This is a genomic window from Streptomyces sp. NPDC101227 (genome assembly GCF_044767545.1).
Classification (GTDB): Bacteria; Actinomycetota; Actinomycetes; order Streptomycetales; family Streptomycetaceae; genus Streptomyces.
On the sequence record NZ_JBIWOD010000010.1, the window covers coordinates 56294 to 112276 of the forward strand.

Below are 55983 nucleotides of genomic sequence, written 5' to 3' on the forward strand. Positions count from 1 at the left end.
TCTGTTCACGCCCCAGTGTGCGGGGGGCTGCGAAGCCCGTCCAGGTGGCCGCACGTGCCTGGAGGGCTGTCGTCGGTGGCTCGGACGGTTTGCGCGCCCCGCGCCCAGGCTTGCGGCCGGGGCGCGCTGACCGTCTTTCAGGGGTGGGCCGCTTACCGATCGGGCCCCTTGGTCTTGATGGGGCAGCCGCATCCGGCCGTGCGCCCTCGGCGTCGCTGATGCCGGTTGCCTGCCTGCCGTGCGGGGGTGCGCTGCGCCTCCTGTGGCTATCGCGGCGAATCCGGCCTCGGACGGCCGCGAACGGCATCGTTACGCGCCGCCGTCCTGTCTTCGAACAGCCGCGAGGGCATCGGCGCCTACGGGCAAGAACGTGTCCGCGTTCGGCCCATGCCATGCCCACATCCAGAGGGTCCATATGCCATATTGCGGACATCCTCTCTACGAAAGGCATGTCATGAAGCTCGCGGTCATCGGCGGTACCGGGCTGATCGGGTCACAGGTCGTCAAGAATCTGAACGCGTCCGGGCACGAGGCGGTACCGCACTCGCCGTCCACCGGAGTCGACGTCCTCAGCGGCAAGGGACTGGACGAGGCGGTGACGGGAGCCGACGTCGTCGTCAATCTGACGAACTCCCCGACCTTCGACGAAGCCTCCCTGGCCTTCTTCCAGACCTCGATGGACAACCTTCTGGCCGCGGCCCACAAGGGCGGCGTCGGCCACTTCGTCATCCTGTCGATCGTCGGCGTGGACCAGGTGCCGGAGCTGGACTACTACCGGGCCAAGACGCTCCAGGAGAACATCCTCACGGCCGGGCCGATCCCCTACTCGATCGTCCGGGCGACGCAGTTCATGGACTTCATGGACGCCGTTCTGTCCTGGACCGCCGAGGGTGACACCGTCCGGCTGCCCGCCACACCGATCCAGCCGATCGCCTCCAAGGACGTGGCCCGCGCGGTCGCGGAGGTCGCCGTGGGCACCCCGCTGCGTGGCATCCACAAAGTCGCCGGCCCCGAGGTCTTCCCCCTGGATGAGCTGGGCCGGATCACCCTGTCCTGCAAGGGCGACAACCGTAAGGTCGTTACCGACCCCACTGCCGGCATGTTCGCCGTCGTCAAGGGCGACGTCCTCACCGATATGAACGCTCACCTCGCCCCCACGCGCTACACCGATTGGCTCGCCTGACTCGCTCGCGCCTTCGCAGACGCGCGAGCCCCGGAAGCCGATCCCTGGCCCCGGGGCGGGCGTTGACGAAACCAGTCCTCGCAACGTCGCCATCAGCGCCGCCTGTCCCGGGGCGAACAGGGCACGGCCGGGAACCGCACCGGGCGCGATGTCGGGCCACCTCGCCTGGCGCCCCGGCTAAAAAGCCGAGCGCGCCGCCCTCGACGCCCTGCGCGCCGCGGCGAAGTGCTGGGTGAGCGGCCCTGCTCGCACGGCGACCATCCGTACGAGGCCGAGATGGACTCGATGGGGGGCGAGATCTGGACCGGTGACAACGGGCCGCTGACCGGCGAACGGACGGTGCGGGACGGTGGTACCGACGCCGGGCGGGTGCTGTGCCCGCGCAGCGTCGCGGGGTGGGCGCGCCTTGCCGCGGACGTGATCGCCCCGTTCAGCGTCCGCCGCATCCCGATGGGGGCGCCGCAGGACCACGACAGTCGCATGAGCAACCTCTCGGGGATCGTGAACGACCACCCCTACGGGCATCCGCACGAGGACCTGATCGTCGAGGCGGCCCGCCTTCCTGCACGACCTGGCGGACGAGACCCTCGCGACGCTGGCATGAGATCTCACAGCGCCCGAACGGCACAGGGCGGCAAACCGGTCAGAGAACGCGCAATCAACCTGCTCCAGGCGGCCAACCTGCCGACCACCAGCCCGTGATGACTCACTGACGGCCCGACAGACACGGTGCCGGCCCTGCGGCGGAAGCCGGCTGTCAGACCCCTTGCGTAGGCTTCTGTGCATGGTGCCCAAGAGCTTCTACGACTTGAGATTCGGTGTGTCCCCCGGCGGTGCCCGGAAGGACGCGCACCACATCTGCGGCAGTCCCGACGAGGCCATGGCCGCCCTGGACTCCGAAGTCAAAGACTCGATCAACGTATGGCTGCTTTTCGACTACGGCGCCGATGTGGCCCTGGACGTGTACCAGCGGGGCGAACGAATACGCTCGATCGACCTCCACCCGTTCATCACGATCCGAGTGGACGGCTACCCGGACATCACGTTCCGCGGATCGGGCAAGCCGACCGGCTACGCCGTCGGCGCGGATGATCCCTACAAGGTGCAGAACGAGCTTGCCGATGGGATGTTCGCCAGGGACTTCGACGACGCGATCGAGGTCACTGTGGACTGGGACAGCGTCCTCGTTCCGCCGCTCGTCGGTGAGATCGCGAAGGACGGCGACTACGTCATGCTGGGCGACGGCCCTCTCGACGACCTCGCCGACCTTGATGATCTGGACGAGGACGAGTTGGAGGACGAGCTGATCGACCGGGGCTACGTCGAGTACGGGTTTCACGACTTCGACGAGTGAGCAGCGATGGGCAGCCATCCCGACATCCACGATGGATGCCGATGCCGATGCCGATGCCGATGCCGATGCCGAGGCCGATGCCGATGCCGATGCCGAGCTTCGTGGTGGGCTTCGTTCACTCCTTGAGTTGGCGGCCCGATGGCTGCCCCCGTACCCGCCCGTTCGTTGCCGTTGCTGTTGACGCGCTGGTGCGGGACTGATCTTGAGCGGGGAGTGCATGGAGACGGACCTGCTGCAGGCTCTGCTCGCGGACCCCGCCATGGACACCTGCCGCACACCGCACGCCGCTGTCATTCTGAACGCATGCGTATCGGGGAGCACCGGAACGGCATAGCGGCAGCGGCCGCCATCATCGGTGCGGCGGCCCTGGCCTGGGTCGGCTGGCCGTTACGCCTCTCTGGTACCGACGGGCTCGGGAGTCATTGCGCGGCCCTCGGGCATCCGGCGCATTCTCTTGTGTCCTGGGATCCCGTGTGGTGGTGGTGCGGGTCCTGGTCAGCGGAGCGGCGAGGCATGCGGCGGCGAGGAGGATGCCGAAGGCGACTGTCAGGGCGGTGGTGTAGCCGTGGACGGATGCCGCGGCCGGTGTGGCGTGGCGTGCTGAAGCCAGGTACGAGGCCGTGGCGCCGGCTGCGATGGTGTTGAGCAGTGCGGTGCCGAGTGCGGCTCCGAGTTGCTGGGAGGCGTGGTAGGCGGCCGACGCGGCTCCGATGTCGTCCCTGTGGATGTGCACGGTGGCCAGGCCGGCCGTCGGGGGAATGACGCAACCGAGGCCGAGCCCGGTGAGTACCAGGGACGGTGCCAGGTAGAGCGGCAGGATGTTCGTACTCTGCGGCGTCAAGCGGGTCAGGATGAGCATTCCGGCGGCCGCGGCGGTAAGGCCAGGCACGATCAGCATTACGGGAGCGACGCGCCCGTGCAGCCTCCCGGCGATGAAGGTGGAGCCGAGCAGAGCGGCCAGGGCGTTGATGATCAGTGTGAGACCCGCCTGGACCGGCGAGTAGCCGAGGGCGGTCTGGGTGTAGTAGCTCATGAACAGGTAAAAGCCGAACATCGCGACGAACATCAGGGTGATCGCGATGAAGGCACCTGCACGGCCGCGGTGGAGGAGCACGCGCATCGGCAACAACGGGCGGGAGGCGCGAACCTCGACGGCGACGAACGCGGCCAGCAGCAGAACGCCGCCGGCCAGCAGCGCCAGCACCTTCGCTGAACCCCAGCCGAGCGGTTCGGCTTCGTTGAAGGCGTACACCACAGCCGCGAAGCCTGCGGCGCTGAGCAGTGCCCCCGCGATGTCGAGCCGTCCGGCGCCTCGGATCGGGCGGTCTGGAGGCACGAATGTCGTGCCGAGCACGGCGCACAGAGCGACCGGGACGTTGATGTACAAGCACCACCGCCAGCTGGCGCACTCGGTCAGCAGTCCCCCTGCGACCAGGCCGAGGGACGACCCGGCAGCACCGACCGCGGCGAACACGCCAAATGCCAGGCCGCGTTCGCGCGGCTCGGTGAACGCCGTCGTTAACAACGACAACCCTGCGGGCGCGAGCCCGGCGGCGAACACACCCTGTAGCGCCCGGGCGCCGAAGAGCATCTCGGGGCCCACGGCGGCCCCGCCCAGCGCGGACGAGGCGGCGAAGCCGACCAGGCCGATGAGGAACGTGCGCCGGTGGCCGAGAGCGCCGCTGACCCTGCCGCCGATCAGCAGTAATCCGCCGAAGGTCAGGGCGTACGCGGTGATCGCCCATTGCCGGCTCACGTCGGACATGCCGAGCGCGTCCTGCGCGGAGGGCAGTGCGATGTTCACGATCGTCCCGTCCAGGACCACGAGGAGCTGGGCCGCGCTCACCGCCAGCAGCGTCCACCACCGTTGCCGAACGGAGGCGGCTCCTCCCGTGGGGTTCTCGATTGCAGGTTCCGCCCCGGGCGGTTCGATGTCTCGGGCATTCATGACTTCAAGTGTTTCGTTGAACTGATCCCGGAGACTTTCCCTCGTGCTGGCCGGTAGTTCAGGGATGGATATGCCGATGGCCCTCAACCCCCGGTTGAACCCAGGGTGCCTCTTGAACTCACCGGAATATTGGCGTGCGCGTGTACGGCGCCCGGCGCGAGTTTTCGGCCGGTGGCCCGGCGCCGGTCGGCGTCTGCGCGGTGTCGCTTCGCTCGTCCGCCCGCGTACGAGCGGCTGAGCCTGCGTCCTCGCGGCACACAACAACCACATCCACAAAACCGAGATGGAGCTCGAAGGTGGACTGACCGCGCTGCCAATGGGACGGGGACGCCACTGCTCTTGGCGGGACCTCGGCCAAGATCGGCGACGGTGGCCTGGCAAGCTGTCCCGCGTGGATGACGCTCTCATCGGTACCCAGGTGCCGCAACGACGACTGACGGAACCGGCGTCAGCAATTCAGGCCCTGGAGCAAGCGGTACCCGGGCCGGCCGCTCTGCGGCGTACGTCTCCCGCCGGTATTGACTGGGAGCAAGCGGAGACGAGCCTTGGTGTGGGGCTGCCCGCGGACTACAAGCTGCTGGGTGACACGTACCCCTCTCTGGTCTTCGGAGACTTCCTGCCGACGGTACGGCCATCCGTCGAAGGAAGGACCAGTTGACTCCGCATTCCCTCGCCTTCTACGTAGACGTGATCACGTACGGAACGGTGCTCGGCGCCAAGCCGACGGACAGCCCCGACCAGGTCACCGAAATACTGGGTCCCGAATTCGTCGAGAACTCCTTTGATGACCACAGCATGTGGCGCGATTACGGAATGGCCGAGTTCTCCTGGATACGGGAATCGCCGGACCATCCTTGGGAGGGGCACCACTTCGCCTTGCAGGTGCATCGGCTCCCGCACTGGGGCGGCAGCATCGTCAGCAAGTCAATCCGCGACCGGTACGGCCGCTTCGACCGCCATCTCCGGTTCGACAAACTGGAGCGGCTGCTGGCACGTCGCGGCGTGCCCCTGGAAGCCGCACCGGACGTGAACGCACCAGTCTTCACTCGGCACTGGCAGCCTTCTTCGCAGGTGTCCGTCATGGCGTTCCGGGCTTACGAAGAATGGCAAATGCGTCGGCGGGGCGGCGGCCGCATCGGTGATGTATATGCCATCCATTCATCGGTGAGCGCCGAGGAAGTGGCACGGGGCAGGATGCGCTACGGCCGCCGGTACGCCTAGGCACGGCAATGCCTCAGGCGGCGGCCAGAGTTCCCTACCTCTGAAGCTCCGCCAGCACGGCGTGGATCGCCGGGCTGCCATGGGCGCTGTGCCGCCATGCCGCGTGTACCTCGCGCTTCGGCGGCTGCCGCAGCGGCCGGACGACGAGGCCTTCATTCAACGGCGGGCGGGCGAGGCGAGGGATCAGCGCGATGACCTCGCTGGAGGCGACCAAGGACAACTGGGTGGAGAAGTCATCGATCAGGTGGCGCACGTCGGGGTCTTCGGGCAGATCCGCCACGAGCCGGCGGAACCACTGGTGGCACACCGTGTCGGGCGGACTCGTCGCCCATGCGTGGCCGGCCAGGTCGTTGCTTGTGAGCGGCGGGTCGAGTCGTGCCAGGGGATGCGATTGATGCATGACGACGTCGCCGACGTCGGTGTGGATGTGGCGCTGGGTCAGCGACGACGACAGGTGGACGGGCAGCCCGTCGGCGTCGTGGAGCAGGGCGAGGTCGGCCGTGCCGGTGTCGACGCTGTGGAGGGCTTGGTCGGGCTCCTGCTCGGCGATGTGCATACGCAGGTCCGGGCAGCGCGTCGACATTCGCTCCATGATGGGCGCGAGCAGCCCGCGGATCCCCGTCGAGAAGGACACCACGCGCAGTGTCCCGCGCGGCGCGCCCTCCGCGACGGATCGGGCCGACTCGGCGCAGCGCTCCAGCGCTTGGAACACGTCGGGCGCCGAGTCGACGATGGCCTGCCCGGCAAGCGTGAGCACGACCCCGCGTCCCGCGGGCGCGAGGAGGGGCACGCCGACCTGTCGTTCCAGCCTCTTGATCTGCTGTGACACGGCCGATGCGGTGAACCCGAGGTCGTCGGCCGCCCGCGCCAGCGTCCCCAGCGCGGCCACCGACCGCAATGCCCGCAGGGCCCCGACATCAATCATGAAGCCAGACTACGCAGTACAGGCAAAAAAGCATCGGTAGACCGGAGGTATTGCCCGGGGCAGGATCGGACCATGACCGACCAACAGCGCACCGCTGACCGGCTTTTCGGCTCCAACCTCGTCGCCATGGCGACCCCGATGCAGCCCGACGGCACGATCAGCGAACCAGGACTCGCCAACCTCGTCGACCACCTGCTGACCAGCTGGTGCGAGGGCATCGTCGTCGGGGGGACCACCGGCGAGTCGCCCACGCTGACCGAGGCCGAGTCGGCCCGGCTCGTCCGCACCGTGGTGGCCCTGACGCAGAACCGGGCGCGGGTGATCGCCGGTGTCGGCACCTACAACACGGCCGAAAGCGTGCAGCGCGCCCGCGAAGCCGAGGCCGCCGGGGCAGACGCCCTGCTGCTCGTCTGCCCCTATTACTCCAGGCCGACGCAGGCCGGCGTGGTGGCCCATTGTGTGGCGGTGGCCGACGCCACCGAACTCCCCGTGATGCTCTACGACGTTCCGGCGCGCACCGGCATCGCCATGGAAGCGGCCACGCTGATCGAACTCTCCGGCCACCCCCGGATCCGGGCCGTGAAGGACGCCAAGGGCGATCTGTTCGAGGCGATGTCCGTCATGGAGCGCACGTCGCTGGCCTACTACTGCGGCATCGACGAACTCAACCTGCCCTACCTCACGTGCGGCGCCACCGGCGTGGTCAGCGTCGTGGGCAACGTCGTTGCCGACCGCAACGCCCAGCTCATCCGAGCGGTCCGCGGCGGCGACCTCGGTTCGGCGAAGGCGATCCAGACGTCGCTGCTCCCCTTGACGGCCGCCATCATGCGCACCTCGCAAGGGGCCATCATGGCCAAGGCTGCGCTGGCCGAGCTCGGGATCATCCCGCACCCGACGGTGCGCGGTCCGCTCCTCGAGCCGCTGCCGCCGCAACTCGAGCAGCTCACGGATGCCCTGGCCACCATCGCCGCGCCTGCGTGATCCGGCCTGTGGCGGCTGCACGGGCAGGGGTCGATGGCAACACGCCGCGGATCCAGGCCGGCCGCACAGTGGCCGGGCCGATGTCGGCCGGGCGGCGAGAAGGGCATCACCGTGCCCGGGTGAGCGGAGCCCGAAAACGCGGTGCGGTCGTAGCTCGTGAACGTTTTCAGGCGGTGAGGACGTTCGTCCCCAGTACGAGCAGGGCGAAGACCTTGACCAGCTCGGTGGCCACGTAGAAGTGGTGGGCGCGGGAGCGCGGGAGGGCCTCGCCGGCGAGCACCCGGTCGGAACGGCGGTTGAGGCCGGGCCGGATCGCCAGGAGCTGTACGGCCAGCAGCAGCGCGGCGACGGCGGTGGGGACGCCGACGGATGCGGGAGGGCCGCCGGTGGCCACGGCCGCGATCGCAGCGATGGCCAGCACGGCCTCGACCCGGTTGAGCGCCCGGAAGACGATGCGGCCGATGCCGAGCCCGATGGGTACGGTCACGCCGGGAGCCCGGAACTTCAAGGGCGCCTCCAGGAAAGAGATCGCCAGGACCATCCCGAGCCAGACGAAGGTGACCGCGGTGGCTACGGCGGCCGAGGTGGCGTTCATGGTGTGCGCTCCCCTTGTGCTCGCGGCCGGCCTACTCGTGGCCGAGCCAGAGGTCCGGGCCGAAGACTTCGTAGTGGAGTGCCCGCATGAACGGCAGCGGGCCGCACAGGTACGCGGTCAGCCCGTCGGGGAGTTCCAGCGCGGACACGTCGACCCGGCCGGCCGACGCATCCGGTGCCCGGTCGCCCGGATCCTCGTATGGGGTGCTCCTGCGGCATGCCGGCGAAGGCCGCGATGGAGCCCGCAAGTGCCTTCTGCTGCTCTCCGTTGGCTTGGTTGCCGCGGTTGAACAGGTCCCGCAGCAGCTCGGAACGGTCGTCGAAGAGCTTGGCGTAGAACAGCTCGGTGATCTCACCGAGGGCGGCGCCGACGACGGGGAGGGTGGCGCCGATGACGGGGGCGGACTGCTCGGAGAGCACAACGACTCCTGAAACTGGCTAATGATCTTCGCATTTAGGGGGGCGAGTCCACACCCTCGGCAGCAGGGCGTGGGTCACGGGGATCGGCGGCCCACCAGCCCGACCAGGACCGGGCCGGTGGGGGACGCCACCAGGTCGCCCACGGTCAATGGATCAAGCGTGGCGTAGAAGGCCTCCTGCGCCTCGCGCAGCGCCCGGCGGAGCCGGCATGCCGCGCGCAGCGGGCAGGGCGGATCGCCGTCGCAGGCGACGACCTCATCCTCGCCCTCCAATTCCCTCACCAGCCAGCCGACCGAAGCCTGCCGGCCGAGCCCGGTCAGCTCGAGCCCGCCGCCGCGACCCCTGCGGGCCTCCAGTACGCCCAGGTGCTGGAGCCGGGTGATCGCCTTCGCCATGTGGGCATGGGGCACGCCCATGGCCTCCGCCACCTCGCGAGTGGTCGAGGGCCCGGCCTGCTCGGCGACCGCCAGGCGCATTACGGCACGCAGTGCCAGGTCGGTGAACTTCGTCAACCGCATGCCGCGAGGCTAACAAATACGCATGTTAGATTCGTGTTTTAGTGGGTCCCGAACCGGTGTGGAGTGCGTCACCGACTTGAGCGTCTTCCAGCGCGATGCGAACGTTGGCCGAGGCCGGCGCGGAACCGGTCCGGAGACAGCAGCAGGCACGCATCAGACGGTGGCAATCCATGACCGACGCACACACCGACCCCCTCGATCCGGGCGGCGCACAGGTTCCGCGGATCCTGTGCGACACCACCTCGCTCGCCGCCGCCGCATCCGCACCGGCCGGCGCGCTGTGGCGGCTGACCGAGCCCGGACGGCAGCTCGATGCCAACCTCGTCCGTATCCCTCCCGAGGGCCGCATCGACACCCACACCGAGCGCGACCTCGACGTTCTCCTGCTCGTCGTCACCGGGAACGGCACCCTCGGCACGGCGCGGAACCCGCAGCCACTCGCCCCCGGCAGCCTGGTCTGGCTCCCGCACGGCGCCGCCCGCAGCCTCACCGCGGGCAAGGACGGCATGTCCTATCTGACCGTCCACCGCCGCCGCCCGGGCATGCAGATCCACCCCCGGCCCCACACCTGAGCAACGGCGGCGGCAGCGCCGCGAAGAGTGGAACGTCCTCGAGGTCCTACCGGCCGGTCAGGCGCGGCAGCGGAGCATTTCCAGCGGCGGGTTCGCGAGGAGGTCCGCCCAGAAGTCCTCGCCGAAGTCACGGATGCCGGCTTCGGACACCTGCAGCGGAACCCACTCCACCGCACTGAACCCGGCGGCCTGCAGGCACTTCTCGTAGACCTCGCGGCGCGGGGCCGTGCTGATGATCGTGATCGGCTGCGGGTCGAGGAGCGCCGTGACCCGCCCCCGCGGGCCCGTCTCGATCTCCTCGCCGGTCGCCTCGCAGAGGAAGCCGTACTTGTGCAGGGACGGATTGTCGAACCCGTAGTCGGGCTTCTGGGCGAGCACGAAGAACTCACCGCCCGGCACCAGGCTCCGGTGGATGTTGCGGCACATCCGCTCCATCCCCGCGATGTCCTCGGCGTAGTTGAGGCACTGCACTCCCAGCGCGATGTCGAAGCGCCGGTCGAGAGGCCGCAGCTCGGCCACGTCACCGACCTCGTAGCGCACACCCAGCGGGTCACGCTGGTCGATCTCCCGCGCGGCGGCGATCATCTCGACGGAGATGTCGACACCGAGGACATCCGTGGCGCCGCGCCGCTTGAACTCCCTGCTGTAGAAACCGGTGCCGCACGCCAGGTCGAGAACCGACTTGCCGCTCACGTCCCCGACCATGCCCAGGAAGCTCGGCACCTCTCCGTAACGCGTCAGCGGCAGAGCCTTGAACCCCTCGAATGCCTCGCCGATCCCGTCGTACTGCTGCACGCTCACGTGCTGCCCCCATCTGTGCTTGATCCTGTACATGACCACGCCGAACGTGCGAATCCAGAGGCCGGCCCGGTGATCGTGGTCGTCGCACAGAGTTTCCTCCGTACCCGTCCGGCCGCCGTACTGGCAGATGGCACAAAGAAGTTGGCCGGGAACCCTCGTATCACCCAACACCACCTCGGGCGCCATTCGTCCCGGGCGTCATTCGTCACCGGCCGTTCCTAGACTCGGCCCATGGAGACCACTGACACCGCCGCGCTCGCCCGCGACCTCGCCCCCACCGGAGTGCTGCGCGCAAGCATCAATCTCGGCAACCCCGTCCTCGCCCAGGGCACCCCGGACGCGCCCCAGGGGGTCACCGCCGACCTCGCCCGTGAGATTGCCCGGCGCCTCGGCCTGCCCGTGGAGTTTGTCTGCTTCGACGCGGCCCGCAAGTCCTACGAGGCAATGGCCGCCGGCCGCGCCGACCTGTGTTTCCTCGCCGTCGAACCGGCCCGGGAGGCGGAGATCGCGTTCACCGCCCCCTACGTGCACATCGAAGGGATGTACGCCGTCCCGGCCGGGTCCCTGCTGCGGACGCCGGCGGACGTGGACAGCGCCGACATCCGTATCGGGGTGAAGCAGGGCTCCGCCTACGACCTGTACCTGACGCGCACCCTGCGCCACGCCACCGTGGTCCGGGGTCCGGAGGGGGTGGACGTCTTCCACGCCGAGAAGCTGGAGGCCGCGGCGGGAATCCGGCAGCCACTCACCGCACACCTCGCCGAACGGCCCGAACTGCGCCTGATCGAGCCCGCGTTCATGACCATCCGACAGGCCGTCGGGACAACGAAGACGCGGCGTCCGGAGACGGTGCGCTTCTTGAGCGAGACGGTGGCTCATCTGACGGCGTCCGGGTTCGTCGCCCAGGCGCTGCGCCGGTCCGGACAGAATCCGGCGCTGGCCGCACCCACGGGGCGATGACCCCGGAGGGCAGGGGCGGCGGCCCCCATTGCCCGGCGGCCGGCCGTTCCGCCTGCCGACGGCAGGTCCACCCGGCGGTGCGATCGCCTCAGGGGTAGAATTTTCAGGGGTAAGGGACGTGCGGGCGGCGCAAGAGCCGCGGCAGCACGATCCTGTGGGGAGTGTGAGGGGACGGGATGGCGGAGCGCAAGGTGACGGGGGATCGGGATGCCGTCGCGATGGTCGTCGAGGAATGGGCACGGGAGCGACCCGAGCTGGACACCGCTCCGCTGGAGGTCCTGGCCCGGCTGCACCGCTCCTACCTGCGCTACAACACCCGGCTCACTGCCTCCATCGAACGCCACGGCCTCTCGGTGGCCGGCTTCGATGTGCTGACCGCGCTGCGCCGGTCCGGGGCCCCGTACCGCCTGACAGCGGGCCGGCTCGCCGACTCGGGGCTGGTGTCGTCCGCCGGGGTCACGCTGCGGATCGACCGGCTGGAGAAGGACGGGCTGATCGTGCGGGAGCGGGACGCCGAGGACCGGCGCGTCGTGTACTCGCGGCTTACCGACGAGGGGCTCGCCAAGGTGGACGAGGTGTTCGCCGAGCACCTCGACAACGAGCGCCGGATGCTCGGCGGAATGTCCCCGGCCGAGTGCCGCCAGCTCGCACGGCTGCTGCGCAAGCTGGAGCACTCGATCCTCGCGTCGGACGAGGAGCCCGCGGGCTGAGCTACGAGCGGAGCCCGGCCGAGGCCGGAGGCTCAGCTCACCCGGCCGGGGCGACGGGCGCGGCCTGCCGCTCGGCCTGCGTCCGGTACAGGCGCCGCAGCCGCACCACGCCCAGGTCGTGCTGGTAGAGGTTCTCGCGCTGGTCGGCGTCGGCGGGCATGGCTTCGAGCATGACGCGGTCCTGTTCGAGGACCGCCCAGTGCCGCTTCTCGATGAGCGTCTTGTAGAGGAAGCGCCAGGTGTCGCGCTGCCAGCCCTGTACGCGGCGGTAGCGCCAGAAGAAGACGCCGCTGCGCGCCGCGTCCACCGGGCAGACCATGCCGACGATGCCGAAGGCGCCGCCGGGGCCCGCGGAGGGCGGGTACGGGATGGAGAGGTCCACCCAGTCGACGCCGGTGCGGCACAGCTCGACCCAGTCGAAGTTGACGCCCCGCTGGTCGGTCTTCTCGAAGAAGTAGCCCCGGTCGGTCTCGCGGATGCGGAACTTCGCCGTGATGTCCCCGTCGTACATGGTGTGGGACTCGTGGTGCAGGAACGCGCCGTGCATGGGGTCGAGGAGGTTCTCCATGGCGTACCGCCACGGGACGTCCCACTCGGCGTAGCACAGGATCGGCTCGACCTCGGGGTCGTCGAGGGGCTCGGGGAGCGTCAGATCGACCGGTTCGGGGTGCCGCTCGTCGCCGAAGTAGGCGAGGATCGCGCCGGCGACCTCGCGGACGGGGAGCGAAGTGACGAGCTTCTTGCCTTCGAGATTGCAGCCGGGCAGGCCGGGCACGGACGAGACGGTGCCGTCGGGCTCGACCTCGACGCCGTGGTACCAGCAGGCGACCCGGTCGCCGAGGTGCTTGCCCAGTGACAGCGGGGCACCGCGGTGGGGGCAGCGGTCGGCGAGCATCGACAGGGCCCCGTCGGAGCGGCGGAACAGCAGCCACTGTTCGCCGAGCGCCGTCACCTTGCGCATCGCGCCGGGCGCGACGAAGTGGGAGGGGACGACGGGATGCCACTGGTTGCGCAGCCCGGTGGCATAGATGTGGTCGGCGGTTGCGGTGGTGGAGAGGGGCATGGTCAGGCTCCCAGGCGGTGCATCTCGGCGCGGAAGGACTCCTCGGTCCAGGGGGCGCCGTCGGGGGCGTGGACCTGGCGGGCGTTCAGTCCGGCGATGACGTCGGCGAGTTCGTGGCCGTCCTTGCTGAAGATCTCCTCCAGGGTGGCGGCCAGCTTGTACTCGTAGGGGGTGGGTTCGTGCGTACGGGACTGGTGGGCGTCCAGGTACGGCCAGGGGGCGGTGGTCATCGGGCCTCCAGCGGTGGAGTCGGTGGGTAGCTTCACAGGTCGAGGACGAGGCGGCCGGAGGCGCAGCGCGAGACGCAGATCATCATGGTCGCGTTCGCGGTGTGCTCGGCCTCGCTGAGCAGGAAGTCGCGGTGGTCGGGGGTGCCGGCCAGCACCCGGGTCTCGCAGGAGCCGCAGATGCCGTCCCGGCAGGAGCTGGTGGCGGGGATGCCCGCGTCCTCCACGGCCTGGAGGATCGAGGTGTCCGGGCCGACGGTGAGCGTGCGGCCGGAGGCGCGGCATTCGACCTCGAACGCCGCGTCCTCGCCGGTGCGTTCCGTCACGGGCGCCGCGAAGCGCTCCACTCGCAGGCGCTCGGCCGGGCACTTCCGCTCGATCGCGACCAGCAGGGGCTCGGGACCACAGCAGTAGACGAGGGTTTCGGCGGGCAGGCCGGCGAGGGCGGCGTCCAGGTCGAGGTGGCCGTGCTCGTCCTGGGGGACCAGGGTCACCTCGCCGTCCAGCGCGGCCAGTTCGTCGGTGAAGGCCATCGAGGCGCGGTTCCGTCCGCCGTAGACCATCCGCCAGTCGGCGCCGCGCCGGGCGGCCTCGCGGGCCATGGCCAGCAACGGGGTGATGCCGATGCCGCCGGCCACGAACACGTACCCGGGGGCGTCCTCCAGGGCGAAGTGGTTGCGGGGCGTGGAGACCGTGACGGTCTGGCCGGGACGCAGCTGGGTGTGCACATGGCGCGAACCGCCGCGGGAGGCCGGTTCGTTGAGGACACCGATGCGGTACGTTGCCGCCGACTCGGGGTCGCCGCACAGGCTGTACTGGCGGACCCGGCCGCCGACCTCGACGTCGATGTGGGCGCCGGGGGCCCAGAGGGGCAGGGGCTTGCCGTCGGGGTGGGTCAGTTCGACGGACAGGACGCCGTCGGCCTCCCAGGTCATCCGGCGCACGGTCAGGCGCAGAGACGTCTCGCTCATCTCGACTGGCTCCTCACTGGCCCGGGATCTTCACGGGCGGGGTGAACGGGTTCTTCATGGGCCCCAGCGCCGTCAGGTCGACCTCGACGAGGACCGGTCCGTCCGACGCGACGGCCTCGTCCAGCACCGGCCCGGCGTGCGCTTCGGCGGCGATCCGCAGATACGGCAGCCCGCAGGCGGCGGCGAGCCGCTCGAAGTCGGGGGTGGCGAGGTCGACGCCGGAGCGGCGCTCGCGGTAGGTGTCCTGCATGTTGCGCAGCACGCCGTAGCCGCCGTCGTTGAAGACGATCAGGGTGAGCCGGGGCCGTTCCTGGGCGAGGGTGAGCAGTTCGCCGAGATGGACGGCGAGGCCGCCGTCGCCGGCGATGACGACCGCGGGCGCCTCCGGACGGGCGAGTGCGGCTCCGATGCCCATGCCAAGACCCTGCCCGATACCGCCGCCGCGGGGGAAGACGTTGTCCCGCGGGTCGTAGATCTCCAGCAGCCGGTTGCCCCAGCTGCTGGACGGGACGGTGACATCGCGGGCGACGACGGCCTCGCGGGGCAGTGCGGCGCGGAGCGCGTCGCAGATCGCCGCCTGGGGGCCGATGGCGTCGTGCAGGGTGCCCCGCACCTGCTCGCGGACCGCGGTGATCCGGTCCGTCCAAGCCGGGTCGGCCGGTGCCGCGTGGGGCAGCAGCGCCGCGAGGACATCGCCCGCATTGCCGTGCAGCGGGTGCCGCGCCGGGTACACCCGGCCCAGCGCGGTGGCGTCGAGGTCGATCTGGATGTGGGCGGCGGGGAGGCCGAGCCCGTAGTCGGCGGTCTCGTTCGACCGGAAGTGGGTGCCGATGGTCAGCAGCACATCGGCGTCGGCGAGCAGCGCGCGGGCGGGCGGTGTGGTGGCGAAGTTGCCGATGACCTGGGGGTGGTCCTCGGGCACCGCGCCCCGCCCGGAGTTCGAGGTGAGCAGTCCCGCGCCGGTCGCGGCCAGCAGGTCCGCGAGTGCGGTGCGGGCGCCGGTCGCACCGCCGCCCGCCCAGATCAGGGGCCGTCGCGCCGAGGCCAGCAGGGCGCCGGCCGCGTCCAGCTCGTCCTGCGGGGGGAGTGGCAGGACGGACGGGGCGGCCTCCCAGGGCGCATCCGTCTGGGCCGCGTACTGAAGATCGATCGGCCACTCGACGCTCGCGGGCCCGCCGGGTGCGGTGCGTGCGGCGTCCGCCGCCTCCCGCAGGACCCGGCCCGCGGCGTCGGCGGACGGCACGGTGGCGGCGTACTTGGAGACCGCCGTCAGCATGCCCAGCTGGTCCTTGGTCTCGTGGATGAAGCCACGGCCGCTGCCCAGGTACCGGCTCTCCACCTGCCCGGTGACGTGCAGGACGGAGGTGCCCGCGCTGAGCGCTTCGATCAGTGATCCGGCGGCGTTGCCCGCGCCGGTACCGGTGGAGGTGAGGGCGCAGCCGATGCCGCCGCGGGCGCGCCCGTAGGCGTCGGCGGCGTTCACGGCGGATGCCTCGTGGCGTACGGGGACGAAGCGCAGCTCCCGGTCGACGGCCTCGACCAGCGGCAGATTGTGCACGCTGACGATGCCGAAGACGGTGTCGATGCCGAGTTCCCGCAGGACGGCGACGAGGAGATCGCCTCCGTTGTCGTAACGCATGGTGAGGTCTCCTCAGAGGATGGAACGGCCGACGCCGCCGCAGACGTCGATGCTGGTGCCGGTGATGTACGAGGCGCGGGGCGAGAGCAGTGTGACGATCGCGTAGGCGACCTCCTCGGCCCGGCCGAGCCTGCCGAGCGCGATGCCGCGGTCGCCGGCGAGGCGTGCCTGCCAGTCCTCGTAGGTCAGGTCCGTGTCCGCCGCGGCGTGGCGGCGGGTCCACTGGCCGGTGTCGATCAGGCCCAGGCATACGGAGTTGACGCGGATGCCGTCGGTGGCAAGTTCGGCGGACAGGGACTTGGAGAGGTTGAGGATGCCCGCGCGGGCGGCGCTCGTCGTGATCAGGCGGGTCTCGGGCTGTTTGGCGAGGACGGCGTTGACGTTGACGACGCTCGGTGCGGGGGACGCCTTCAGGTGCGGGCGGGCCGCGTGCAGGGGGTTGAGGACGCCGCTGAACTTCAGCTCCAGCTCGTCGCGCCAGTCGTCGGCGGTGGTCTCGTCCAGGCCCTTCATGCGGGACTGGCCCGCGTTGTTGACGAGTCCGTCGATCCCGCCGAACGTGCCGGCGGCCAGCTCGGTGAACTCGCGTACGGCGTCCGGGTCCCGTACGTCGCAGGCGCCCGTCAGCAGCCGGTCGCTGTCGAGGGCGGCGGCCGCCCTCGCGAGCCGGTCGGCGTCACGTCCGCAGGTGGCGACGTTCGCGCCTTCGTCGAGGAGGGCGCGGACCGTGGCCAGGCCGACGCCCGAGCTGCCGCCGGTGACCACGAAGGTGCGGTCGGCGAGGCCCAGATCCATATCGTTGTCTCCTGTTGCTCGGTGGAGGGTGGGATGGGGTCGGTGCGCGCGGTCAGTGCGCGTGGTCAGTGCATGGTGAAGCCGCCGTTGACGGCGATCACCTGTCCGGTCAGATAGCGGGACTCCTCGCCGAGCAGGAAGGCGACGGTGCCGGTGAGGTCGTCGGGCCGCTGGGGGCGGGAGATCGCCCGGTTCAGGCGGTAGAGGTCGTGCCGTTCGGCGGGCACGGTCTCGGTGGCCTCGCACTCGGTCAGGCCGGGGGCGACCGCGTTGACGGTGATGCCCTTGTCGCCGAGTTCACGGGCCATGGCCCGGGTCAGCGCGATCACGGCGCCCTTGGAGGCGATGTAGTGGGCCAGCCGAGGGGAGCCGTACAGGGCCGCGTCGGAGGCGAGGTTGACGATGCGGCCGGGGCCGCCGTGGGCGAGGAGCTGCGGCAGCAGGGCCTTGGACACCAGCCAGGGGCTGCGGGCGTTGACGGTCATCAGCCGGTCCCACGCCTCGACGTCGATGTCCCAGAACTCCTTGCCGCCCACGCCGTTGGCGAGCGCCGCGTTGTTTACCAGGCCGTAGAGCGGACCCAACTCAGCAATAGTGTGGGCGAGTTGGCCAACGGAGGCCGGGTCCGCGACGTCGCAGCGCGCGAAGTGGGCGTCGATGCCCTCCGCGCGCAGCTGCGCTTCGGCCGCCCGGCCCCGCTGCTCCGCCAGCTCGGCGAGGACGACCCGGAAGCCGTCCGCGCCGGCCCGGCGGGCCATGGCCAGTCCCAGGCCACGGCCCGCCCCGGTGACGACGACGGTGCGCCGCTCAGCCACGGGTGACACCGTGCATCGGCGAGTACTCGGGGTACGACGGCACCTGCGGCTTCCGCGTGCCGATGATGACGCAGAACAGTGCGTCGGCGTCGCCCTCGTTCTTCAGGGAGCGGGTCACCCCGGCAGGCACGACGATCATGTCGCGGTAGCCGAGGGTGCGGTACTCCACCTCGTCCGGGCCGCGGTGGATGCCCACGCGGACCTGGCCCTCCAGCACGAAGAAGGCCTCCTCCACGTCGTGGTGGGTGTGCGCCGGGCCCTCGGCGCCGGGCGGCAGCAGCATGTTGGAGAAGGTGAAGCCGCCCGACGGGATGATGCGGCTGTCGCCCTCGTGGTTGCCGGTGGCGCCGGAGCCGACGTAGCGGATCTGGCCGCGGCGGTACTGCGGGCCGGCCTTCTCCTGGAAGGAGAGGGTGTCGAAGTCGGCGACGCGGGACTCCTGCGTGGCGATCAGGGAGTCGGTGTACCGGGCGAGGTCGTCGCCGTTGTCGTACGCGGTGGTGGTCAGGGGCATGGTGAACTCCTAAGCAGGGATACGGGCGGTGATGCGGAGGTGGGAGAGCACCCAGGCGTTGAAGCGCTCGGGCTGCTCCTGGTTGGCCAGGTGACCGGCGTCCTTGACGATCACGTAGGCGGTCTTGTGGACGGCACCGGCGATGGCCTGGGAGGCGTCGGTGCCGGTGACGCGGTCCTGGTCGCCGCAGAGGACGAGCGTGGGGGCGGTGATCCGGGGCAGCTCGCCGCGCAGGTCGGCGGCGGCCATCGACTCGGCGGCGTATCCGTAGCCGGGCAGGCGGATCGCGTCCGCCATGGTGTCGGTCACGCGCCGTACGAGGTCGGCGGGCGCCCGCTCGGACACCAGGCGGGGGGCGCGCCGTTCGGCGAACGCCCGGGGCCCTGCCTCGGCCAGCTCGGTGGCCCGCGCCCGCATGGCGGCGGCCTTCGCCGGGTCCGTACCGGATCCCGGGCTGGAGTCGGCCACGATGAGGGACGCGACGAGTTCCGGGTGGCGGACGGCGAGCCGCAGCGCGATCACTCCGCCCCAGGACACGCCCAGCACGTGGGCGTTCCCGCCGCGTGAGCGGATCAGTCCGGCCGCCGTGTCGGCGTAGTCGTCGAGGGCCAACGGCGCTTCGGGGTCGGCCGACTCGCCGTATCCGGGGGCGTCCCAGGCGACGACGCGGGCGTACGGTCCGAGTTCGGCGAGCTGCGGTGCGAACGCGGCCGACGAGGACCCGATGCCGTGCAGGCACAGCAGCAGCGGTCCCTGGTGGCCGGCCTCCTCGGTGTGCACGGCGGCGGTCACAGGATCTGTCCCGTCCGGCCGGCCAGGGCGGCGAGGCTGCGCAGCACGGCGTACGGCACGACCTGGCTGGTCGCCGGGTTGCCGGGGTCGGGTAGATGCGCGACCTCGAAGCGGTACGTCCCGTGGGGCCCGGACGCCTCGATGACGTGCCGGGTGTGGTGCGCTTCGGGGTCGGCGACGACGCGCACGCGGACGGTGTCGAGGTCGCCGGCGGCCAGGGCGACCGAGGCGGCGACGTTCGTCGACTTGGGGAACTTCACCGGGACGTCGCGTGCGGTGCCCGACATGACCTCGACGGGCCCGGTCGCGGACCGCATCCGGCCGAGCAACTCCTCGTCCATCCAAGGCTGTTCGAGGGTCGCCGGCAGTTTCGTCGTCGTCAGGCGCACCTCGTCCAGCGGGCCCATCGCCCGTACGGCCTGGAGCAGGTCCAGCCCGCCGACCGCGCCACCGGTGAAGTACACCCTGCCGGGCCCCGCGGCGCGCAGCCGCTTGGCCAGCTCGTCGTCGGTCAGGGCCCCGGTCGAGGCCACGAGCAGATCGGTGCCGGCGGCGAGGACGCGCTCGCCCCATTCCTGGACGACTCCCTGGCCCGCCGCCTCCACGATCAGATCACAGCGCGCGATGGCGTCCTCGAAGGTGACCTGCGGCGCGGGTGCCGCGTCGCCGAGCGGGCGGTTGTCGACGAGGCACGTCAACTCGGCCCCGGGGACGTCGTGTTGTGCGAGGGCGGTGCCGACGACGCGCCCGATGGCGCCCCATCCGACGAGGCCGACCTTCAGCGTGCGGTTCCTGGGCGTGCGGTTCATGCCTGCGCTCCTTCCGGCGAACCGGCCATGCGGCGGCGGATCTCCTGCGACGGCGGGCCCGCCGTGCCCCACAGGTCGGAGAGTTCGGGGGTGCGGCGCCACACCTTGGCGATCCAGCGGTCCTCCACGACCTGCGCCACCTCGGAGGTGTATTCGCAGACCAGGCCGGCCGGGTCGGTGAAGTAGGAGAAGGTGTTGTTGCCGGGGCCGTGCCGGCCCGGGCCCCACTTCGGCGCGATCCCGTGGTGCCGCAGCCGGCCCAGGCCGCGCATGAAGTGGTCGACCGAACTCATCTCGTACGCCACGTGGTTGAGGGACACCCACTCGGCCTGGTTGAACGCGATGCAGTGGTGGTCGGCGTTGCAGCGCAGGAACGCCATCTGGTGTTCGGACCAGTCGGAGACCCGCAGTCCGAGCACGTCGCAGTAGAAGGCGACGGCGGCGTCGATGTCGGGGGTGTTGAGGACGGTGTGCGTGACGCCGACGGGGACGGCCGCGTCCCGTCCGCGCGGCGCGCCTGCCCAGGTTTCCGCGGACAGTTCGATGAGCCGTCCTTCGTGGTCGTGGAAGCGCAGGCCGTAGCCGCCGCCGACCTGGTCGAGGGGGCCGGGTCCGGCCACGGGCGTGATGCCGCGGGCGAGCAGCCGGCGGGCCGCCTCGTCCACCTCGGCGGGGGTGGCGATCGCGAAGCAGAGCCGGCCGAGGCCGACGCGGTGGGAGCGCGTGAGCTGGAGCGCGTGGTGCTCCTCGCCGGTGCCGCGCAGCCATACGGCGTCCTGTTCGGACTCGACGACCGTGAGTCCCCACGCCTCGGCGTAGAAGTCGGCGGCTTCGCCGAAGGTGGGCGTGAGCAGCTCGACGGAGCGCAGCGCGCGCAGTCGGGCAACGGGGGGTTGGGGCATGACCGTCTCCGGGAGCAGGGGGAGGGGGAGGGGGTGGGACCCGCGAGGGCGGGCGGGGGCGCGGGGCCTATCCGGCCCACGGCAGGGGCGCGTCGGAGGTGCCCCAGTACAGGGACTTCTGCCGCTGATAGGCGCGGATCGCGTCGCGGCCCTTCTCGGTGCCCAGGCCGCTGTCCTTCATTCCGCTGAAGGGGGTGGCGATGCTGAACTGCTTGTAGGTGTTGATCCAGACCGTGCCCGCGTCGATGCGGCGCGCCAGCCGCCACGCCGCCCGGTGGTCGCGGGTCCAGATGCCGCACGCCAGGCCGTACACCGAATCGTTGGCCTGGTGCACCAGGTCGTCCTCGTCGTCGTAGGGCAGGGCGATCAGCACGGGACCGAAGATCTCCTCCTGGCACACCCGGGCGGTGTTGGGGAGCCGGTCGATGACCGTGGGCAGGTAGTAGGCGCCGTCCTCGTACGCGTCGCCCTCGGGCGCGCCGCCGCCGCACAGGATCCGGCCGCCCTCCTCGCGGGCGAGGTCCACATACGCGGCGACGGCATCCCGGTGCCGGTGGTGGACGAGCGGGCCGACCTGGGTGCCGGGGTCGGTACCGGGACCGACGCGCAACTTGCGTACTCGTTCCACGAGTTCACCGACGAACCGGTCATAGATACCGCGTGCGACGAACAGCCGCGACCCGGCGATGCAGGACTGCCCGCTGGAGGAGAAGATCCCGAACATCACGCCCGCCAGGGCCTGTTCGATGTCCGCGTCCGCCCGCACGATGGTGGGTGACTTGCCGCCCAGTTCGAGCGAGGCGGGGATCAGCTTGGCCGCGGCGGCCGCGGCGACGGTCCGGCCGGTGGCCGTCCCGCCGGTGAAGCCGATCCGGCCGACCAGGGGGTGGGCGGCGATCGCCTCGCCGATCACCCGGCCGCTGCCCGGCAGCACCGACAACAGCGCGGTCGGCAGGCCCAGTTCGTCCAGCGCGCGGGTGATCAGCCGTCCGAGGACGAGGGAAACCAGCGGCGTCCAGGCGGCGGGCTTGAGGAGAACGGCGTTCCCGGCCGCGAGCGCGGGGGCGAGCTTCTGCGCGTCGCTGGCGACGGGGGAGTTCCACGGGTTGATGGCCGCGACGACGCCGATCGGCTCGTACACGCTCATGGTGACGTAGGCGCCGCGTGACGGGGTGAGCGCATCCTCGGCCGTCTCCAGCGAGGCCGCGGTGTAGCGGAAGGTCGCGGCGGCGCTCAGCGCGAGGGCCTTCGTCTCGGTGCGGGTCTTGCCGGTGTCGGCGGTCTGGACGGCGGACAGCTCGTCCGCGGCGTCCTCGATCAGCTCGGCGACGCGGTACAGCAGCCGGGCGCGCCGATGGGGCACAAGGTCGCGCCAGGCCGGGTCGGCGGCGGCCCGCGCGCCGGCCCGGGCCGCTTCGTCCACCTCTTCCACCGAGGCCGCCCGGAGGGTGGCGAGAACCTGGCCGGTGGCCGGGTCCGCGGTCTCGAACGGGGCACCCGCGCCGGGGCGCCACTGCCCTCCGATCAGGATGTCGGTGGAGAATCGAGGCACGACGGACCTCCCGGACCGGTCAGCGGATGAGTGTGACTCCGAGCGCTCGCCGCGCTGAGCGGCTGCGACCCCGAGTGGTAGATATCTAAGGGCTTAACTATCTCGGGGGCAAGACCTGCGGCGCGGAAAATTATCTTTGCCATTAACTATTGACCGCTTAGCTAACGCCTTCCTACTGTCTCCGCAACTTCTCTGTTCGCGGAAGGAATCTTCATGACGACTGTGGCCGGACGGCCCGCCGCGGGATCAGCAGGATCAATCGCCGCAAGGCTCGAACGACTGCCGCACTCCCGCTGGCACGTCAAGGTCCGCTTCCTGATCGGCACCGTCACCTTTTTCGAGGCGTTCGATCAGCTGCTGGCCGCCTCCGCACTCCCCGTCCTCGTACGGGACTGGCACCTCACGACGGGGCAGGCCACCTTCGCGGTGACCGCCGCCTCGATCGGAATGCTCCTGGGCGCCCTGGGTGCCGGATCGCTGGGCGACCGGATCGGCCGGGTGCGCACCGTCGCCCTCGGGGTCGCCGTCACCGGGCTCGCCAGCCTTGGTGTCGCCCTCGCGAACGGCATCGAGATGTTCGCGCTCTTCCGGTTCCTCCAGGGCCTGGGCATCGGCGGCGTCGTCCCCGTCGCCGCCACCTACATCAACGAGATCGCGCGCTCGGACCGCCGCGGCCGTTTCGTGCTGCTCTACGAGATGATCTTTCCCGCCGGTCTGGCGGCCGCGAGCCTGATCGCCGTGTGGGTGGTACCCCATCTCGGCTGGCGGGCGATGTTCGTGGCCGGCGCGCTGCCCGTACTGATCGCCGCCGCCCTCCCACGGCACGTCGCCGAGTCGCCGCGCTGGCTGCTGGCGCGCGGGCGGACGGAGGAGGCCGAGCGGGTCCTCGCGGGGATCGAGGCGGAGGTGGCGCGTTCCACCGCCGCCCCGCTGCCGGAGCCGGCCGCCACCACCGCGGTCCCGGACAGCTCCCAGGGGCGCCTGCGGGAACTGTTCCGCGGACGCTATCTGCGCCGCACCGCGGTCGTCTCCGGCCTCTGGTTCGTCGCGTACTACGTCAACCACGGCATCTCCACCTGGCTGCCGTCCCTCTACACCAAGAACTTCGGCCTGGACCTGACCACCGCGCTGGTCTACACGCTGCTCAGCAACATCACCGGCCTGCTCGGCACGCTGGCGGTCGCGCTCGTGATCGACCGGGTCGGCCGGCGTCCCGCCATGGTGGTCGCGTTCGGCGGCACGGCCCTGGCCGTGGGCACCCTCGCGCTGGCCGGAGCCGCCTCCGGCGGCCAGGTCGCGGTATTCGCGTCCTGTACGACCTTCTTCGTCTACGCGATCAACGCCGGGCTCTACCTCTATTCCCCCGAGCTGTACCCGACGCGCAACCGCGCCAAGGGCGCGGCCTTCGGCGGACTGTGGAACCGGGCGGGCGTCATCCTCGGCCCCATCGTCGTCGGCGCGATCCTGTCGGCGGGCGGCAGCCTGACGCTGGTCTTCACCCAGCTGGCGTGCGTGGCGGCGGTGGGCGCGGTCATCGCGCTGTTCGCCGTCGAAACGAAGGGCCGCACACTGGAGGAACTCAACTCCTGACCCGCTCCTCGCCACCGGCGCCGCCCGCCCCGGGCTCAGCCGTGGGGCGGGTTGTCGGAGGTCACTTCTCGGCGGCCGGGACGAGGCCCGGGGCGAACCTGTAGGAGAGGGATTCCCTCAGCGGCCTGCGCTTGGTGTTGTGGAACGCCGCGATCCTCCACTTCCCGTCGCCCCGGCGCACCAAGGTGTACGTCTGGAGGCTGATCGACCGCCTCGAGCGCGCCGGGTACGCGCGCCGCGCCGCGGACCCCACGGACCGCAGACGCGTGATCGTCGAGCCGGAACCACCCGGGCCAGGGGCAACCGCTGACCACAGAAGCGGCGGGGCGGCTCAAGTTCAGGGAGCGGCCTGACCGGATACCTACGACGCGCCGACGATCCGGTGCCGAAGATGGTCGTAGGCCCAGGCGGCGAGGGTGGTCGGGGTGGTGGTCCGGACGGTGCGGCGCTGTTCGGGCACGAAGTTCTCGCGCAGGCCGGTCGACATGCCGAGCACGGCCTCGACCAGCCCGTCGGTCATCCCGGCCTGGTGGAGCCGGGTGCGCATGGCGTCGTCCGTGATCCGTTCGACGCCGATCTGCCGGCCGGTGGCGGCGGTGAGGATGTCGGCGACCCCTCGCCAGGTGAGGTCGGCGGGTCCGTGAACCGCTTGTACGCAGCGTCCGGACCAGGAACGGGAGAGCAGACGGGTGGCGGCGACCTCGGCGATGTCACGGGGCGCCACCCAGGCCATGGGCTGGTCGAGCGGAAGGATCACCTGGAGGGTGCCGGCTCGCAGGGCGTCGAGCTGCAGTTCGAGATTGGTGAAGAAGTAGCCGCAGCGGAGGTGGGTGACGTCCACGCCCAGGCCATCCAAGGCGGTTTCGGTATGCGCCAGGCCGTCGATCTCGCCGGCGCCGTGACGTTTCTCGGCGCCGACGCTGCTTTGGAAGACGACGCGGCCGATCCGGTTGTCGGCGACGGCGCGGACCACGCTGCCGGTGGCGCGGGCGTAGTCGGCGAGCGGGTCCTCGCTGCCGGTGGTCGGGTCCACCCAGAACAATGCGTCCACGTCTTCGGTGGCGGCCGCCACGGCGTCGGCATCGTACTGGTCGACCCGCACGGCATCCACCTCGTCCTGCATCTCGGGGGCCAGCCGGGCGGGCTCGCGCAGCAATACGCGCGGCCGGACCCCGGCGCGGACCAGCGTGGCAACCACGTGGCGGCCGACGTTGCCGGTCGGGGTGGTCACAGCGATCTGCATATTTCCTCTCCTTCCCGCATTCCCTGTGCAGGCTAGGAGCAAAGGAGGCCGGAGCCTGTCCGCCTCTCCCGGAGACTGAGGGGGGGACCTCGACCCGACGGGGGCGAGCGGAAAGGCACCGGGACCGGTGATCCTCAGGGACAGCGGTCCGGTCGCGGGGGTCAGGCGCCAGGCGGGCGCAGCCCGGCCACCGCCCATTTCGCCCGCGTGGACAGTCGGCTGAGGGCCTTCGCCGACTCCTTGCCGATCGTGTCCAGCAGGAGCCTGCCGTGCGCCATCGTCGCCTGCGCGAGTTCGGCGTCACCCGCCTCGACGGCGGCGAGCGTCAGCTCCAAATGCTGCTCCGTGATCAGTCGGCCGAGCCCCCGGCGGTGCCACTGCGGAGCCGTTCCGTCCGGTGTGGTGCCATCGGCGCCGACCGCCGCCCGTGCCCGCTCCAGTGCCCGCCCCGCTGCCAGGAGGTCGCCCTTGCGGCGCTCCAGGCGGGCGAGGACGTACGCATGCGACGCCCGGTCCCATGCCGTGTCCTGAAGTGAGAGGAGGTTGAACTGGGCGCGGGCCGCCTGAGCGTAGTCGCCGATGCGCTCCAGCGCGCGGCTCAGCTCCCGGAGCCGTCCCGCGTCCGGGCCCGTGTCGTCCAGCATGCGGATGAGCCCGACCCGGGCGTGCTCGACGCGGCCCTGCCGGTGGGCCAGCTCGATCCAGGTGAACTCGCTCTCCGCAGCCCCGTCCCGCCCGTGCCGCTTCGCCTCCTCGGCGCGGGCCCACGCCACGGCCCCGGCACTGTCGGTGACCTGCCCGGAGGTGGCCGACCGCAGCAGCGGAACGTCCCCTTCCTGCCCGTGCAACGCCACCAGCACCGCGGCCAGCCGCCGCTCCTCGAACCACTCGGTCCGCGCGGCACTCTCGTGCTCCAGCAGGAATCGCAGCAGCTCCAGGTCGCCGTCACGGCGGTCGTACCATGCCGCCCGCAGCACCCCCGCACGCAACACCGGATCCGCTGCCGCCTCGTCCCACGCGCCGAGGTCGCCGGAGCGCATCCGCCGCAGCGCCTCCCGTCCCGGGGCGAGGACGACGTCGCGCAGCGGCTGCCGGTAGGACTCGTCCAGCCGATAGGCACAAAGCTCGTGGGAGTTGAGCAGGACATGGTCCGGCTCGGTGCGCCCGGCGGCCGACTCCGCCATGGCGAAGAGCTCGGTCAGCGGCCGGTCCGGCAGGTCCAGACCGCTGATCAACGCCGCGCGCTGCGCGTCCAGTTCGGGGGCGAACTCCTCCCGAGCCGCGTCGTCCGCCGCACGCACCGCGGCCCGCAGGGCCTCCTCGTCGAGCTCGGCGGAGACGTTCTCGCACCAGCCGGGCAGCCGGACGAGCATCTCGAGCGCCTCGCCAACACTGTCGGCGAGCAGCACGGCGTCCCCCTCGGACGACGCGTGGAGCACGGCCGTTCCCCCGCACAGGAAGTACGTGCCGCCGGTGTCGTCGCCGGCGATCGGCTCCAGAGTCGCGCCGGACGCCAGGTGCACCTCCTCGACGTGGTACGCCCGGCTGACATCGAAGTCGAACGGGAACGCCGCCAGTTCGGCCAGTTCAGGGCGGGTGCGCAAGAGTTCCAGAACGCGGTCGGTCATACGGTCGAACCCTAACGGGTCTCCGGCAGGAACAACCGCCGTCGGTGGCACTCCTGAGTGACCCACCATGTTCGCCGTCGACGGCATCGAGGACGTCATTGCCCGACTGCGCACCCACGGCGCCGAACTCGTCGGCGAGCTGGAGCGGTACGAGGACAGCTAACGGCTCTGTTACGTCCGCGGCCCCGAGGGCATCATCGCCGGACTGGCCGAGCCGCTCGCCTGAAGCCCGCCGAAGGGACCGTCCACCCAAAGAATCATGCGGGCGGCCGCGCCGGTGACCTGCGCCGGCCGGACCGGAGACCGCGTCCACACCCGCGAGCTCCCCCACCCCACCGCGACCCCCGGCGACCAGGTACCGCGTCCACTCAACCTTCCCGACGTGGCCGCGATCCGGGCCGGGTCTACTCCGAGGGTTCACACAGGCGCACGGCGAGGGCGGCGATGTCGTCGTCCAGGCGTCCTCTGCTGTAGTGGAGGAGGTCGCGGTGCAGAGCCGTGAGCAGCTCGCGGGGCGGTGCCGGAGGCTGTCGGCGCATCCAGGCCGCCAGCGGGAAGAACCCGCCGTCGCGGGCGCGGGCCTCGGCGACCCCGTCGGTATAGAGAAGCAGCGTGTCACCGGGGGCGAAGTCGAAGGTGTCGATGTTGTAGTGATCGCCGATCAAGTCCGCGAGGTTGAGCAGCGGCGAGGGGGTGCTGGGCTCGAGGGCGCGGAGTTCCCCGCGGTTCAGGAGCAGCGGCGGGGGGTGTCCGCAGTTGAGGATCTCGATGTGTCTGCCCCCGTGCGGGATCTCGACGAGAAGGGCGGTGGCGAAGCGCTCCATCGGCCCCTCGGGGGGAAAAGCGGCGTTGTAACGGGTGCTGCTGGCGTCCAGCCGGCGCGCGACGCCGGCCATGTCGGCCTCGCCGTAGGCCGCCTCGCGGAAGGAGTTGACGATGGCCGCGGCCGCCCCCACTGCCGGCAGGCCCTTGCCCCGCACATCACCGATGAGCAGCCTGACCCCGTATCGCGTGTCGACCACCTCGTAGAAGTCCCCACCGATACGGGCCTCCGCCGCGGCCGCGAGATACAGCGACTCGATCTCGATGCTCCCGAACCGGCGCGGCATCGGACTCAGCACCACCTGCTGCGCCGCGTCGGCGACGAGCCGCACCTGAAAGAGGGTCCGCTCCCGCTGGAGCCGGACATGACTTCCGTACGCGGCCGCCACGGTGACCGCGATGATCCCTCCGGCCGTCCACCACGTCCCCAGACCCGGGAAGACGAGGCTGAGGCCGATCATCAGAAAGAGGCAGACCGTCCCGAGCAGGACGGTGGGGAGCACCGGCCACATAGCCGCGGCGAGGGCCGGCGCCGCGGGCAGGAGGCGACTGAACGCCATGTCCGGGGGAGTGGCGTACGCCAGGCTTGCGATGACGACGGTCAGGATGACCGGCGACAGCCGCACAAGCCTCCCCCGGCCGTGGCGACGACGGAGCCGCGGCCGTCCAGACTCGATCACACTTCACAGAGTATCTATGCAAACGGGACATAGCGCTCTGGCGGATCAGGGGTCGGCGGCCTGTCCCGGACCGGCTGACCGGCTTTGGCGGTGTCCCACCTGTCCGTGCGACTCCGGCAAGGTCAGCGGAATCCTGTGCCGTCCCCGGCGATGCGCTTGCCGCCTCCGGCGGGTCTTCTGCGTCTCCGCGCTGTTCAAGGCCGGTGGTGCGGGACATCGGCGGAGCGGCGATATAGCGGCCTCATCTCGAAACGCGAAATTCGAACATAAGGTCCAATTCGCGGACGATTCCTACCGGAAATCGTGCGGGCCCAAACGGCCTGGTGGTGCGTCGCGCACACGAGCGGCTCGCCATGGCATCGGCGGCGCGATGATCGCCACCAATGAGCTCGCTGCCAGTGGCGGGAGGGCCTCGTCATCCGTACCCCGCCGCCCAAGGGGTTATGGCGGGCAGGCCGTTGGGACGGCTCACCCTACCCTCGGCCGTCTGCCGGCCATCTGCCGCCGTCTCGTCAGTCGACCAGGACGCCCGGGTTGAGGATGCGATGGGGGTCCAGGGCGTCCTTGGTGGCGCGCAGTGCCAGCGCGAAGGGCTCCGGGCGCTGGAGGTCATAGCCGGGGCGGTGGTCGCGGCCGACGGCGTGGTGGTGGGTGATGGTGGCGCGGTAGCGGTGCAGGACGTCGCTCGCGGCGGCCTTGATGTCGTCCCAGATCTCGACCTCGTCGCCGGGTCGGCCGGCGACGGCCACGGTGAAGTAGGGGGCGGCGCCGTCGGGGTAGACGTGGGTCAGGCGGCAGTTGATGGTGGCCGGGTGTCCGGTGGCCTTCAGGGCGGCGGCGCCGACCTGGGTGCGGACGGCATCGATCAGGGCGGGAATCTTGTCCCAGGTGGCGGCGGTCTCGAAGGTCTCGACGACGGCGCCCATACGGGCCAGCCCGTCGCGTAGGTAGGGCATCCGCAGGAACGCCGAGCGCCAGGCGCTCACGGCCGCGTCGGCCGGGGCGTCGCGGTCCGCCGTCGGCTCCCCGCCGCGGCCGCCGTGGGCGCGGGCCAGGTCCAGGGCGCTCGTGAGGCGGTCGTCGACGTGGGTGGTGGCGGATTCGAAGCCCAGGACGAGGACGGCGGAGCCGTCGTGCGAGGCGCCGGACAGCAGTGCCTCGCCGGGATCGAGCAGGCGGCAGTTGGCCGGGGCGAGGTCGGACTGGGCGATGGCACGTACCGCGTCCAGCGCCCGGTGGAAGTCCGCGAACGCCACGGACGTCGAGGCCTTGTACCGCGGGCGCTCCTGGAGGCGCATCCACGCCTCGGTGATGACGCCGAGGGCGCCCTCGGAGCCGAGGAACAGGCGGTCGGGCGACGGTCCGGCGCCGGACGCGGGCAGACGCCAGGACGTGCCGGCTCCGGCGGGCGTGACCACGTGCAGGGACTGCACGAAGTCGTCGATGTGGGTGCGGCCGGTGGCGTAGTGGCCTCCGGCCCGGGTGGCCAGCCAGCCGCCGAGGGTGGAGAACTCGAAGCTCTGCGGGAAGTGGCGCAGCGTGAGGCCGTGGGGCCGCAGCTGCTCCTCCAGTACGGGACCGAGCGCGCCGGCCTGGATACGGGCCGAGCGGCTGGCAGGTTCGATCTCCAGGACCCGGTCCATCGAGGTCAGGTCGAGCGACAGCACGGCGCGGTGGGCGTCGCCGCGGTATTCCACGCCGCCGACCACCGAGGAGCCGCCACCGAAGGGGATGACGGCCACGTCGTGCCCGCCGGCCCAGTCCAGCAGGTCGGCCACCTCCTGCTCGTCGGTCGGTCGGGCGACCAGGTCGGGGATCCGGCCGGGCCGGCCGCGCAGCGCCCGGATGACGTCACGGTAGGCCTTGCCCATGGCGTGGGCGGCGCGCGCCTCGGGATCGGCGGTGACCAGGTGCGCCAGTGTGGGCGGCGGGGTCGCGCCGGGGCGGGCGATGGGCAGGTCGGCGACCCGGGGTATCGGCAGCGGACGGGCCAGGGTGCCCGGCAGCAGGGCGCCCATGGCCGCGCATTCGGCGTCGTCGGGGTGGGCGTCGGCGTAGCCCCAGCCCCACCAGGAGCGGGTGCGGGAGGTGCCGGGGTGGGACGGGGTGGCAGGCATGCGGGTGCTCCCAGCGAGGTCCGGGCAGGTAATTTACCCAACGGAAAATTACCCTAGGGTAATATCGAGTCCATGACAACGCTCCCCTCCAGGGCCGGCACCAAGGGCGTGCCCAGGGCCGCGCGCGAACAGCAGGTGCTGGCCGCGGCCACCGAAGCGTTCGGCCGCCACGGCTACGAGGCCACCACCGTCGCGACCATCGCCGCCGACGTGGGCGTCACCAAGCCACTGCTGCACCACTACTTCGGCAGCAAGCAGGACCTCTACCTCGCCTGCCTGAACCCGGTCGGCGAGAAGCTGCTGGACGCCATCCGCGCCGCGATGGCCGAACACGCCTCCGGCGCCCCGCCCACCTCCCTGCGCGTGCTGCACGCCCTGTTCACCGCCCTGGAAGGGCAGCGCGAGGCGTGGTTCGTCCTCTACGACGCCACACTGCCGCCCGACAGCGACGCCGCCCGGCGCGCGGCGTACTACCGCGGCGCCATCGACGACCTCGCCGCCATCGGCACCGCCGACCTCCTGCACGGCGCCGGATCCAGCGACCCGCTCGACGCCGACGCCCTCAAATACGCCTGGCGCGGCCTGTGCACCGCCCTGGTCCGCTGGTGGGTCAACCACCCCGACCAGTCACCCGAAGCCATGGCGCAACGCTGCGCACGCCTCTTCGCGGCCGGCCGCACCCTCCTCGCCACCGGCGACGAGAGCACGTCAGCCGGACCGACGCCCCACCTCCTGCCGGCACCAGATGCGACGAGATAGGCGTACCGGTCAGCGCGATCCGCACCGGACGTCTTCTCCCCCCAACTCCACCGGCGTTCCCATGGGACTCGCCTGAACCTGCCTGGACCTGCCTGACACAGACCACGTCATCATGGACGGAGGGGCCACCCGGCCGTTCCTACGAACGCTGATGAGGGGATGCCGTTCATGACGATCCGGGTCGTGGTGGCTGACGACGAAGAACTGCTGCGCACCGGCTTCCGTCTGGTGATCGATTCCTGGGACGACCTGGCGGTGGTGGGGGAGGCGGGTGACGGACGGCAGGCGGTGCAGTTGACCGGCCGCACACGGCCGGACGTGGTGCTGATGGACATCCGGATGCCCGGCATGAACGGGATCGAGGCGACCCGGCAGATCGTGGCCTCCGGCAGCGCGTCCCGGGTGTTGATGCTGACCACGTTCGACGAGGACGCGCACGTGCTGGCGGCGCTGCGGGCGGGCGCCAGCGGTTTCCTGCTCAAGGAGATGGAGTCCGCCGAACTCGTGGCGGCGATCCGGGCCACGGTGCGCGGGGACACACTGCTCGCGCCGAGCCTGACCCGCCGCCTGCTGGAGCGGCTCCTGCGCACCGCGCCGGACGGGCGCACGACGCCGCCCGCGCTGACCAGCTTGTCCGCACGCGAGACCGAGGTGCTCACCCTGATCGGGCAGGCGCTGTCCAACGCGGAGATCGCCCGTCGGCTGTCCCTGTCCGAGGCCACGGTCAAGCGGCACCTGGCTGCGGTGCTGCGCAAGCTGGGGCTGCGGGATCGCGTCCAGGCGGTGGTCGCCGCCTACGACCACGGTCTCGTCCGGCCCCGCGGTTCGTGATCCTCCTCCTTCGCGACCCTCATCCATCACGACCCTCCTCCTCAAGGAGGAGGCGCCGCGCTGGTGATCCTCTCGGCCCATCCCGAAGTGCGTCCCCAGGCCGATCACGGGCGGGCGGAGGCGCCGTAGCGTCTCAAGCGTGATGGATACCCTGCCCCACCGCATGTACCTGCTGGCCTACGACGAGGCGGCGCGCGGCCCCTACGACCGCACCCGGACCGGATTCCTCGTCCGCATCGCCGCGCTCGTCGACCTCACCCTGCGCGGCCATCTGAGGGAGCGTGACGGGGCGGTGCGGGTGACCGGGCCCGGCCCCGTGGGCGATCCGGTCCTGGACCGTGTGCTGGAGGAGATTGCCGCATCCCCGCACGGCTTCAAGCACCTGGCACGGCGGCACAGGACGCAGACCCTGCAAGCCGTGGAAGACCAGCTCGCGGCGCGCGGACAACTCACCGTCGAGCGGGGCCGGATCCCGGTCCTGTCCGGGCGGCATACGACCGTGCCGGACCCGGACGCCGTACGGGCGCTGCACGCGCACGTGACCGCGATCCTGTGCGCCGCCACCTCGGCACACGAGGTCGCCCTGGAGGATGCCGCCTTGGTGGCACTGGCCGCGGCCGGCCGGCTCGGCTCGGTGGCGTCCGGCGGGGACCGGCGCCGGCACCGTGCGCGGATCGACGACCTGACCGGCCGGCTCGGTGAGCTCGCTCCGGGCCTGGAGACGACGGTGCGCGGCCTGCGCACCACCATGATCGCCGCGCAGGGCGGCATGGGCGGCAGCTGAGCCGCCCCACCCCGACGGCCCCGCCCCACCCCGAGCACCCGACCGACCAGGAAGGCGTACACCGATGAAACCAGGGCGAGCACGGCGACCAGGGCGACCAGGGCGACGGACGACGCGAGGGACGACGGTGCTGGTGTGCGCCGTGCTGGCCTTCACCGCAGTGCCGGCCCAGGCGGGGACCTCCGAAGCTCGGCAGGCCGCCGTACCCGCCGTACCCGCCGTACCCGCCGTACCCGCCGTGCACACCCGGGCCGGTGCCGTGCGCGGCACCGCGGGGGAGGGCTACCGCACCTTCGACGGCATCCCGTATGCCGCACCCCCGGTCGGCTCCCTGCGCTGGACGCCACCACACCCCGCACTCCCATGGCGGGGCGTGCGGGACGCCACCCGGCCCGCCGACCCGTGCCCGCAGCCGGCCGGCGAGATACCCGGCGGCAGCACCACCGAGGACTGCCTCTACCTGAACGTGACCACCCCCGACGCCGCCCGTCCCGACCGGCCCAGGCCCGTGATCGTGTGGGTGCACGGCGGCGGCTTCACGACCGGCGCGGGCAGCTCCTACGACGCCCACCGCCTCGCCACGCGCGGAAATGTCGTCGTGGTCACCCTCAACTACCGCCTCGGCGCCCTCGGTTTCCTCGCCCACCGCGGCCTTCCGGGCTCCGGCACCTTCGGACTCGCCGACCAGCAGGCGGCACTGCGCTGGGTACGGGCGAACATCGGTGCCTTCGGCGGCGACCGGCACAACGTCACCCTGGCCGGCGAGTCCGCGGGCGGCTTCAGCGTATGCGCCCAACTCGCCTCACCCACCGCCACCGGCCTCTTCGACCGCGCCATCATCGAGAGCGGCCCCTGCACCGGCCGCGCCGACCGCCCCTTCGCCCCGTCCGCCCTCTCCCTCAAGGCGGCGGACGCCACCGGGACGAAGCTGGCGAAGGCGGTGGGCTGTGGCGGCGCCCGGCACGTAGTGGCCTGCCTGCGACGGGTGAGCGCCGCCAGGCTGCTCGCCGCCCAGGACACCTCCCAGCAGCCCGCCTACGCCACCGGCCTCCTGCCCCGCGACCCGAACACCGCGCTCGCCCGCGGCGCCGTGCACCATGTGCCCGTCCTCATCGGCTCCAACCACGACGAGGGCAACGGCTGGGCCGCCGCCATCATCCAGGCCGGCACCCGCATCACCCCCGCCAACTGGCCCCGGACGGTGGCCGGTTTCCTCCCCGACCCCGCCCAGGCCCCGCTCGTCGCCCGCACCTACCCGGTCACCGAAACGAACGGAGGACCGGTCCTCGGCGCGGTCATCGGAGACTCCAACTACACCTGCCCCACCCTGCGAACCGGTACGTTCCTCGCGGCCCAGGCCCCGGTCTGGCGCTACGAGTTCGCCGACGAACACGCCCCGCCGCTCACCCCCGCCCCCACCCCGTTCCCGCTCGGTGCCCCGCACGCCGGCGAACTGACGTACCTCTTCGACCTGGGCGGCCGCCCCCGCGCCATGACCCCCGCCCAGCACCGCCTCGCCAACACCATGATCAACTACTGGAGCGCTTTCGCCCGCACCGGCAACCCCAACACTCCGGCCACCCCCCACACCCCCATCTGGCCAGCCGGATACGTGCAATCCCTGGCCCCCGACCACACCGGCCCCACGAACACGACCGCCGCCGCCCACCACTGCACCCTGTGGAACGCCCTGCCCTGACCAGCGACGAAAGCGGTCGCGAGGCGGCGAACCGGCTCGTCACCCCGAGCGCCCGGGGCACACTCTCGCCGACGTCCTCCATCAGGAACACCAGACACCCCCTGACCCGTGCTCCCCAAGCTTCACCTGAACGCGAAGCACGCGCCAAAGTGGGGCAGTCGACGCACGAGGCACCGCAGCGCGACCTGGTGGCCACGGTGGGACAGGGAGTTCCGTTCGCCATGAACATCCCCAACTCCCCACGAAATTCAGGCAGTTACGCCAGCACCCGGCCAGGCCACTACTCCCGGTCCGGCCGGCTCGCACCGCGGCACCAGCAGCACCCGCCCGCTCCCGGCACAACCGCCCTGAGCCGAGCAGCCGGAGCGGGACTGATGACGCCGCGTCAGGCAGGGCCGGGGTTCACAGTGCGGCAGCCCGCCCGCGCACCACGAGGTTCTGCGTGCCCAGGCCGATCGCCAGGTACGCGTACAAGGAAGCGGTGCCCAGCATCCCGGCTCCGGCCGCGTGGTCGATCCACAGGCCCAGTCCGGCATGTACGCCCACAGAGGCCAGCCAGAGCCCGGTGGTGGCCGCCGACCCCTTGCGCATCACCTCGCCCTGGGGGTCGTGCCACACCCGTACGGTCCGTGCCCTGACCACGCCAAAACCCGCCGCGACGGCCAGACTTGCCACCAGGAGGACGACGGACAGCGCGGTCAGCGGGTGGTACTTGACGACCGAGGCGACACCGAAGGTGAGCCCCACGGCACCCAGCACGCCGAGGACGGCCGGGGCGATCAGCGAGCCGTTGCGCCGCACCCGACGGGTGCGCAGCTGCCGCCGTACCACCAGACCGACGACCACCGCGGCTATGCCGAGAGCGGCCCCGCCATTTGTGCTCTGCATGTCTCTGCTCCCCCGTAGTGGCACTGCGCAAGGGGCGGCAGCGCCTGCCGCCCGTGGTAGATGAAGGTCCACGATATGGGCACCGCGATGGATGCCGTCGAGGGAGTGCCAGTCGAGGGAGTGCACCAGCGGCCTGCGAGGACGTCAACCAGGTCGTCAACGGGGTCGCCCGCCTGGGGCGGGCGGCGAGCCACGGATGTCCACCCACGCCCCGCCACGGCCCCGGCCAGCGCGGGACCTCCAAGCACCCCTCACGCGGAAGGTCCGGATACCGGGAGTTGGCCACGACCGCGAGCTCGTACGGGTGCCGTCTCGCTCGCTTCCGATGCCCCCGGGGAGGCGGACCGGCGCGACATTCGGCACCGGCCCCGCGGTCCAGTCCAGCGGACCGGCCATGGTTTCCAGCCGGGTCCGGCCGATGGCCGCCGCCACCGCCTGCGGGTCCTCGGGATCGTCCGCCGTGGCGAGGGCGTGCGCCGCCACCTCGAACAACGCGTACGCCAGCCCCAACGGCTGCAGCCACAGCTTCCCGGTCAAGCCACTGCTTCCCGGTCACCTGTTCATAAACCCCGGCCAACTCCGACGCCCGCATGCCATCGAGCGAGGAACGATACGGATGGCACGGCGTCCAGTAGACCAGTGTCCCCACCTTCGCCTCCGCCGCATCACAGGCCTCAGTCGATTCCCCGGACCGACACCCAGCCGACATTGCAGCCCCACCCGCACCGTTGATCGCCTCACTAAAGGACGGTGCCCGCGGAACACTCGTGAAGAAGGCGACGCATCGCTGACGGCCTCGCCCGCCCGCGGAGGTAATCAACGCCGCGGGTCAATACGCCTAGGGCCTGTCCGGCGAGTCACTCGGCGAGTTCGGCGCGATGGTGCGCCGGACGTTCCGGCATAGGCGGATGAGTGGATAGGTGGATCGGTGGAATGGTGGATCGGCGAACGGACCGGGGAATGGTGGGAATGGCGGGCCTGCCCGGCCCCAGGCTTCAGCCTGAGCAGCTTCGCGATGGCCTCGTTCGCGATCAACGGCCGCGCTTGTGAACGCCGTATGAACGCAACTATGTGCTCTGACCTGCGAGTTACTGCCTGGTTCGGCCCCATCTGGAACCGACAGTCGGGTAGGTTCTCGGTGTCGCCGCCACACCGGGAACACGGGGTTCCCAGGGACTAGCGGCACGTAGGGACATCGTCTCTTGACGACAGCGACCGAGATTTTTCACGTCCGTCCGTACACTCCGCACTGCCAAGTCATTACCGATGAAGGTGATCACGCCGTCATCGGTATCTCTCCGGGGAACTCCTACTTCACCCATCAACGAGTTCTCAGCCTCGCCGCCTGGGGACTGGAGAACTTCCGTCAGGTCGATCTCATCTATACGGATCTGCATGTCGCCGACATGTATGAGGCGCTCGGATATACAACTGTCGATGCCCAGCGCAAGGCCGTGAAGAACCTGCGCGGTGTACGGGCCAAGGTGACCGCGGCCGTTGCCACGCTCGACCCGGACGGCATCAGGCTCCGCGGCCGCCCCATGTCCGCGCTGCTGGGCCTCCCCGCCTATCGGGTCATACGCGAGGGCCTCGACGATCGGCTGTCCGCCGACCCGGCGTTCCGCGACGTGTGTGATCAGCTCGTGGTCCAGTTCCTCACCAGCAAGGTTCTCGACGGGCAGCATCCCACGGACCGTCAGCGTCAGGTCTGCCTCGACTACATCTGCGCCGAAGCGCCGCTGTTCATCGACACCCCCGCAATCATGGGCGTCCCCTCGTCGCTCAACTGCTACCACCAGGCACTGCCGATGGCCGATCTCCTGTACTCACGCGGGCACGGCCTGCGCGCCACACGTAACCAGGGCCACGCCGTGATAACCCCCGCCGGCACCATCACCGAAGGACACGACCAGTGACGACCGCCCCGACCCTGATCGACTTCCCGTTCTCCCCGCGCGGCGACCGCCTCCCACCGGAGATCGAACAGCTTCGCGCCACCCCGGTCACGCGGGTGCGCACCATCGCCGGGGATGAGGCGTGGCTCGTCTCCTCGTACGAGCTGTGCAAGCAGGTGCTGGAAGACCCGCGCTTCAGCCTCAAGGACACGTCCGCCCCCGGCGTTCCCCGGCAGTACGCGCTGACCATCCCGCCCGAGGTGGTCAACAACATGGGCAACATCACCGGCGCCGGTCTGCGGAAGGCCGTACTCAAAGCGATCAACCCCAAGGCCGGTGGCTTGCGGGAGTGGATGACCGACCACGCCGCCCACCTCGTGGACGGCATCCTCAGCTTCGGCCCGCCGGTCGACCTGCGTGGACAGTTCGCCAACCCCTACGCCGAGCACCTCCACTGCCACATCCTCGGCATCCCTCGCGATGATGCACCGCTGTTGGCGTCCAGCCTCGACATCGCGTTCATGAACTCGGCCTGCCCCATCACCGGGGCGCGCCTGAACTGGGACCGGGACATCGCCTATATGACCAGGCGGCTCAATGACCCCGCCACTGACGGGCTCATGGCCGAACTCGCCGCCCTCCGTGGTGATCCCGACTATGCGCACCTCACTGACGAGATGCTCGCCACCGTCGGCGTCACCATGTTCGGCGCCGGCGTCATCTCCACCATGGGCGCGCTGACCATGGCCGTGTTCACACTCCTCCAGAACCCTGGGATATGGGAGCAGTTGAGCGCGGAGCCCGGCAAGATTCCGGCCGCCGTGGATGAGCTGCTGCGCGTGAACCTGTCCATCGCCGACGGGCTGCCCCGCCTGGCCATGGAAGACATGCAGCTCGGTGACACAGAGATCAAGAAGGGCGAACTCGTCCTCGTCCTGGTCGAGGCCGCCAACACCGACGAGAGCGTCTTCCCCGACCCGCACACCATCGACATCGACCGTCCCAACGCGGCCGCTCATCTCTCGTTCGGCTACGGCGGGCACTACTGCCCCGCCGTCCCGCTCGGGAAAAAGCACATCGAGATAGCGATCGAGGCCCTCACCACCCGCGTGCCCAACCTGCACCTGGCTGTCCCCGTCGACCAGCTCGTATGGCGCACCCGCTTCATGAAGCGCATCCCCGAGCGTCTGCCGGTCGCCTGGTAGGAACACAAGTGCCGACGTGAGCCGGCACCCAACACACAACACGATGGCTCCGACTCGGAGGGGTCGGGGCCATCGCCCTTGTGGGTATCGGGGGGATAGAGGCAGGTGGGCGTCGGCGCGCAGCACCCCAGGAGGGTCAGACGTTGGGAACCTTCAGTTTGTCCCAACTGGTCTTGCCGGGGACGCCGTTGGCATCGTCGCCTTGGAAGCCGAGCTTCTCCTGCCAGGCGGCGTAGGACTTCACATCGCCCGGGCCCCATACGTCGGCGTTGGCGCTCGACTGGTACCGGTTGCAGTCTTCGGCGACGAGCCGTTGGTGCATCGCGGCGATGATCGGCGATTTCTGTCCGGTATGGAAGAACGACGCACCAGGGAACGGCTCGAAGGCGGTGGGGCCGGCGGGCTGGCCATCCATGAACTGCTTGTAGGCCCCGCTCACGAACGTGGACCATTGCTTCCAGTTGTGTGCGTCCTTGATGGCCTTTGCCGTCTTGGCGTTGTAGAGCGGGTCCTTGAGCTTCCCCTCAATCCTGAGTGTGTCCGGAGGGGAGAACTGCCCTGGGTGCTTGAGGGAGCGTATCTGGAAGAGGCCAATGGACGGCCCCCACTTGTTGTCGACCAGATCCTGGTCTCCGATGATGACTGGGTCGCCTTTGGACTCTGCCATGGCGACGGCCGCCGCGATGTTGACGTCATTGCCGGTGAACCCTGCCTGTGTGGCGAGGGTGCGCAGTTCGATCAGGCTCATTCTCATTTTCCGACGCCCCTCTAACTTGTTGATCAGAAGTCATGCCCGCATGGCGCATTACGGTGTCGGATCGAGGGCCGAGAATTGGCCGGAATCCCCGACCCGGGAGGAGGTATTGCCGAAATGCGATAACTGTGCCTGCGGGTAAGGAAGGAATTCCCGCTGCGAGCTTCTCCTAAATTGACACGCATATACAGAGGAGATCACGGATCCTCTTAGCCGCGCCTCCGTGGAGTGCGGGGTGGCTTCGCGAGGCGTGAAAGTTCAGTTATTGCCACCATATGACAACGTCAGGGAGCGGGCAAACAGAGTGCTAACGAGCTCGTGCACAGTAGGCGGTGAGGCGTCGGGGACCTTCGGTGTGGCTCGGTGTTCACATTTGCCGTGCCGATGCCAGGTCGGTGCTGCAGAACATGACGCGGCCGTCCTTGTCCGCAGCAGGCCCGCACGTCGTGCGTAGTCCCCTGTCGGAAATGCACGAGCGTGACCAGGAGCCGGTCGATGAACACCAGCCGGTGCTTCGCTGCCGCACCCACAGCCCGCTTCCGCGGCCGGGGCACAAGCCGGGCCTGGTGCCGTACGTGCCACAACGGGCCTACTTCGGGGACGAGTTCAGTGATTACGCAAGCGGACGGCATCGGTGACGTCCATGGTTGACCAGGCGCACCAGCAGGGTGGTGCTTCGTCGTTGGTGGGATGGGCCGGCCGGCCTCGAAACTGGTTGATCCTTCAGCGTCACCGCATGTGAGCTGCAGGGCTCGGCTATCGATTTCCCCCTGGCCGGCTCGTGCGCTGCCAAGTACACGACATACCAGGGGCATCGATTCCGTGACCGTCGTGCTTGAGGCTGGTTCGACTGACACCGAGAACATCCGGATGCCACTTGCGCGTTGAGCGGACAGGACATGGGGTAATTGCGGAGAAAGGCGAGTAACATCCAGCCAACCACGGACCGAGCAGGGACAGAGAGCAGGCTGTGCCATGTCAGACGCCGAACTTGCTGAGCACGTAGCTGCCAAGCTGAAGAGCATCACCCAACAGATCGACGACCTCCAGCAGCTCAAAACCAAGCTGGAAGACCTCCAGGAACACCTCGGAACAGGACCCGGAAACGAAGCTGACACACCCCAGTTTCCGGAAGCTGACACCCAGCCGGCGAAGCCGGCGACCGTGCCGGCCGCGCGACGCGCGAAGGCAGCCGCCGCCAAGCCGCGATCGAAGAGCGCTGCGGCCAAGGCGCCAGGAGGCACGAAGAAACCGCGTGCGGCCAAACGAGTGAGCGCCAAGGCACGGAGCAAGAGCCCCACCCGCGTCGACCTCCTCCTCGAGCTGCTCAGCGAGCAGCCGCGCACGGTAGCGGAGTTGACGCAGCTACTGACGCAGGAGCATCCCGACCGCGCCGCGCGCGAGACCGTCGTACGCAACACCCTGGAAAACTCGCTCGTCGCCAAGGGGCTGGCACACCGCAGCAAGCAAGGGCGCAGCGTCTTCTACTCCCACCCCACACCCGCGCCCGAGAGCAGCACCGACGCCCAAGAGGCCGAAGCTGCCGACGTCACCGAGGAAGCCGTCGTACCTACACCGGCCTGAATCACCCCACGCATCCCAGGTGTCGCGGCAAAGTCGGTGCATGGGGCGGACGGCGCACACGACGGGGCTTGCGGAAGCCGTGCAGAAACTCACTACGCGGCGAGAACGCAGCCCGGCCGCCAACCACCATGCGTGCGCCGCCACATCCTTTACGTTCCCCGCTCGACCGGGGGCGGCGGGCACCAGCCGCGGCCGCGGCACTCAGCAGTCGTACCCTCACCGAGGTTCCGGCTGGACGGCCGCGGCCATGGCCAGGAGCTGGAGGCCTCGGCGCGGCAGCGGGAAGGACGACATCACCATGGATCGATCCGGCCCGAACCACATGCCCACTCACGTGACGGTTCGAGTTGTTGCCGACATCCCCTCGCTCTCTCCCATGTGACAGGAGGCAGAGGAGAGAGCACCAGTCGCCACCACCAGCAACTCGCAGCGCAGCGATGCGCGCCGCGTTCTCTGATGGAGGCGACATCGGTGAACAACCCATGAGGGTGACACACACCCGATACAGCAGCGCTTGAGTGCGGCGCTATTCCTGGGCTGGTGGGGGCGGGGCGATGAGGTGTACCGGCTGCCGCTCGGCCTCGCGCTCTTCGGTGTCAGCGGCGGGGGGCGGGGTGGGGTGCAGGCCCTCGATCGGTTCCCATCGGGGCGGTGGGGCGGGGGAGGGGTAGAGGATCGGCTTGGCGAGTTTGGAGAGTTTCCGGCGGCCTTCGGCGTCCTTGAGCATGCTGGTGCGTGCCGCGCCTGCCGCTTTGGACTCGAGCCATTCGCGTGCCTCTGTGGTGCCGAGTGCGCTGATGAGCGAGGCTACGAAGGCGTGTGTTTCGAAGAGGTCCAGGGTGGGGCCGTCATAGGGCTGGATACCCTTTTTCCAGTTGTACAGGGACCTGCGGTAGCCGCCTGCCAGTTGCGCGGCCTCGGCCTCGCTGACCCCGAGCCACCCCGCGATGTCGTTCACCGCTTTGATGGCCCGTGCGGCGCGGTCCTGTGGCGCGGGGCCCTCTTCGGCAGCCGGCTCGGCCGGTGGAACGGCTGTGGTTGCCGGCGGGTGCGGTGGGTGGGCAGGTACCTCCACCGCCGGAAGGAGCGTTGCCTCCTCATGCACCGTGGTGGTCCATGTGCAAAGTGGGCGTGGTGCCAGCAACTGCGTCAGGCTTTCGCTTCTGGTGACGGTTCGCCGGCACAGATCCAGATAAGCCATGAGCCAGCCGGAGGGAGCCTGAGCCTCCAGAACACTGGTGAGGTTCTGGGTCACTTGGGCCGCGGCATCCGCTGCCGGCTGCAGGCTTCCCGGTGTCGGCCCTTCCAGCAGCGGTCTGCAGACCGGCGTCTGGTCGATCCCGGCGAATGCCTCGAGTGCCGCTGTGGCGTCTCCCATTTTTCCCCCTAGGAGTAGAAATCGCGCAGGGCCTCCGTGGTCCCTTTCTCGAAGGCGCGAAGTGCCGAAGTGTGCAGTTCTTCCGCCGTTTCCATGATCGAGGCGGATTCGAACGGGCGCGCTCCTTGGTGTGAGCAGTCGTTGTCCAGGATGTAGGTCAAGCGGCCTGTGCTCTCGTCCTTCTGGAAGCCGTGCCGGACGACCAGGCTCTGTTCGGGAGTGGGCTGAAACTCCATCACTTGCATCGCTGCACTGATCGAGGGACCCACCGAGCTGTAGAGCTTCTCCTGGAAGATCTCTTCTCCGATGAAGCGCTTCCAGTCGAGCGGAGTGCGGACCTCGGGATGGGAGAGCTGATTGACGAACCGCAGCCCCACACGGTTCTCGACGCGGGGGCAGATGACCTTCTGTACGGCTCTCACCAGCCGGCCCAGCGTGGCGGAGAACTCCTCCCACCCGGGATAGTCCGTGGTCTCGATCGCGAAGTGATCGTTCTGCAGCGTGACCAGCCAGGCACCATTCTGCAGACGCCAGCCCCGGGCCAAGGGATCCGAGCTGGGGCGCACGCTGACGTGCTGGTCGACCTGGACGTTTATCCCCTGAATGACATGTTCATTGAGGGGGACCTGCCAGTCGAGAGACTCCCGGATGCTGACGGCGCGCTCGATGGAGCTGGCTGCGTATTCCGTCTCGTGCCGGATTTGGCAGACGACCAGGCCTACGGGTGGTCGCTTGAGCGGGCGGTCGTGCGGAATGCCGGTAAGCCAGCCTGTCACATCTCCACCTCGCTCCCCGAAGCGAGCTCTCCCCTGGCTTGCAGCAGCAACTTTCACGAACTTGCACTCCTCATCGTCTCGCGGGGATCTACTTCCTGTCAACACAAAACAGGACAGTTCGGTGACTCTTTGAAAATGTGCGGCTACCCTTTGCTCAGGCTGCGGTGCGGCTTCCCCAGCACGGTCAGCTCCCGGTACTCCGTCACGGTGATCTCATCCAGCCGCTGGAACTCGGGGCCGGCGATGATCAGAGCCTTCTCTGCGCAAGTCCTGAGGCGGTCCACCGTCTCCCGCCACCACTGCACGCACTCGCCGCTGAGGACCTCCACGGCAGAAAGGAGAACGATCTTCGCGCGGGTCGGCTCGAGCCGGCTGTCGCAGTCGACGGCCCACTCCGCGATCTCGCGGTCAACGGTCTTCCACAACGCTTTGTCGGTCCGGCGCAGGCTCTCCAGTGCGTCGTTCACGGGCTGCTGGACGCGCTCGATGAACGCACTTCCCATCGCCGGCCGACGCCTCAGCCACGACAGGGCCTCTCCCACCACTTCCTGCTCGGTCTCGCTGCCGAAGCCCTGCACGGGGCGCTGCCGGGCAAGCCAGCTCTTCTCCACCGGCTGATCGAAGCGCAGGTCGGCCACCCAGAACCCGGACGTGTGCAGGTGCAGCGCCGGGAGGTGGACGAAATGCACCATGTTCCCGTTGGCTATGTGGCCCCGCTGTCCGCCGTCCAGGTGAGCCAGATCCACCACGGGTGCCACCTGGACAAACGGCTTCCTGGGTCTGAATACATCCGGCTCGGCGATGTCGCACGTCGCAGTAGTGATCATCGCCCACGGTGCGGCGTCGACCGGATCCACCATCATGGGCATGTCCGCCGACTGCGACTGGCCGTACCGTTTCGATGTCCCCACCAAGGGCGCACCCGGCGAGCCGAAATAGACAAATAACGGGCTCGGGACCACATCGCCCTGACGGAACTGTTCCAGCCCTTCGAGAGTTCCCTCCGGCCACTCTTCACGAGCTGACGGCATGCCGTCGTCGACAAAACTTGCCATGACACCCCCGATCGCACGCTGCTTCGTCAGGCGAAGTCAGGCTTCTGAATCACAACCCCCGGCACTCCCGTAACCCAAGAAGTACGCAGAGTCACAATAAGGGATACGGTCCTATGGCGTAACCATTCACGACAACTCCCATAGATCAACAAATGATGTGACTAACCGTCGTGACGCCCCGCCTCCAGCACGAACAGGCCCCGCGCCCCCGCCGAAAGCGGGAAGAGCCCAGCCCCCGCCCGTACCGACGAAGCCATCGAGAACCGCAAGTCACGGAAGCCTCAGCGGACTTGCGCCACGCCGGCAACGTCCCGGCGCACTGTCGGGGCCCCGCACGGACGCTGCCAGGCCCGCGCCGCAGCCGGAACCATACGAGACTGTCGAGCGCGGCAGCCAGAGCGCTGGGCGCCATCGCCGCACCTTCTTCTACTGCGTTGGTTTCTCGTTGAGTTGGTGCAGCTCGGGCACGGAGACTTTGATCGGCTCTTGCGTAGTCCGGGCGATGACGACCACCGCGGGCTCGTTCGGGTCGGGGTTCTCCTCTCGGTGCGGGACGAACGGGGGGACGAGGAAGAAGTCGCCCGGGCCGGCGGCGAGCCGTACCTCCTGGGCGCCGTCGTGGTAGACGAACACGGGGTGGCCGCTGACCACGTAGACCCCCGCCTCTGAATCGCCGTGATGGTGGTTGTCCGTTGCGCTCAACGGCGGGTTCTCCACCAGACCCATCCAGAGGTTCTTCGAACCGACCGTGCCGCCGCTGAGGGCGGCATAGCCATCCAACTCGCCGGACCGAACGTGGTGGACACGGTTGTTCAGTGGGGCGTTGTCACCAGCGCCCAGTGCAGTCCCGACGCCTTCATGGGTTGTCATCGTGCAGCCTCCCGGATTTCGACGGCGTTGATGGGGGACAGGCTGCGACTCCCATGCCGGGTGCGGCAACTCTTGTTGCCGATGCGGCAAATGGAAGAGGCCGGCCCTGCCGCCGGCGACCGGCTCAGCTCGAAGAGTCCGTCGACGAAGTCCTCATCGCCCAGGGCGGGATCGGCTGGTTCCTCGGCGGTGTCGTGTGCGGGACGCAGTGACGGGCGCGTGGGTCAGTCTCTTTCGAGGCCGTCGATCAGGCGGTTGAGGAACCGGGTGAAGGTGGCTTCGGGGGTGAGGGGACGTTGGGGGGCCGAGAGTGCTTCGGCGAGCTCCGGGTGGCGACCGTCGGCGGCGACGGCGGCGAGGTAGCGGGCTTCGGCTGCGCTCTGGTCAGGGGATCGTGCGGCTGTGGCCCGGGCGATTTCGTGGTGGACATGCCCGGTGACGAAGCCGGTGAGCTGGGCGAAGATCTCTACCCTCGCCGCGCCGTCCAGTCCGGTGGGCCGCAGGGCGGCGAGGGCGTGCTCCAGGAACGCCAGGGTGTGCGGGCCGGGGGTGCGGTGGGTGGACAGGGCCGCGGGTAGCCAGGGGTGGCGCAGCATGAGGGCGCGCTGGAGGTGGGCGATGGTCTTGAGGTCGGCTCGCCAGTCGCCGGTGAGTGGCGTCGTGGTCGGCAGTTCACCGCTGACATGGTCGACCATCAGCTCCAGCAGTGTCTCCTTGTCGGGGGCGTAGCTGTAGAGCGACATGACGCCGGCGTTGACCTTGCCGGCGACCCGCCGCATGGTGACCGCTTCGAGTCCCTCCGCGTCCGCCAAGGTGACGGCCGCCTCCGTGATCACCTCGCGGCTGTAGGAGGGTCTGCGGCCCCTGCGCGGCTCGGTGGGTCGCAGCCAGAGCTGTTCGGGGTCGACGCCTGCGGCGCCGGGTTGTGCGTCATGGGGCACGGTCTCGCGCTCCTTCCCTTGCTGTCGCGGCGGCCCTTGCGAAGGTCATCCAAGCATCCTCTATTCTCGTACACTGTACGTAAATGGAGGAGGGGAACAATGTCATCACGCATGCCCGGTCCCATGGCCGGGCCGGCCTGGGTGCCACCTGCCGGGAAGCCGTCACTGTCCTCGCGGATGATGAGGGCGACCTGGCGCGGCCTCCCGGCGAAGCGGCACGATGTGGGACGGGAACCGGGGCTGGTGGTGCCGGCCGCCGACGGAAGCCCGTTGATCACTGATCACTACTTCCCGCGCGCGGAGGGCGACTTCCCCACCCTCCTCGTCCGCTCGCCCTACGGCCGGGGCCTGCCGTGGTCTGCCATGTACGGCCTGCTCTTCGCCGAACAGGGCTTTCACGTGGTCGTGCAGAGCTGCCGCGGCACCGGCGGTTCGGGGGGCACGTTCGACCTGTGGCGCAATGAGGCAGGCGACGGGCAGGCCACGGTGTCGTGGCTGCGCGAGCAGCCCTGGTTCAACGGAAAGCTGGGGACCATCGGCCCCAGCTACCTGGGCTACGTGCAATGGGCCCTTGCCCTGGACCCGCCGCCGGAACTGAAGGCAATGGTGGTGCAGGTAGGCCTGCACGATCCCCATGCCCTGTTCCACGCGGACGGTGCGCTACGCCTGGAGAACGCCCTTGCCGTCGGTGTGGGCATGACCTACCAGCACCAGGGCATGGGACCGTTCCTGAGGGCGACACTGCGCCTGCGGCGCCGCCTGCGCGACGTCACCACCGCGCAGCCCCTGCGTGGGGCGCACGTGTCCGCCCTCGGCGGCGAAGTGCCCTGGCTGGACGATGTGATGACCCACCCCGACGCCACGGACGCCTACTGGCGCGGCGCGTCGCTGGCGGAGCCGGCCCAGCGGCTGGGCGTGCCCACGAGTCTGGTCACCGGATGGCACGACGCCCTGGCCGACCAGACCTTCGAGCAGTACGCCCGGCTGCGTCAGGCCGGATGCGACACCGCCCTGCTCGTCGGCCCCTGGACCCACACCTCCGCGCTGCAACAGGGCTGGCCCGAGGTGTTCGCCGAGAGCCTCGCATGGCTGCGCGCCCACCTGTACGCCGACCCCTCGAGCCTGCGCCCCACCACGGTGCGCGTGCACATGGGCGGCGAAAACGCCTGGCGGGACCTCGACGACTGGCCACCAGCCCCCGCCGCCACCTCGTGGTACCCCACCCCCGGCGGACACCTCACCCAGCAGGCCCCCACGGCCTCCGCATCACTGACGACGTTTCGCTACGACCCGGCCGATCCCACCCCGTCCCTCGGCGGCCCTCTGCTCTCGGGCACCGCCGGTTTCCAGGACAACGGCAGCCTGGAAGTCCGAGACGACGTCCTGACGTTCACCGGCCCTGTGCTGAGTGAGCCCGTGGACATCCTGGGCCCGGTCTCCGCACGGCTGAGCATCTCCACGGACACCGGGCACGCCGACGTCTTCACCCGCTTGTGCGACGTGGACGCAGACGGCTGCTCCGTCAACATCTGTGACGGGCTGGGCCAACTTCGGACCACTGAACATGAGCCCTCGCAGGTCACCGTGCCGATGAGCTCCACCGCCCATCGCTTCGCCGTCGGGCACCGCATACGCTGGCAGATCAGCGGCGGCGCCCATCCGCGCTACGCCCGCAGTTCCGGCACGGGGCAGTCGCCGGTGGACGCCACCACCTTCGTACCGGTGCGTATCACGCTCCACACGGACTCGGCGCTGGTCCTTCCCCACAGCCGTGGGCTCACGTAATCCTTCAACCCGGGGAACCGCTCACGAGCCGGACCGTCCACCACGGTTCGGCTCGGCGGAACCGCTGCGCACGCTTTTCGGATTCTGCGACGCAAACGGTTGACCCTGCCCCTGCGTCAGGGTTGGAGCCTTGTCGCATGACGAACAACAGCACTTCCTCGGATCGGCTCGCGCCGCCGGTCGGAGGGTTCCAGGAGATCGACGGCCGCCGCGTTTTCGTGCACCGGTCGGGCAGCGGCGGACCGGCCGTCGTGTTCCTGCCGGGCGCCAGCGCGGTCGGCCTGGACTATTTCGGTGTCCAGCAAGAGGTTTCGCAGTTCACCACCGCCGTGTTGTACGACCGTGGCGGCACCGGCTACAGCGACCCGATCCCGCTGCCGCGCACGGCCGCCGCGGTCGCCACGGAACTGCACGAGCTGATGCACGCTCAGAACATCGCCGCTCCCTACGTTCTGGTGGCGCACTCCCTCGGCGGCTTCTACGCGCATCGGTTCGCGCAGCTGTACCCGCAGGAGGTGGCCGGGCTGGTGTGGTTGGACGCCTTCCACCGCGACTGGGACGACTCCATGCCTCCCGAGGCCAGTCTGGCCGCGGTCGAGCGGATGGGACCCGATCTGGAACAGCTGGAACGGATGCGCCCGGCCCTGCGCGAGATGTTCGCCGCGTTGCTCGTCGACTACCCGGAGCACGTGCGACAGGCGCTGCTCGACGCCAAGGTGAGTGACAAATGGACCCACGTCGGCATCGCCGAGCGCACCAAGTTGGCCGAACTCGCCACCGAACTGCGGACCGGGCCGAACATTCCCGACGTCCCGGTGGTCGCTCTCACCGTGGTCGGTACCGACCCCGGCCAGCAGGCGCTGACGTCGGAGCAGACGTTGCGAGAGATGCATGACGGCAGGACAAAATTGGACGCGGCCCTGGTGAGCGCGGTCTCGCACGGGGAACAACGCATCCTCTCCGACACGAGCCACCACCGGCTCTGCTTCGACCGCCCCGATGCCGTGGTCCAGGCGATCCGCGACGTCGTCGGCCGGGCGGCTCGCGCCTAGACTCGGCACGACCACGTTTGACGAAGCCCCGAGGAGGACGGTGCTCACGATCAGCCAGCTCGCGTCGACCGCCGGCGTGACCGTGCGCACCGTTCGCCACTACCACCACATCGGCCTGTTGCCCGAGCCGGAGCGCGATGCCTCCGGCTACCGCCGCTACAGCGCGCAGACGGCGGTGGATCTCATCCGGATCAGGACCCTCGCCGATGCCGGCGTGCCGCTGGCCCGTATCGACGCGCTGCTGCATGCGCAGCCGCCCGAATTCGCCGCGGCCATCACCGACATCGACGGCGAGTTGCAGCGCAAGATCGACCAGCTCACCGAATACCGCCACCGGATCACCGAACTGGCAAGCGGCGAAAGGCTTGTACTGCCCCCCGAGGTGGTCGCCATCCTGAACCGCATGCGCAGTCTCGGGGTCAGCGAACGCAGGGTACGACTCGAACGCGACTCTTGGATCCTGCTGCAGGCACTGGACCCTGACTCCATGCCGCAGCGGATACGGGACAAGAACGCCAGATTCGACGACCCCGAGACGACGCGCCTGTATCTCGCCTGTGATCAGTCAGTCGACTGGGATCCGCACGACCCCCGCCTGGACCGGCTCATCGACGAGCTGGACGCATGGGAGATCACCCATGAACCGGACGGCGGCCGGCCGGGGAACCTGAAGCTGGTCTTCTCCCGGATCTTCGACGAGGCATCACCGGCATGGCAACGCATCCTCAATGCGCTCGCCCACCGCGCCGAGCAGCGACGAACCGCCGGGCAGCGCGGAACCGCCGGGCACGGCAGCGGGGCCGGGACCCTGGTCACGTCCGACGGCTGACGCACGCACATCGGCCTTGCCGGAGGTTGTGCGACGTCCGGCTGCCGCGACATACCCCGAGGTGCGAGGGCGAGATGGCCGGGCCCGCGCGCCCCGAGTCGCACAGGAAGCCGCTCTGCATGTGCTCCGCCGGGACAACGGCTCGGGTGCTTGGGCGACGTCGCGGCGGGCGCGGGCGGTGCCGGCGGACTTCGTGGTTGTGCAGCCGTTCGACCAGTAGGCGGCAGAGCGTGCGAGGTGTGCCGAGGCGGTCCTGGGCGACGTGGTGCTGGTGAACCTGTCCCGGCCACCGTTCGGCGCGCCCATCAAGCGCCGTCCGGCAGCGGCGGACCGCTGCAGTCCGGGTCAGGGACAGGTGCTCAGAAGTTACTGGGCGGCAGCGGAAGTGGCAGCCCCGGCAGGCCGTCGATGCTCTGTGCGATGTGGTCCTTCTTGGCGAAGTACGCGCTCAGCGAGGCGTCGTCCTCGCGAGAGAAGCGCCTGCCGTGCAGGTCGCGGTCTTCGTCGTACGACATGAAGGGCACCCCGTATCCGCAGGAGTCTCGGACGAGTTCGGCCGTCACCACGATGATCGCGCGCAGCCCGTGCAGGGCCGGATCGATGCCCGGGAAGTGTGCGAGCAGTTCCTCGAAGCGCGGGTCGTCACGGAAGACGGGCTCGCCCCGGCCGTGGACCCGAACGATGTTGGGCGGCCCCTGGAAGGCGCACCACATCACCGTTATCCGGCCGTTCTCCCGAAGGTGCGCGATGGTCTCGGCAGTGCTGCCGGCGAAGTCGAGATAGGCGATCCGCTCCTCGTCGAGCACCGCGAAGGAGCCCTTGAGGCCCTTGGGGGAAAGGTTGACCGTGCCGTCGCCGGCCAGCGGGGCGGTCGCGGTGAAGAATATCGGCTGCTGCTCTATGAAAGTGCGCAGCCGGCCGTCGATGCGTTCGTATGTCTTTCCCATGCCTAATGATGATGTCGGAAAACCTTTCGCCTGTCTAATGAATCCGTCCGGCTTGGTCGTGGTCCTTGGTGTCCTTTCCGTCAACAGGGCTGGCAGGGGCGGGAGTTGAGGGGGCTCGAACTCTCCTGATCTCGAGGGGGGGAAGGGGGGCGGGGCGGCTGGCGCTCTTGGCCGGTGCTGCGGCCGCCCCGCGGAGGTCACTGGGGGACGCTGCTACCGGCGAGGGTGTGCACCCGTGCGGAGCGGCACCGACGGCGCTCCTGCACTGGCCCCGTTACAGCTGGGGTCCGGTCGGGACTCTTCCGGTGCGGAGACTGGCGGTCTGTGCCGCGGTGAACGGCGGCTGGAGCAGCCGTTGTTCCTGCTGCCAGACACGAAACAGGTCGGCCACGAAGTTCATGCGGTCACCGAGGGCCGTCCAGTTTTCGGCGGCGCTGCCCAGCAGAGTGTTCGGGGTGCGATCGATGTCGTACAACAGTGCCTTGAGTTCGATGTTCTTCAGGTGTGCCAACGCCTTGGGGAACTGGGCGTATTTCGATGTCTTCCCGATATCGGCCCCGATCCGTTGTGAGATGAGGCGCCGAGTGATGCCGAAGTCCGATGCCGGAAGCCTGAGGTCCATCAATTGCTGAGTGACCATGGTTTCCCAGGAACATTGCAATTGCTTGAGCAGCGGCAGGTAGGAAATCCGGGTGCCTGTGGGCCACGCCAGGGCTTGCGTGATCGGCGCTTGCAGTCTGATCTGTTCGTGCAGGCCGATATAGAGGTTGGCGAGCAGGATGTGTTCGGCGCGCGCGCCAGCGTCCTGGGCGAGTTGGGCCTTGAAGTAGTTGCGGGCCGCCGAAATGAGCAAGTCCTGGCCGCCCTCCTCAACGGGCCCCGGCGTAAGGGAGGCGATACAGCGTTGCTCCGCCTGTTCGGCGCCCGACGCCTGCCCCAGATTGTCGATCAGGCTGACGAACAGCGGCCCGAGGTCTCGAAAGACAAGGAGATTTCCCCAGGCCACGTTGCTACTGACCTGCTCGACGGCATCGGTGAAAGTGTCCGTCCGGATTCGACGGCACTGAGGAGGGATGCGCTGGCTGAAGGCGATGGCGGTCCTGATGATCGCGGGGGCGCTCTCGCCTCGGATGGAACGTCCGGCGGTGCGCGACGCCCAGGTTCCGAAGGCGCACCAGCTGACATTTTCCTGGCCCAGCAATTGAGCCATGGAAATGGCGAGATCGTGATAAGCCTGAGTGATTCTCAGGTTGCGCAGGACCGGGTTCGTGATGGTCGAGATCTCGTCAATTTCCTTGAGAGAAACCTGATTTCCAACATTCCGGCTGCCAGTTGCACCGCGCACCTTGGTCACGTTCCGAACTCCGTCATCTTTCGATTTCCCGCAACGGAACGGATCGTGTCCAGTCTTCTTCGCTTCGATAACCGTCGGGATTCAGCCGTATTCGGCGCGGTGACGCGACACTCTCACACCATCGAGGGGTTTTCTGAACTCTAGTACCCAACTCAGGGAAGTGAGCCCTCGCACTCTTACAACTCCATGGCCCCATCGGCCAGCCCTACACGCGGAACCGGATGCCCAAGCCGCTCATTCCGAGCGCCGCCACGCCTTGCAGCAGCCGCATATCGCGGTCGTATCTGCTACCGGTGAGCGAGTGGAAGGGGACACCCGTGAAGTGCTCGTAGCGTCGGTGGCGATGGCGGCAGCCGGAAAGCCAGGGCATGGTGCGTTCGACGGTCCGGTGGTAGTGGCTCAGTCGCTGCGAGGCTGTCCCGCAGGTTCGCCACGCGCTGGAACTCATCCGGCACCAGCCGCTCAGCAATCCCCACCGCCACCACTGACAGCCCGCCGAGCGCACCTCGTCATCTTGCCTGCCGGGCCGCCCCGATGTTGACATTACATACGGCCGACCGCATTCTTTGGTGATGACTTCGACATCCTTCACCGAGGAGACCGACCCGTTCTGCCTGGCCACAATCGATGCTGCGGCGATGCTGTTCGATGCCCCCTGGCAGCGCTACGCCGTGATCGGGGACAGCCTCTCCGCGGGGACGGGAGACAAGAGCGTCGGCTACGGGAACCAGGGTTGGTCCGCTCGATTCGCGCACATCCTGCGGCAGGTGAGGCCTGATCTGGCCTACCTGAACACGGCGGTGAACGGTGCCACGACGATCGACACCCTCGACCACCAGATCGACGAGATGCGGAACTTCGCCCCGGACCTGCTGCACATTCCGTGCGGCGCCAACGACCTCCTGCGCCGCTCACCGGATTTCGGGGAGATCGAGCAGAACATGCGCAAGATGTACGACCTGGCGGCTGAGACGGGTGCGGAGCTCACGACGTTCACCCTGGGGCGCTCCTACGTCGTGCCGGTCTTCCCCGACTGGACGGAGCGCGTGCTCACCCTGAACGACCTCACGCGCGCCCTTGCCGACGAGTATGACGCCGTCGTCGTCGACATGTGGGATCACCCGGTCAACTCCCGGGAGGGCCTGCTGAGTGCGGATCACATCCACTTCTCCACGTCGGGTCAGGCCGTCATGGCGAGTGAGATGGTCAGGGCACTGGCCGCCACCCTGGCCCGCCGCACGCCCTGAGCTTGAGATTTAACCTCAGCTCAGCCACCGTGCCGGCATGACATCGTGGGCTCGTGTACACCTTCACGGCAGACCGGCCCAGACCCCTGACAACATGCTGGCTTCACTGGTTGGCGGTACCGACGGGGACCAGGCAGGGGTGATGGCGTCCCTGGGGCTGACCCAGCCCAGCCCTGTGACATTCGAGGTCGCCGAAGCGGCAATCGACGCGGACGGTCATCTGGGATTCAACGAGGAGCCTCAGGGGCGCCCCCGGGTGTACGTGAGCCCCGAACTCGGTGGATGGACCCTGGTCATCGGCCGCTGGTGCAACCTGTGCGACAGCGAGCGCGGCGACGAGGTCCTGCGTATGTGCGTGGAGCTCAGCGAGCGCTACGGGCAGGCGCAGGCCTACTACTACGGTGCGCAGGGCGACGGTTCGGCCTGGCTCATCGCTGAGCGGGGCATCGTTGTGCGGCGTTATTGCGAGACCGGAGAGGGTGAGGATCATTACCTGACCTTGGGTGAACCACTGCCGTATGAGCGGGCCCGGCGTGCACAACTGGGACTGTCGCGCACATGGGACGCGGCGACTGAAAGCGACGAAGACGAAGAGGAGTGGAGCCTGGCCACCTACGGCATGGCACCTGAGATCGCCGCCGCACTCAGCATCAGCCCACGCGACCTCACCGCGGAAACCCGCACGCACGGCACCGGAGTACTCGCCCTCACTCCGCCACGAGTCGGCCGGACCGGGACATCACCCATCGGCCCTGCGGCAGGCTGAACCCTCCTCGCCCCACAAGCTCGGGTTACGGAACACCGGTACAACGGACCACCTCACCGCCAGCGTTCCCAAACGACGTCGCTACTTCCTTCAGCGTCTTCCGACGTGGAACAGAACCGCCCTCCACCTCTCGCCCCGCCCCGCCGTCACGCCCGGCGGGCCGGTCGCGCACGTTCCGCTCGCGCGTGATGTCCGAGGAGATCGCCTGTCGCGCGACGCCGTGTGCTGTGCACGGCTACGGGCCGGGTTCGGCACTCAATTCCTGGAACGGGACACGCTCGGCGTTGTGACAGGCCCGGACTCCTTCGCGCACCGGGCCATACGCCCCAGGGCCACTGAGGCGGTGCGTGTCGACCGACGCCCGTTCCCCGCTCAGCCGGTGTCCGCCGGATTCGAATGCACTCGCCTGCCCACAGTACAAGCACGGCGAGAATGTCCCGGAGTTTGGTTCCGGACAACTCCGCCTCCGAGTCATCCACCTCGATGCGCAACGGTCCAAGCGCTCTCGTACGCGCTCTGATACCCAGGGCCGGCAAAGTCCGCATTGCCGAAGGAATTCCTCACATATGCCAAGGCGGCCGCGAGCCTTATCTCGCGGCCGGCGGCGCGGTGCACGGCCCGTATGTCCGTGTAGGCGGCCCGCGCGAAAGGGTGGGTTCTCCCGGGCATCGCACACAAGAGGTACGATCGACCGTATGGAAACTGGGGCGCGAACCTTCGTCACACGGGCAGACGCGGTGTCGATCACCGACAAGCGCCTGCTCAAAGGGGCGCGAGCGCGTGAGACCGCGCTGCGGCGCGCCGTCGACATCGCCTCCCTCGACGGGCTGGACGACGTGAGCTTCGGCCGTCTCGCGACCGATACGGGCATGAGCAAGGCGGGCATCCAGACCCTCTTCAGGTCAAAGGAATTGCTCCAGCTCGCGACCATCGACTATGCGCGCGATATGTTCATCGATGCGGTCGTCCGCCCGGCGAGGGAAGCGGCCCCCGGAGTCGACCGGCTGCGCTCTTTGATTGAGCACTGGTTTGATTACGCCAGAACTCCGCTGTTCGAAGGCGGCTGCTTCCGCGTCGCGAACATCGCACGTTTCGACAGCAAGCCGGGAACGATCCGCGACGCCCTGGTCCGTCATCAGCAGGAATGGCTCGACACCATCGGGACGGAATTGCAAAACGCCGTCGAATCCCACGAGATCGCGGAAATCGACATCGATCTCGCGGTCTTCCAGATCGATTCCGTACTCTGCGCGGCCAACACGGCGCTGCGCCTCGGAGACGAAGACGTCATCGCCAAGGTTCGCCGCACCGTGGAAAGTCTCCTGAAAACGGCCTGAACCTGGACTCTCCTCGCGCCGGTCGGGCGGCGCAAGAGGTGCCGGCGCCCTCGGGACTCGCTCCCCCAAGGCGCCGGCACCTGCTGCACGTCGTCACGCCTTCGTCGTCGGCGCCTTCGGCAGGAGGAACACCAGCAGGGCCGCGAGCGCCGCGATGGCGGAGGTCGTCAGCGACGTCAGCGCGAAAGCGTGTCCCGCCGCGTGCACCTTGTCGCCCGAGGCGGCGCCTGTCTGGAAGGAGCGGAAGAACACCGCTCCGACGACCGCCACGCCCAGCGCACCGCCGATCTGCTGGGCGGTGGACAGCGAGCCCGAGGCCATGCCCGCGGACTGCGGATCGATCCGTGCCAGGACCGTATTGAGCAGCGGCGTGATCAGGAACCCGCCGCCCACGCTCTGCAGCATCAGGGTCGGGATGATGAGCAGGGGCGTCAGACGAGGCCCGGACAGCAGCACCACGGCGGTCGTCAGATAGCCGACCATGAGGACGACTGCACCGACCTCCAGTACGCGGCGGCCGTACTTCGGAACGAGCCGTCCGGCGATCAGGCTGCAGACGAAGAAGGTCGACGCCGCCGGCGTGTAGACCAGCCCGGAACCGAGGGCCGACATGCCCAGCCCGTCCTGCATCGAGACGGACAGCGCAAGGTAGTACGAGGTCAAAAGCGCGTACACGGCGAGGACCAGGACGATGCCGAGCGAGAACGAGCGCTGCGCGAAGAGGGACAGCTTGATCAGCGGCTCACCACCGCGCCGGTCGACCGCTCGCTCCAGCGCGACGAAGAGCGCGAACGCCACCGCGCTGCCCGCGAAGCACGCCCACGTCCACCAGGGCCAGCCGGCGTCCCGCCCCTGGATGAGCGGGTAGGCGAGCAGCAGCAGGGCTGCGCTGAGGACCACA

53 protein-coding genes and 2 pseudogenes (1 of these 55 running past the window's edge) are annotated in these 55983 nt (G+C 69.5%); 23 read left to right on the top strand and 32 right to left on the bottom strand.

Annotated features, from left to right (window positions below; genetic code table 11):
• The first annotated feature begins 454 nt into the window (after window positions 1-454).
• From ACIRPT_RS23580 to ACIRPT_RS23590, 3 genes are all read left to right on the top strand, one after another.
• Window positions 455-1183: an SDR family oxidoreductase gene (locus tag ACIRPT_RS23580; RefSeq protein ID WP_403830152.1), complete on the top strand. Its 729-nt coding sequence runs from the start codon at window positions 455-457 to the stop codon at window positions 1181-1183.
• A gap of 276 nt (window positions 1184-1459) precedes the next feature.
• Complete coding sequence (locus ACIRPT_RS23585; protein ID WP_403830155.1) at window positions 1460-1885, top strand: hypothetical protein; 426 nt, start codon at window positions 1460-1462, stop codon at window positions 1883-1885.
• 82 nt (window positions 1886-1967) lie between these two features.
• The gene (locus ACIRPT_RS23590; RefSeq protein WP_403830158.1) at window positions 1968-2537 is read left to right on the top strand and encodes a hypothetical protein; all 570 of its coding nucleotides are present in this window, start codon (window positions 1968-1970) and stop codon (window positions 2535-2537) included.
• 349 nt (window positions 2538-2886) lie between these two features.
• On the opposite strand, the gene ACIRPT_RS23595 is transcribed toward ACIRPT_RS23590, so the two are convergent.
• Entirely contained in the window at window positions 2887-4485 is a 1599-nt protein-coding gene (locus tag ACIRPT_RS23595; protein ID WP_403830161.1) for an MFS transporter, read from the bottom strand.
• A gap of 654 nt (window positions 4486-5139) precedes the next feature.
• Between ACIRPT_RS23595 and ACIRPT_RS23600 the strand changes: the two genes are divergently transcribed.
• On the top strand, window positions 5140-5706 hold the full coding sequence (locus ACIRPT_RS23600) for a hypothetical protein (protein ID WP_403830164.1): 567 nt from the start codon (window positions 5140-5142) through the stop codon (window positions 5704-5706).
• A 34-nt stretch (window positions 5707-5740) separates the two neighbouring features.
• On the opposite strand, the gene ACIRPT_RS23605 is transcribed toward ACIRPT_RS23600, so the two are convergent.
• Window positions 5741-6631: a LysR family transcriptional regulator gene (locus tag ACIRPT_RS23605; RefSeq protein ID WP_403830167.1), complete on the bottom strand. Its 891-nt coding sequence runs from the start codon at window positions 6629-6631 to the stop codon at window positions 5741-5743.
• Between the two features lie 72 nt (window positions 6632-6703).
• Here ACIRPT_RS23605 and dapA point away from each other — a divergent pair, with 72 nt between their 5' ends.
• Entirely contained in the window at window positions 6704-7612 is a 909-nt protein-coding gene (dapA, locus tag ACIRPT_RS23610) for a 4-hydroxy-tetrahydrodipicolinate synthase (RefSeq protein WP_403830169.1), read from the top strand.
• Between the two features lie 166 nt (window positions 7613-7778).
• Here dapA and ACIRPT_RS23615 read toward each other — a convergent pair whose 3' ends face one another.
• The 3 genes and pseudogenes from ACIRPT_RS23615 to ACIRPT_RS23625 form a co-directional block, all read right to left on the bottom strand.
• Window positions 7779-8207 carry a hypothetical protein gene (locus ACIRPT_RS23615; RefSeq protein ID WP_403830171.1) on the bottom strand — a complete coding sequence of 143 codons (429 nt, stop codon included), beginning with the start codon at window positions 8205-8207 and terminating at the stop codon, window positions 7779-7781.
• A gap of 200 nt (window positions 8208-8407) precedes the next feature.
• Window positions 8408-8626, bottom strand: a pseudogene (locus tag ACIRPT_RS23620) (hemin transporter); the annotation flags it as partial.
• A gap of 74 nt (window positions 8627-8700) precedes the next feature.
• Window positions 8701-9144: an RrF2 family transcriptional regulator gene (locus ACIRPT_RS23625; RefSeq protein ID WP_403830173.1), complete on the bottom strand. Its 444-nt coding sequence runs from the start codon at window positions 9142-9144 to the stop codon at window positions 8701-8703.
• 170 nt (window positions 9145-9314) lie between these two features.
• Between ACIRPT_RS23625 and ACIRPT_RS23630 the strand changes: the two genes are divergently transcribed.
• Entirely contained in the window at window positions 9315-9716 is a 402-nt protein-coding gene (locus tag ACIRPT_RS23630; RefSeq protein ID WP_403830176.1) for a cupin domain-containing protein, read from the top strand.
• 57 nt (window positions 9717-9773) lie between these two features.
• Here the strand turns inward: ACIRPT_RS23630 and ACIRPT_RS23635 are convergent, their stop codons facing one another.
• On the bottom strand, window positions 9774-10517 hold the full coding sequence (locus ACIRPT_RS23635; protein WP_403830178.1) for a class I SAM-dependent methyltransferase: 744 nt from the start codon (window positions 10515-10517) through the stop codon (window positions 9774-9776).
• A gap of 231 nt (window positions 10518-10748) precedes the next feature.
• On the opposite strand from ACIRPT_RS23635, the gene ACIRPT_RS23640 reads away from it, so the two are divergent.
• Complete coding sequence (locus tag ACIRPT_RS23640) at window positions 10749-11477, top strand: transporter substrate-binding domain-containing protein (RefSeq protein ID WP_403830180.1); 729 nt, start codon at window positions 10749-10751, stop codon at window positions 11475-11477.
• 176 nt (window positions 11478-11653) lie between these two features.
• Window positions 11654-12187 (top strand): MarR family winged helix-turn-helix transcriptional regulator, encoded by a 534-nt coding sequence (locus ACIRPT_RS23645; protein ID WP_403830183.1) that lies wholly within the window; start codon window positions 11654-11656, stop codon window positions 12185-12187.
• A gap of 37 nt (window positions 12188-12224) precedes the next feature.
• Here the strand turns inward: ACIRPT_RS23645 and ACIRPT_RS23650 are convergent, their stop codons facing one another.
• The 11 genes from ACIRPT_RS23650 to ACIRPT_RS23700 all read right to left on the bottom strand — a co-directional run bounded on the left by ACIRPT_RS23650 (window position 12225) and on the right by ACIRPT_RS23700 (window position 22266).
• Complete coding sequence (locus ACIRPT_RS23650; protein WP_403830186.1) at window positions 12225-13250, bottom strand: Rieske 2Fe-2S domain-containing protein; 1026 nt, start codon at window positions 13248-13250, stop codon at window positions 12225-12227.
• Between the two features lie 2 nt (window positions 13251-13252).
• Window positions 13253-13480, bottom strand: coding sequence for a recombinase-like helix-turn-helix domain-containing protein (locus ACIRPT_RS23655; RefSeq protein WP_403508827.1), 228 nt, complete (start codon window positions 13478-13480; stop codon window positions 13253-13255).
• Window positions 13481-13512: 32 nt separating this feature from the next.
• The gene (locus ACIRPT_RS23660; RefSeq protein WP_403830188.1) at window positions 13513-14448 is read right to left on the bottom strand and encodes a PDR/VanB family oxidoreductase; all 936 of its coding nucleotides are present in this window, start codon (window positions 14446-14448) and stop codon (window positions 13513-13515) included.
• 13 nt (window positions 14449-14461) lie between these two features.
• A complete protein-coding gene (locus ACIRPT_RS23665; protein ID WP_403830190.1) occupies window positions 14462-16087 on the bottom strand; it encodes a thiamine pyrophosphate-binding protein in 1626 nt (541 codons plus the stop codon).
• Window positions 16088-16099: 12 nt separating this feature from the next.
• A complete protein-coding gene (locus tag ACIRPT_RS23670; protein WP_403508821.1) occupies window positions 16100-16882 on the bottom strand; it encodes an SDR family oxidoreductase in 783 nt (260 codons plus the stop codon).
• A gap of 65 nt (window positions 16883-16947) precedes the next feature.
• A complete protein-coding gene (locus ACIRPT_RS23675) occupies window positions 16948-17697 on the bottom strand; it encodes an SDR family oxidoreductase (protein ID WP_403830192.1) in 750 nt (249 codons plus the stop codon).
• The gene (locus tag ACIRPT_RS23680) at window positions 17690-18211 is read right to left on the bottom strand and encodes a cupin domain-containing protein (RefSeq protein ID WP_403830194.1); all 522 of its coding nucleotides are present in this window, start codon (window positions 18209-18211) and stop codon (window positions 17690-17692) included. The genes ACIRPT_RS23675 and ACIRPT_RS23680 overlap by 8 nt, the downstream gene beginning before the upstream one ends.
• 9 nt (window positions 18212-18220) lie before the next feature.
• Window positions 18221-19003: an alpha/beta fold hydrolase gene (locus ACIRPT_RS23685; RefSeq protein ID WP_403830196.1), complete on the bottom strand. Its 783-nt coding sequence runs from the start codon at window positions 19001-19003 to the stop codon at window positions 18221-18223.
• Window positions 19000-19812, bottom strand: a complete 813-nt coding sequence (locus ACIRPT_RS23690; protein ID WP_403830198.1) for an aspartate dehydrogenase domain-containing protein — start codon at window positions 19810-19812, stop codon at window positions 19000-19002. The genes ACIRPT_RS23685 and ACIRPT_RS23690 overlap by 4 nt, the downstream gene beginning before the upstream one ends.
• Entirely contained in the window at window positions 19809-20714 is a 906-nt protein-coding gene (locus ACIRPT_RS23695; RefSeq protein WP_403830200.1) for a VOC family protein, read from the bottom strand. The genes ACIRPT_RS23690 and ACIRPT_RS23695 overlap by 4 nt, the downstream gene beginning before the upstream one ends.
• Window positions 20715-20781: 67 nt before the next feature.
• Window positions 20782-22266: an aldehyde dehydrogenase family protein gene (locus ACIRPT_RS23700; protein WP_403830203.1), complete on the bottom strand. Its 1485-nt coding sequence runs from the start codon at window positions 22264-22266 to the stop codon at window positions 20782-20784.
• Window positions 22267-22479: 213 nt separating this feature from the next.
• On the opposite strand from ACIRPT_RS23700, the gene ACIRPT_RS23705 reads away from it, so the two are divergent.
• Complete coding sequence (locus ACIRPT_RS23705) at window positions 22480-23856, top strand: MFS transporter (RefSeq protein WP_403830206.1); 1377 nt, start codon at window positions 22480-22482, stop codon at window positions 23854-23856.
• Window positions 23857-24217: 361 nt separating this feature from the next.
• Here the strand turns inward: ACIRPT_RS23705 and ACIRPT_RS23710 are convergent, their stop codons facing one another.
• Together ACIRPT_RS23710 and ACIRPT_RS23715 are read right to left on the bottom strand one after the other, a co-directional pair.
• Entirely contained in the window at window positions 24218-25099 is an 882-nt protein-coding gene (locus ACIRPT_RS23710; RefSeq protein ID WP_403830209.1) for an NAD(P)H-binding protein, read from the bottom strand.
• A 161-nt stretch (window positions 25100-25260) separates the two neighbouring features.
• Complete coding sequence (locus ACIRPT_RS23715; protein WP_403830211.1) at window positions 25261-26727, bottom strand: hypothetical protein; 1467 nt, start codon at window positions 26725-26727, stop codon at window positions 25261-25263.
• Window positions 26728-26794: 67 nt separating this feature from the next.
• Between ACIRPT_RS23715 and ACIRPT_RS23720 the strand changes: the two are divergent.
• Window positions 26795-26887: pseudogene (locus ACIRPT_RS23720) on the top strand (VOC family protein); the annotation flags it as partial.
• Window positions 26888-27131: 244 nt separating this feature from the next.
• On the opposite strand, the gene ACIRPT_RS23725 reads toward ACIRPT_RS23720, so the two are convergent.
• Together ACIRPT_RS23725 and ACIRPT_RS23730 are read right to left on the bottom strand one after the other, a co-directional pair.
• Window positions 27132-28175 carry a PP2C family protein-serine/threonine phosphatase gene (locus tag ACIRPT_RS23725; RefSeq protein ID WP_403830213.1) on the bottom strand — a complete coding sequence of 348 codons (1044 nt, stop codon included), beginning with the start codon at window positions 28173-28175 and terminating at the stop codon, window positions 27132-27134.
• Window positions 28176-28741: 566 nt separating this feature from the next.
• Window positions 28742-30346 carry an FAD-binding oxidoreductase gene (locus ACIRPT_RS23730; RefSeq protein WP_403830215.1) on the bottom strand — a complete coding sequence of 535 codons (1605 nt, stop codon included), beginning with the start codon at window positions 30344-30346 and terminating at the stop codon, window positions 28742-28744.
• 72 nt (window positions 30347-30418) lie between these two features.
• On the opposite strand from ACIRPT_RS23730, the gene ACIRPT_RS23735 reads away from it, so the two are divergent.
• The 4 genes from ACIRPT_RS23735 to ACIRPT_RS23750 all read left to right on the top strand — a co-directional run bounded on the left by ACIRPT_RS23735 (window position 30419) and on the right by ACIRPT_RS23750 (window position 34419).
• The gene (locus tag ACIRPT_RS23735) at window positions 30419-31105 is read left to right on the top strand and encodes a TetR/AcrR family transcriptional regulator (RefSeq protein WP_403830218.1); all 687 of its coding nucleotides are present in this window, start codon (window positions 30419-30421) and stop codon (window positions 31103-31105) included.
• Window positions 31106-31273: 168 nt separating this feature from the next.
• Complete coding sequence (locus ACIRPT_RS23740; RefSeq protein ID WP_403830220.1) at window positions 31274-31936, top strand: response regulator; 663 nt, start codon at window positions 31274-31276, stop codon at window positions 31934-31936.
• 142 nt (window positions 31937-32078) lie between these two features.
• Window positions 32079-32720: a GPP34 family phosphoprotein gene (locus ACIRPT_RS23745; RefSeq protein WP_403830607.1), complete on the top strand. Its 642-nt coding sequence runs from the start codon at window positions 32079-32081 to the stop codon at window positions 32718-32720.
• A 127-nt stretch (window positions 32721-32847) separates the two neighbouring features.
• Entirely contained in the window at window positions 32848-34419 is a 1572-nt protein-coding gene (locus ACIRPT_RS23750; RefSeq protein ID WP_403830223.1) for a carboxylesterase/lipase family protein, read from the top strand.
• Window positions 34420-34821: 402 nt separating this feature from the next.
• Here ACIRPT_RS23750 and ACIRPT_RS23755 read toward each other — a convergent pair whose 3' ends face one another.
• Entirely contained in the window at window positions 34822-35307 is a 486-nt protein-coding gene (locus ACIRPT_RS23755) for a hypothetical protein (RefSeq protein ID WP_403830225.1), read from the bottom strand.
• A gap of 1202 nt (window positions 35308-36509) precedes the next feature.
• On the opposite strand from ACIRPT_RS23755, the gene ACIRPT_RS23760 reads away from it, so the two are divergent.
• Together ACIRPT_RS23760 and ACIRPT_RS23765 are read left to right on the top strand one after the other, a co-directional pair.
• Window positions 36510-37223, top strand: a complete 714-nt coding sequence (locus ACIRPT_RS23760) for a tRNA-dependent cyclodipeptide synthase (RefSeq protein WP_403830227.1) — start codon at window positions 36510-36512, stop codon at window positions 37221-37223.
• Window positions 37220-38407 carry a cytochrome P450 gene (locus ACIRPT_RS23765; protein WP_403830230.1) on the top strand — a complete coding sequence of 396 codons (1188 nt, stop codon included), beginning with the start codon at window positions 37220-37222 and terminating at the stop codon, window positions 38405-38407. Before ACIRPT_RS23760 ends, ACIRPT_RS23765 begins: the two co-directional genes overlap by 4 nt.
• A gap of 136 nt (window positions 38408-38543) precedes the next feature.
• On the opposite strand, the gene ACIRPT_RS23770 is transcribed toward ACIRPT_RS23765, so the two are convergent.
• Window positions 38544-39155 (bottom strand): peptidoglycan-binding protein, encoded by a 612-nt coding sequence (locus ACIRPT_RS23770; protein WP_403830233.1) that lies wholly within the window; start codon window positions 39153-39155, stop codon window positions 38544-38546.
• Between the two features lie 981 nt (window positions 39156-40136).
• On the opposite strand from ACIRPT_RS23770, the gene ACIRPT_RS23775 reads away from it, so the two are divergent.
• Complete coding sequence (locus ACIRPT_RS23775) at window positions 40137-40745, top strand: hypothetical protein (protein WP_403830235.1); 609 nt, start codon at window positions 40137-40139, stop codon at window positions 40743-40745.
• Window positions 40746-41271: 526 nt separating this feature from the next.
• On the opposite strand, the gene ACIRPT_RS23780 is transcribed toward ACIRPT_RS23775, so the two are convergent.
• From ACIRPT_RS23780 to ACIRPT_RS23800, 5 genes are all read right to left on the bottom strand, one after another.
• Window positions 41272-42123 (bottom strand): hypothetical protein, encoded by an 852-nt coding sequence (locus ACIRPT_RS23780; protein ID WP_403830237.1) that lies wholly within the window; start codon window positions 42121-42123, stop codon window positions 41272-41274.
• Between the two features lie 8 nt (window positions 42124-42131).
• Window positions 42132-42899, bottom strand: a complete 768-nt coding sequence (locus ACIRPT_RS23785) for a TIGR04255 family protein (protein ID WP_403508773.1) — start codon at window positions 42897-42899, stop codon at window positions 42132-42134.
• 143 nt (window positions 42900-43042) lie between these two features.
• On the bottom strand, window positions 43043-43954 hold the full coding sequence (locus ACIRPT_RS23790) for a hypothetical protein (protein WP_403830239.1): 912 nt from the start codon (window positions 43952-43954) through the stop codon (window positions 43043-43045).
• A gap of 426 nt (window positions 43955-44380) precedes the next feature.
• Window positions 44381-44824 (bottom strand): cupin domain-containing protein, encoded by a 444-nt coding sequence (locus tag ACIRPT_RS23795; RefSeq protein WP_403830241.1) that lies wholly within the window; start codon window positions 44822-44824, stop codon window positions 44381-44383.
• A 224-nt stretch (window positions 44825-45048) separates the two neighbouring features.
• Window positions 45049-45765 (bottom strand): TetR/AcrR family transcriptional regulator, encoded by a 717-nt coding sequence (locus ACIRPT_RS23800; RefSeq protein WP_403830244.1) that lies wholly within the window; start codon window positions 45763-45765, stop codon window positions 45049-45051.
• A gap of 180 nt (window positions 45766-45945) precedes the next feature.
• Here ACIRPT_RS23800 and ACIRPT_RS23805 point away from each other — a divergent pair, with 180 nt between their 5' ends.
• The 3 genes from ACIRPT_RS23805 to ACIRPT_RS23815 all read left to right on the top strand — a co-directional run bounded on the left by ACIRPT_RS23805 (window position 45946) and on the right by ACIRPT_RS23815 (window position 49431).
• A complete protein-coding gene (locus ACIRPT_RS23805; RefSeq protein ID WP_403830609.1) occupies window positions 45946-47550 on the top strand; it encodes a CocE/NonD family hydrolase in 1605 nt (534 codons plus the stop codon).
• Window positions 47551-47687: 137 nt separating this feature from the next.
• Window positions 47688-48602 (top strand): alpha/beta fold hydrolase, encoded by a 915-nt coding sequence (locus ACIRPT_RS23810; RefSeq protein WP_403830247.1) that lies wholly within the window; start codon window positions 47688-47690, stop codon window positions 48600-48602.
• A 40-nt stretch (window positions 48603-48642) separates the two neighbouring features.
• Window positions 48643-49431, top strand: coding sequence for a MerR family transcriptional regulator (locus tag ACIRPT_RS23815; protein ID WP_403830250.1), 789 nt, complete (start codon window positions 48643-48645; stop codon window positions 49429-49431).
• A gap of 359 nt (window positions 49432-49790) precedes the next feature.
• On the opposite strand, the gene ACIRPT_RS23820 is transcribed toward ACIRPT_RS23815, so the two are convergent.
• From ACIRPT_RS23820 to ACIRPT_RS23830, 3 genes are all read right to left on the bottom strand, one after another.
• Window positions 49791-50378 (bottom strand): pyridoxamine 5'-phosphate oxidase family protein, encoded by a 588-nt coding sequence (locus tag ACIRPT_RS23820; protein ID WP_403830253.1) that lies wholly within the window; start codon window positions 50376-50378, stop codon window positions 49791-49793.
• A 274-nt stretch (window positions 50379-50652) separates the two neighbouring features.
• Window positions 50653-51732, bottom strand: coding sequence for a hypothetical protein (locus ACIRPT_RS23825; protein WP_403830255.1), 1080 nt, complete (start codon window positions 51730-51732; stop codon window positions 50653-50655).
• A 205-nt stretch (window positions 51733-51937) separates the two neighbouring features.
• A complete protein-coding gene (locus tag ACIRPT_RS23830; protein WP_403830257.1) occupies window positions 51938-52102 on the bottom strand; it encodes a hypothetical protein in 165 nt (54 codons plus the stop codon).
• A gap of 202 nt (window positions 52103-52304) precedes the next feature.
• Between ACIRPT_RS23830 and ACIRPT_RS23835 the strand changes: the two genes are divergently transcribed.
• The 3 genes from ACIRPT_RS23835 (at window position 52305) to ACIRPT_RS23845 (ending at window position 55082) form a co-directional block, all read left to right on the top strand.
• The gene (locus ACIRPT_RS23835) at window positions 52305-52979 is read left to right on the top strand and encodes an SGNH/GDSL hydrolase family protein (protein ID WP_403830259.1); all 675 of its coding nucleotides are present in this window, start codon (window positions 52305-52307) and stop codon (window positions 52977-52979) included.
• Between the two features lie 94 nt (window positions 52980-53073).
• Window positions 53074-53745, top strand: coding sequence for a hypothetical protein (locus ACIRPT_RS23840; protein ID WP_403830261.1), 672 nt, complete (start codon window positions 53074-53076; stop codon window positions 53743-53745).
• Between the two features lie 695 nt (window positions 53746-54440).
• Window positions 54441-55082: a TetR/AcrR family transcriptional regulator gene (locus ACIRPT_RS23845; RefSeq protein WP_403830264.1), complete on the top strand. Its 642-nt coding sequence runs from the start codon at window positions 54441-54443 to the stop codon at window positions 55080-55082.
• 93 nt (window positions 55083-55175) lie between these two features.
• Here ACIRPT_RS23845 and ACIRPT_RS23850 read toward each other — a convergent pair whose 3' ends face one another.
• A protein-coding gene (locus ACIRPT_RS23850) for an MFS transporter (protein ID WP_403830266.1) crosses the window boundary here: on the bottom strand, window positions 55176-55983 show its 3' portion. Its footprint extends 659 nt past the window's final position; the window shows 808 of its 1467 coding nt (coding positions 660-1467); the start codon falls outside the window, past its right edge — the gene reads right to left on this strand; its stop codon occupies window positions 55176-55178.

Excerpts from the sequence above, each read along its gene's own strand:
- ACIRPT_RS23580 (WP_403830152.1), top strand. The coding sequence starts at position 455 with ATGAAGCTCGCGGTCATCGGCGGTACCGGGCTGATCGGGTCACAGGTC.
- ACIRPT_RS23585 (WP_403830155.1), top strand. The coding sequence starts at position 1,460 with ATGGACTCGATGGGGGGCGAGATCTGGACCGGTGACAACGGGCCGCTG.
- ACIRPT_RS23590 (WP_403830158.1), top strand. The coding sequence starts at position 1,968 with ATGGTGCCCAAGAGCTTCTACGACTTGAGATTCGGTGTGTCCCCCGGC.
- ACIRPT_RS23595 (WP_403830161.1), bottom strand. The coding sequence starts at position 4,485 with ATGAATGCCCGAGACATCGAACCGCCCGGGGCGGAACCTGCAATCGAG.
- ACIRPT_RS23605 (WP_403830167.1), bottom strand. The coding sequence starts at position 6,631 with ATGATTGATGTCGGGGCCCTGCGGGCATTGCGGTCGGTGGCCGCGCTG.
- dapA (WP_403830169.1), top strand. The coding sequence starts at position 6,704 with ATGACCGACCAACAGCGCACCGCTGACCGGCTTTTCGGCTCCAACCTC.
- ACIRPT_RS23615 (WP_403830171.1), bottom strand. The coding sequence starts at position 8,207 with ATGAACGCCACCTCGGCCGCCGTAGCCACCGCGGTCACCTTCGTCTGG.
- ACIRPT_RS23625 (WP_403830173.1), bottom strand. The coding sequence starts at position 9,144 with ATGCGGTTGACGAAGTTCACCGACCTGGCACTGCGTGCCGTAATGCGC.
- ACIRPT_RS23630 (WP_403830176.1), top strand. The coding sequence starts at position 9,315 with ATGACCGACGCACACACCGACCCCCTCGATCCGGGCGGCGCACAGGTT.
- ACIRPT_RS23640 (WP_403830180.1), top strand. The coding sequence starts at position 10,749 with ATGGAGACCACTGACACCGCCGCGCTCGCCCGCGACCTCGCCCCCACC.
- ACIRPT_RS23645 (WP_403830183.1), top strand. The coding sequence starts at position 11,654 with ATGGCGGAGCGCAAGGTGACGGGGGATCGGGATGCCGTCGCGATGGTC.
- ACIRPT_RS23650 (WP_403830186.1), bottom strand. The coding sequence starts at position 13,250 with ATGCCCCTCTCCACCACCGCAACCGCCGACCACATCTATGCCACCGGG.
- ACIRPT_RS23655 (WP_403508827.1), bottom strand. The coding sequence starts at position 13,480 with ATGACCACCGCCCCCTGGCCGTACCTGGACGCCCACCAGTCCCGTACG.
- ACIRPT_RS23660 (WP_403830188.1), bottom strand. The coding sequence starts at position 14,448 with ATGAGCGAGACGTCTCTGCGCCTGACCGTGCGCCGGATGACCTGGGAG.
- ACIRPT_RS23665 (WP_403830190.1), bottom strand. The coding sequence starts at position 16,087 with ATGCGTTACGACAACGGAGGCGATCTCCTCGTCGCCGTCCTGCGGGAA.
- ACIRPT_RS23670 (WP_403508821.1), bottom strand. The coding sequence starts at position 16,882 with ATGGATCTGGGCCTCGCCGACCGCACCTTCGTGGTCACCGGCGGCAGC.
- ACIRPT_RS23680 (WP_403830194.1), bottom strand. The coding sequence starts at position 18,211 with ATGCCCCTGACCACCACCGCGTACGACAACGGCGACGACCTCGCCCGG.
- ACIRPT_RS23690 (WP_403830198.1), bottom strand. The coding sequence starts at position 19,812 with ATGAACCGCACGCCCAGGAACCGCACGCTGAAGGTCGGCCTCGTCGGA.
- ACIRPT_RS23695 (WP_403830200.1), bottom strand. The coding sequence starts at position 20,714 with ATGCCCCAACCCCCCGTTGCCCGACTGCGCGCGCTGCGCTCCGTCGAG.
- ACIRPT_RS23705 (WP_403830206.1), top strand. The coding sequence starts at position 22,480 with ATGACGACTGTGGCCGGACGGCCCGCCGCGGGATCAGCAGGATCAATC.
- ACIRPT_RS23710 (WP_403830209.1), bottom strand. The coding sequence starts at position 25,099 with ATGCAGATCGCTGTGACCACCCCGACCGGCAACGTCGGCCGCCACGTG.
- ACIRPT_RS23715 (WP_403830211.1), bottom strand. The coding sequence starts at position 26,727 with ATGACCGACCGCGTTCTGGAACTCTTGCGCACCCGCCCTGAACTGGCC.
- ACIRPT_RS23730 (WP_403830215.1), bottom strand. The coding sequence starts at position 30,346 with ATGCCTGCCACCCCGTCCCACCCCGGCACCTCCCGCACCCGCTCCTGG.
- ACIRPT_RS23735 (WP_403830218.1), top strand. The coding sequence starts at position 30,419 with ATGACAACGCTCCCCTCCAGGGCCGGCACCAAGGGCGTGCCCAGGGCC.
- ACIRPT_RS23740 (WP_403830220.1), top strand. The coding sequence starts at position 31,274 with ATGACGATCCGGGTCGTGGTGGCTGACGACGAAGAACTGCTGCGCACC.
- ACIRPT_RS23745 (WP_403830607.1), top strand. The coding sequence starts at position 32,079 with ATGGATACCCTGCCCCACCGCATGTACCTGCTGGCCTACGACGAGGCG.
- ACIRPT_RS23755 (WP_403830225.1), bottom strand. The coding sequence starts at position 35,307 with ATGCAGAGCACAAATGGCGGGGCCGCTCTCGGCATAGCCGCGGTGGTC.
- ACIRPT_RS23770 (WP_403830233.1), bottom strand. The coding sequence starts at position 39,155 with ATGAGCCTGATCGAACTGCGCACCCTCGCCACACAGGCAGGGTTCACC.
- ACIRPT_RS23775 (WP_403830235.1), top strand. The coding sequence starts at position 40,137 with ATGTCAGACGCCGAACTTGCTGAGCACGTAGCTGCCAAGCTGAAGAGC.
- ACIRPT_RS23780 (WP_403830237.1), bottom strand. The coding sequence starts at position 42,123 with ATGGGAGACGCCACAGCGGCACTCGAGGCATTCGCCGGGATCGACCAG.
- ACIRPT_RS23790 (WP_403830239.1), bottom strand. The coding sequence starts at position 43,954 with ATGGCAAGTTTTGTCGACGACGGCATGCCGTCAGCTCGTGAAGAGTGG.
- ACIRPT_RS23795 (WP_403830241.1), bottom strand. The coding sequence starts at position 44,824 with ATGACAACCCATGAAGGCGTCGGGACTGCACTGGGCGCTGGTGACAAC.
- ACIRPT_RS23805 (WP_403830609.1), top strand. The coding sequence starts at position 45,946 with ATGAGGGCGACCTGGCGCGGCCTCCCGGCGAAGCGGCACGATGTGGGA.
- ACIRPT_RS23810 (WP_403830247.1), top strand. The coding sequence starts at position 47,688 with ATGACGAACAACAGCACTTCCTCGGATCGGCTCGCGCCGCCGGTCGGA.
- ACIRPT_RS23820 (WP_403830253.1), bottom strand. The coding sequence starts at position 50,378 with ATGGGAAAGACATACGAACGCATCGACGGCCGGCTGCGCACTTTCATA.
- ACIRPT_RS23830 (WP_403830257.1), bottom strand. The coding sequence starts at position 52,102 with ATGCCCTGGCTTTCCGGCTGCCGCCATCGCCACCGACGCTACGAGCAC.
- ACIRPT_RS23835 (WP_403830259.1), top strand. The coding sequence starts at position 52,305 with ATGACTTCGACATCCTTCACCGAGGAGACCGACCCGTTCTGCCTGGCC.
- ACIRPT_RS23840 (WP_403830261.1), top strand. The coding sequence starts at position 53,074 with ATGCTGGCTTCACTGGTTGGCGGTACCGACGGGGACCAGGCAGGGGTG.
- ACIRPT_RS23845 (WP_403830264.1), top strand. The coding sequence starts at position 54,441 with ATGGAAACTGGGGCGCGAACCTTCGTCACACGGGCAGACGCGGTGTCG.